The organism is Psychrobacter sp. CX97 (assembly GCF_057396285.1).
The window spans coordinates 1-57671 of sequence record NZ_JBXYJE010000014.1; the positions used below are offsets into that span (position 1 = coordinate 1).

48 protein-coding genes, 1 tRNA gene and 1 pseudogene are annotated in these 57671 nt (G+C 39.8%); 25 read left to right on the forward strand and 25 right to left on the reverse strand.

The window, feature by feature from the left end; all coding sequences use genetic code 11:
* Window positions 1-33: 33 nt before the first annotated feature.
* Together AC2SLL_RS10700 and AC2SLL_RS10705 are read right to left on the reverse strand one after the other, a co-directional pair.
* Window positions 34-957, reverse strand: a complete 924-nt coding sequence (locus AC2SLL_RS10700; protein WP_486530431.1) for an IS3 family transposase — start codon at window positions 955-957, stop codon at window positions 34-36.
* The gene (locus AC2SLL_RS10705) at window positions 861-1379 is read right to left on the reverse strand and encodes a helix-turn-helix domain-containing protein (RefSeq protein ID WP_486530417.1); all 519 of its coding nucleotides are present in this window, start codon (window positions 1377-1379) and stop codon (window positions 861-863) included. The genes AC2SLL_RS10700 and AC2SLL_RS10705 overlap by 97 nt, the downstream gene beginning before the upstream one ends.
* Before the next feature lie 347 nt (window positions 1380-1726).
* On the opposite strand from AC2SLL_RS10705, the gene AC2SLL_RS10710 reads away from it, so the two are divergent.
* A complete protein-coding gene (locus AC2SLL_RS10710; protein ID WP_486531683.1) occupies window positions 1727-2953 on the forward strand; it encodes a L,D-transpeptidase family protein in 1227 nt (408 codons plus the stop codon).
* A gap of 86 nt (window positions 2954-3039) precedes the next feature.
* On the opposite strand, the gene infA is transcribed toward AC2SLL_RS10710, so the two are convergent.
* The 5 genes from infA to AC2SLL_RS10735 form a co-directional block, all read right to left on the reverse strand.
* Complete coding sequence (infA, locus tag AC2SLL_RS10715) at window positions 3040-3264, reverse strand: translation initiation factor IF-1 (RefSeq protein ID WP_486531684.1); 225 nt, start codon at window positions 3262-3264, stop codon at window positions 3040-3042.
* 107 nt (window positions 3265-3371) lie between these two features.
* On the reverse strand, window positions 3372-4244 hold the full coding sequence (gene truA / locus AC2SLL_RS10720; RefSeq protein WP_486531685.1) for a tRNA pseudouridine(38-40) synthase TruA: 873 nt from the start codon (window positions 4242-4244) through the stop codon (window positions 3372-3374).
* 316 nt (window positions 4245-4560) lie between these two features.
* Window positions 4561-5667, reverse strand: coding sequence for an asparaginase (locus AC2SLL_RS10725; protein WP_486531686.1), 1107 nt, complete (start codon window positions 5665-5667; stop codon window positions 4561-4563).
* 727 nt (window positions 5668-6394) lie between these two features.
* A complete protein-coding gene (locus AC2SLL_RS10730; protein WP_486531687.1) occupies window positions 6395-8002 on the reverse strand; it encodes a FimV/HubP family polar landmark protein in 1608 nt (535 codons plus the stop codon).
* A 256-nt stretch (window positions 8003-8258) separates the two neighbouring features.
* Window positions 8259-9962 (reverse strand): type IV pilus assembly protein FimV, encoded by a 1704-nt coding sequence (locus AC2SLL_RS10735; protein WP_486531688.1) that lies wholly within the window; start codon window positions 9960-9962, stop codon window positions 8259-8261.
* A gap of 542 nt (window positions 9963-10504) precedes the next feature.
* On the opposite strand from AC2SLL_RS10735, the gene tgt reads away from it, so the two are divergent.
* Window positions 10505-11656, forward strand: a complete 1152-nt coding sequence (gene tgt / locus AC2SLL_RS10740) for a tRNA guanosine(34) transglycosylase Tgt (protein ID WP_486531689.1) — start codon at window positions 10505-10507, stop codon at window positions 11654-11656.
* A gap of 15 nt (window positions 11657-11671) precedes the next feature.
* Here tgt and AC2SLL_RS10745 read toward each other — a convergent pair whose 3' ends face one another.
* Window positions 11672-11881 carry a hypothetical protein gene (locus tag AC2SLL_RS10745; protein WP_486531690.1) on the reverse strand — a complete coding sequence of 70 codons (210 nt, stop codon included), beginning with the start codon at window positions 11879-11881 and terminating at the stop codon, window positions 11672-11674.
* Between the two features lie 428 nt (window positions 11882-12309).
* On the opposite strand from AC2SLL_RS10745, the pseudogene ykgO reads away from it, so the two are divergent.
* The 4 genes and pseudogenes from ykgO (at window position 12310) to AC2SLL_RS10765 (ending at window position 14520) form a co-directional block, all read left to right on the forward strand.
* Window positions 12310-12446 (forward strand): annotated as a pseudogene (ykgO, locus tag AC2SLL_RS10750) (type B 50S ribosomal protein L36).
* A gap of 189 nt (window positions 12447-12635) precedes the next feature.
* Window positions 12636-12902: a hypothetical protein gene (locus AC2SLL_RS10755; protein WP_486531691.1), complete on the forward strand. Its 267-nt coding sequence runs from the start codon at window positions 12636-12638 to the stop codon at window positions 12900-12902.
* Between the two features lie 12 nt (window positions 12903-12914).
* Entirely contained in the window at window positions 12915-13217 is a 303-nt protein-coding gene (locus AC2SLL_RS10760) for a hypothetical protein (RefSeq protein WP_486531692.1), read from the forward strand.
* A gap of 700 nt (window positions 13218-13917) precedes the next feature.
* Window positions 13918-14520 (forward strand): hemerythrin domain-containing protein, encoded by a 603-nt coding sequence (locus tag AC2SLL_RS10765; RefSeq protein WP_486531693.1) that lies wholly within the window; start codon window positions 13918-13920, stop codon window positions 14518-14520.
* A 77-nt stretch (window positions 14521-14597) separates the two neighbouring features.
* On the opposite strand, the gene queA is transcribed toward AC2SLL_RS10765, so the two are convergent.
* The 6 genes from queA to AC2SLL_RS10795 all read right to left on the reverse strand — a co-directional run bounded on the left by queA (window position 14598) and on the right by AC2SLL_RS10795 (window position 20549).
* Window positions 14598-15761, reverse strand: a complete 1164-nt coding sequence (queA, locus tag AC2SLL_RS10770; RefSeq protein WP_486531694.1) for a tRNA preQ1(34) S-adenosylmethionine ribosyltransferase-isomerase QueA — start codon at window positions 15759-15761, stop codon at window positions 14598-14600.
* A 227-nt stretch (window positions 15762-15988) separates the two neighbouring features.
* Window positions 15989-17110, reverse strand: coding sequence for a DNA polymerase IV (gene dinB, locus AC2SLL_RS10775; RefSeq protein WP_486531695.1), 1122 nt, complete (start codon window positions 17108-17110; stop codon window positions 15989-15991).
* Between the two features lie 538 nt (window positions 17111-17648).
* The gene (locus AC2SLL_RS10780) at window positions 17649-18179 is read right to left on the reverse strand and encodes a PepSY domain-containing protein (RefSeq protein ID WP_486531696.1); all 531 of its coding nucleotides are present in this window, start codon (window positions 18177-18179) and stop codon (window positions 17649-17651) included.
* A 447-nt stretch (window positions 18180-18626) separates the two neighbouring features.
* Window positions 18627-18713 (reverse strand) — tRNA-Leu (locus tag AC2SLL_RS10785).
* A gap of 181 nt (window positions 18714-18894) precedes the next feature.
* Entirely contained in the window at window positions 18895-19668 is a 774-nt protein-coding gene (locus tag AC2SLL_RS10790) for a ferredoxin--NADP reductase (RefSeq protein WP_486531697.1), read from the reverse strand.
* Between the two features lie 440 nt (window positions 19669-20108).
* Window positions 20109-20549, reverse strand: coding sequence for a DUF805 domain-containing protein (locus AC2SLL_RS10795; protein WP_486531698.1), 441 nt, complete (start codon window positions 20547-20549; stop codon window positions 20109-20111).
* A 242-nt stretch (window positions 20550-20791) separates the two neighbouring features.
* On the opposite strand from AC2SLL_RS10795, the gene tsaA reads away from it, so the two are divergent.
* The 8 genes from tsaA to gspK all read left to right on the forward strand — a co-directional run bounded on the left by tsaA (window position 20792) and on the right by gspK (window position 29403).
* Window positions 20792-21661: a tRNA (N6-threonylcarbamoyladenosine(37)-N6)-methyltransferase TrmO gene (gene tsaA, locus AC2SLL_RS10800; RefSeq protein ID WP_486531737.1), complete on the forward strand. Its 870-nt coding sequence runs from the start codon at window positions 20792-20794 to the stop codon at window positions 21659-21661.
* A 242-nt stretch (window positions 21662-21903) separates the two neighbouring features.
* A complete protein-coding gene (gene tfpB / locus AC2SLL_RS10805) occupies window positions 21904-23739 on the forward strand; it encodes a type IV pilus assembly ATPase TfpB (RefSeq protein WP_486531699.1) in 1836 nt (611 codons plus the stop codon).
* A 268-nt stretch (window positions 23740-24007) separates the two neighbouring features.
* Window positions 24008-24808: a TatD family hydrolase gene (locus AC2SLL_RS10810; RefSeq protein ID WP_486531700.1), complete on the forward strand. Its 801-nt coding sequence runs from the start codon at window positions 24008-24010 to the stop codon at window positions 24806-24808.
* 132 nt (window positions 24809-24940) lie between these two features.
* Window positions 24941-25627, forward strand: coding sequence for a TetR/AcrR family transcriptional regulator (locus AC2SLL_RS10815; RefSeq protein WP_486531701.1), 687 nt, complete (start codon window positions 24941-24943; stop codon window positions 25625-25627).
* Window positions 25628-25741: 114 nt separating this feature from the next.
* Window positions 25742-26479, forward strand: a complete 738-nt coding sequence (locus tag AC2SLL_RS10820) for a prepilin-type N-terminal cleavage/methylation domain-containing protein (protein ID WP_486531702.1) — start codon at window positions 25742-25744, stop codon at window positions 26477-26479.
* A 325-nt stretch (window positions 26480-26804) separates the two neighbouring features.
* Window positions 26805-27302, forward strand: a complete 498-nt coding sequence (gene gspI, locus AC2SLL_RS10825; RefSeq protein ID WP_486531738.1) for a type II secretion system minor pseudopilin GspI — start codon at window positions 26805-26807, stop codon at window positions 27300-27302.
* The gene (gspJ, locus tag AC2SLL_RS10830; RefSeq protein WP_486531703.1) at window positions 27292-28119 is read left to right on the forward strand and encodes a type II secretion system minor pseudopilin GspJ; all 828 of its coding nucleotides are present in this window, start codon (window positions 27292-27294) and stop codon (window positions 28117-28119) included. Before gspI ends, gspJ begins: the two co-directional genes overlap by 11 nt.
* Before the next feature lie 96 nt (window positions 28120-28215).
* Window positions 28216-29403: a type II secretion system minor pseudopilin GspK gene (gspK, locus tag AC2SLL_RS10835; protein ID WP_486531704.1), complete on the forward strand. Its 1188-nt coding sequence runs from the start codon at window positions 28216-28218 to the stop codon at window positions 29401-29403.
* Between the two features lie 103 nt (window positions 29404-29506).
* Here gspK and AC2SLL_RS10840 read toward each other — a convergent pair whose 3' ends face one another.
* The 6 genes from AC2SLL_RS10840 to AC2SLL_RS10865 form a co-directional block, all read right to left on the reverse strand.
* Entirely contained in the window at window positions 29507-30202 is a 696-nt protein-coding gene (locus AC2SLL_RS10840; protein WP_486531705.1) for a TetR family transcriptional regulator, read from the reverse strand.
* Between the two features lie 235 nt (window positions 30203-30437).
* Window positions 30438-31940, reverse strand: coding sequence for a deoxyguanosinetriphosphate triphosphohydrolase (locus AC2SLL_RS10845; RefSeq protein WP_486531706.1), 1503 nt, complete (start codon window positions 31938-31940; stop codon window positions 30438-30440).
* A gap of 195 nt (window positions 31941-32135) precedes the next feature.
* Window positions 32136-32687, reverse strand: coding sequence for a hypothetical protein (locus AC2SLL_RS10850; protein ID WP_486531707.1), 552 nt, complete (start codon window positions 32685-32687; stop codon window positions 32136-32138).
* 152 nt (window positions 32688-32839) lie between these two features.
* Window positions 32840-33931, reverse strand: a complete 1092-nt coding sequence (gene ychF / locus AC2SLL_RS10855; protein WP_486531708.1) for a redox-regulated ATPase YchF — start codon at window positions 33929-33931, stop codon at window positions 32840-32842.
* Between the two features lie 491 nt (window positions 33932-34422).
* Window positions 34423-35328 (reverse strand): phosphodiester glycosidase family protein, encoded by a 906-nt coding sequence (locus AC2SLL_RS10860; protein ID WP_486531709.1) that lies wholly within the window; start codon window positions 35326-35328, stop codon window positions 34423-34425.
* A 37-nt stretch (window positions 35329-35365) separates the two neighbouring features.
* Window positions 35366-37096 carry an FMN-binding glutamate synthase family protein gene (locus tag AC2SLL_RS10865; RefSeq protein ID WP_486531710.1) on the reverse strand — a complete coding sequence of 577 codons (1731 nt, stop codon included), beginning with the start codon at window positions 37094-37096 and terminating at the stop codon, window positions 35366-35368.
* A gap of 522 nt (window positions 37097-37618) precedes the next feature.
* On the opposite strand from AC2SLL_RS10865, the gene ndk reads away from it, so the two are divergent.
* The 8 genes from ndk to bamB all read left to right on the forward strand — a co-directional run bounded on the left by ndk (window position 37619) and on the right by bamB (window position 47233).
* Window positions 37619-38050, forward strand: a complete 432-nt coding sequence (ndk, locus tag AC2SLL_RS10870) for a nucleoside-diphosphate kinase (protein WP_486531711.1) — start codon at window positions 37619-37621, stop codon at window positions 38048-38050.
* 580 nt (window positions 38051-38630) lie between these two features.
* On the forward strand, window positions 38631-39818 hold the full coding sequence (rlmN, locus tag AC2SLL_RS10875; RefSeq protein ID WP_486531739.1) for a dual-specificity RNA methyltransferase RlmN: 1188 nt from the start codon (window positions 38631-38633) through the stop codon (window positions 39816-39818).
* Between the two features lie 399 nt (window positions 39819-40217).
* On the forward strand, window positions 40218-41144 hold the full coding sequence (locus AC2SLL_RS10880; protein WP_486531712.1) for a tetratricopeptide repeat protein: 927 nt from the start codon (window positions 40218-40220) through the stop codon (window positions 41142-41144).
* On the forward strand, window positions 41135-42073 hold the full coding sequence (locus AC2SLL_RS10885; RefSeq protein WP_486531713.1) for a RodZ domain-containing protein: 939 nt from the start codon (window positions 41135-41137) through the stop codon (window positions 42071-42073). The genes AC2SLL_RS10880 and AC2SLL_RS10885 overlap by 10 nt, the downstream gene beginning before the upstream one ends.
* A gap of 264 nt (window positions 42074-42337) precedes the next feature.
* Window positions 42338-43468, forward strand: a complete 1131-nt coding sequence (ispG, locus tag AC2SLL_RS10890; protein ID WP_486531714.1) for a flavodoxin-dependent (E)-4-hydroxy-3-methylbut-2-enyl-diphosphate synthase — start codon at window positions 42338-42340, stop codon at window positions 43466-43468.
* A 193-nt stretch (window positions 43469-43661) separates the two neighbouring features.
* Window positions 43662-44972 (forward strand): histidine--tRNA ligase, encoded by a 1311-nt coding sequence (gene hisS / locus AC2SLL_RS10895; RefSeq protein WP_486531715.1) that lies wholly within the window; start codon window positions 43662-43664, stop codon window positions 44970-44972.
* 93 nt (window positions 44973-45065) lie between these two features.
* On the forward strand, window positions 45066-45863 hold the full coding sequence (locus tag AC2SLL_RS10900; protein WP_486531716.1) for a YfgM family protein: 798 nt from the start codon (window positions 45066-45068) through the stop codon (window positions 45861-45863).
* Between the two features lie 173 nt (window positions 45864-46036).
* Complete coding sequence (gene bamB / locus AC2SLL_RS10905) at window positions 46037-47233, forward strand: outer membrane protein assembly factor BamB (protein ID WP_486531717.1); 1197 nt, start codon at window positions 46037-46039, stop codon at window positions 47231-47233.
* A 165-nt stretch (window positions 47234-47398) separates the two neighbouring features.
* On the opposite strand, the gene AC2SLL_RS10910 is transcribed toward bamB, so the two are convergent.
* Window positions 47399-48421, reverse strand: coding sequence for a DUF1853 family protein (locus AC2SLL_RS10910; RefSeq protein WP_486531718.1), 1023 nt, complete (start codon window positions 48419-48421; stop codon window positions 47399-47401).
* A gap of 133 nt (window positions 48422-48554) precedes the next feature.
* On the opposite strand from AC2SLL_RS10910, the gene AC2SLL_RS10915 reads away from it, so the two are divergent.
* A complete protein-coding gene (locus AC2SLL_RS10915) occupies window positions 48555-49310 on the forward strand; it encodes a 3'-5' exonuclease (RefSeq protein WP_486531719.1) in 756 nt (251 codons plus the stop codon).
* Between the two features lie 100 nt (window positions 49311-49410).
* On the opposite strand, the gene AC2SLL_RS10920 is transcribed toward AC2SLL_RS10915, so the two are convergent.
* Window positions 49411-50331, reverse strand: a complete 921-nt coding sequence (locus AC2SLL_RS10920; protein ID WP_486531720.1) for an alpha/beta hydrolase family protein — start codon at window positions 50329-50331, stop codon at window positions 49411-49413.
* A gap of 498 nt (window positions 50332-50829) precedes the next feature.
* Between AC2SLL_RS10920 and AC2SLL_RS10925 the strand changes: the two genes are divergently transcribed.
* Window positions 50830-51510: an LOG family protein gene (locus AC2SLL_RS10925; protein WP_486531721.1), complete on the forward strand. Its 681-nt coding sequence runs from the start codon at window positions 50830-50832 to the stop codon at window positions 51508-51510.
* Window positions 51511-51567: 57 nt separating this feature from the next.
* Here the strand turns inward: AC2SLL_RS10925 and AC2SLL_RS10930 are convergent, their stop codons facing one another.
* Complete coding sequence (locus AC2SLL_RS10930) at window positions 51568-53169, reverse strand: FAD-dependent oxidoreductase (protein ID WP_486531722.1); 1602 nt, start codon at window positions 53167-53169, stop codon at window positions 51568-51570.
* Between the two features lie 190 nt (window positions 53170-53359).
* Here AC2SLL_RS10930 and AC2SLL_RS10935 point away from each other — a divergent pair, with 190 nt between their 5' ends.
* Complete coding sequence (locus AC2SLL_RS10935; protein WP_486531724.1) at window positions 53360-53767, forward strand: DUF1294 domain-containing protein; 408 nt, start codon at window positions 53360-53362, stop codon at window positions 53765-53767.
* Between the two features lie 285 nt (window positions 53768-54052).
* On the opposite strand, the gene lspA is transcribed toward AC2SLL_RS10935, so the two are convergent.
* Window positions 54053-54685: a signal peptidase II gene (gene lspA, locus AC2SLL_RS10940; RefSeq protein WP_486531725.1), complete on the reverse strand. Its 633-nt coding sequence runs from the start codon at window positions 54683-54685 to the stop codon at window positions 54053-54055.
* The gene (ileS, locus tag AC2SLL_RS10945) at window positions 54678-57524 is read right to left on the reverse strand and encodes an isoleucine--tRNA ligase (protein WP_486531726.1); all 2847 of its coding nucleotides are present in this window, start codon (window positions 57522-57524) and stop codon (window positions 54678-54680) included. Before ileS ends, lspA begins: the two co-directional genes overlap by 8 nt.
* Window positions 57525-57671 lie beyond the last annotated feature (147 nt).

Sequence of the window (57671 nt, forward strand, 5' to 3'; positions counted from 1 at the left end):
TGAACTGACCCCCAAAAGTTGGACGGTTTAAGTCTATCTCAAGGACTGAATTCTGTACTTCACAGGACTCAGTCCTTTAAGTTTAAGCTGAATACGCTCATGATTGTAATAATGAATGTACTCATGAATTTGCTTTTCTAGTTCATCAATAGTTTTAGGCTTTTCAATATAGATGGTCTCACACTTCAGTGTGCCAAAGAAGCTCTCCATTAACGCATTATCTATGCAGTTGCCTTTTCTACTCATGCTTTGTCTTATCTTATGCTTTTTAAGCGTCTTTCTAAAAGGCTTCATTTGATAATGCCAGCCTTGATCAGAGTGAAGCATTAACTTTTTATGACGACTTGTTTTCGTCTTATCTAGCGCAAAATCTAGCATTTTACTTACCACATCATAGGTTGGTCTTTTAGATAAGGTATAACTGACTATTTCATTATTATAGCAATCAAGAATCGGAGATAGATATAATTTATTGTCACCCACCTTAAACTCAGTAATGTCTGTTAACCAGCGTTTATTGGGTTTACCAGCATGGAAGCGACGCTTTAAATAGTTCTTTGCTATTTTTCCCTGTTGACCTTTATAGGATCGATACTTCTTTCTTCTGATCTTCGCATTAAGATTTAACTGCTTCATAAGCTTGGCAATAAGCTTATGGTTATGATGCATGCCTAACTGCTTTAATGCGGCTGTGATTCTACGATAGCCATACCGACCTTTATGTTGGTAATATAGCTCGATGATACGCTGCTTTAAATCAGCGTATTTGTCTTCAGCATCAAACTGACACCTATGGTAATAAAAGACACTTTTAGGCATATCAGCTATCTTAAGTAAAGCTGATATGCAATATTTATCCCTTAGTCCTTCGATGAGCCTTGCTTTGTCTCGGCTTGTTCCCTCTCCCTGAGCAAGGCATCGAGCTTTTTTAGGTAGGCATTCTCCGCACGAAGATATTCATTCTCACGTTTCAGCTCTGCTAATATCTTTTCATCATCTGGTTTGTCTGTGATAAATGGTTTGCTCATGGCCGCTCTACCTTTACGTTTAGATATGAGTCCAGACATACCCTGTAGTCGATAAGCTTTGTGCCACTGGCTGATTAAAGCTGGTGAGCTGATGTTATACCTTAGAGCAACTTCCAATTGACTTAGGCCTTGGGTAAGCATCGTTGTTAGTACGTTAAGTTTAAACTCACTACTGTATTTGGCTTTGCTTGTCTTTGGCTTAATAGCCTTTATACCACCGCTTTGATATTGCTTGACCCATTTACTTACAAATCTTGGATTCACTTTAAACTTCTTTGCTGTGGCATGACCGGTATGTCCTTGCTTATAGTATCCTATGACTTTGATCTTAAAATCTAGATTGTAACGCATAAAAATACCCCATAAGTTGTGTCCAACTTTTGGGGGTCAGTTCACTTTGGGTTTGGGCTTTTTTAATAGTCCTCTTATATTTGCCTAGTTTATGAGTTTATCTATTGCACCTGACTTTATTATTGTAACTTCTATTGTATTAACCCAATAGGAATTAAACGATATAGTGAAGAATATTCGTGAATCAAAGTAAGGCTATACGATTACAAGGTTATCCTCGTTTGCTGTACCCGCCTCAAAATACATAGATGATCTACCTAACCTCGGTTGCCTTTTAATTATTTTAGTTTAGACTAGCTCGATAATAGTGCCCCAGTCTATAACATTCCAACTGATTAGGAGAAGAAATGTTCACTCAGTCGCCTTTAACAGACTTTATTAAAACAAACAATAATCTAAAGTCAAAGTTACGACATACTAAACTGACAGGTATTGTGGTAGCGATATTAATGACAGGCATTGCTTGTTCAGATACAAGTGGTAATGTAAGTGCACAAGAAAATGCACAAGAAAGTGTCGATGCTAACGTGCAAGACTCAGCCCAACAAGTTGATGCCACTCAGCCAGTAAATAAGCAAACTGCTGGGGATCAAGCATCCGATAAACCGGAAAAAAATGATCAGGGCAGCACAGGTACCATCAATGCAACATCAAATGATGTATTACCCACACTGGAGTACTCTACAACTAATTTGTCTGAAATTTCGCAGAAAGTAAACAACAGTGAGTGGCAGGCTGGAAGTGAGATAAATCAAACGATTGGGACTAAACTACAGGCCTTATTAAACTGGAACAATCACGGTGTTGGAGCAGTGGATGGAAAGTGGGGTAGAAATACACGCAAAGCCATGCAGGCATTTCAAAAGGCTAAAGGTTTAAACGTTACCGATACTTTGAATCAAGAAACTTGGGATGCGTTGAATGAAAATAGTAATTTGGTTAATCAGCCAGTTTTAGTGAACTACACGCTCAAAGATGCAGATGTGAATATAAAAACGACTAAGATTCCTACAAGTGCTGAAGCAAAGGGAAAACTTGAAGGCATGTATTATGAAAGTGTACCAGAAGCAATAGCCGAGAAATTTCATATAGATTTGCAATATTTAAAGCAGCTCAATCCAAGTATTAAGTTTAAGTCGGGCGAGACCATTACCGTCTATAATCCAGGTAATCCAAACACCACACCAATCAGCCGTGTGGTAGCGGATAAAAATAGTGAAACGTTATTTGCCTATGATAAATCGGATAATATGGTTGCCAGTTATCCCACAACAGTTGGCAGTACTGCGACACCATCGCCTAGTGGTACTCATAAAGTGAAAGTGAAAGTCCATGAGCCTAATTATACTTATACGGCAGATGATGGCAGTCAAACAATCCTTCCGCCTGGTGCAAATAACCCAGTTGGCTTGGTGTGGATTGGGTTGACAAAGCCATCATACGGCATTCATGGTTCGCCAGACCCTGAGCGCATTAGTCGTCAAGCATCATCGGGCTGTGTGCGGTTAACTAACTGGGATGCTTTGGCGTTATTTGATGTTATCGATGATAATGCGACCGTAGAATTTAAATAGTATTTAAATAATATAAGTGCCAAACTAAAAAACCGCTAATTAATTTAGCGGTTTTTTAATGGTCTAGACAAGTGATATGAATTAGATTAGGTTTTACCACGATAAGTAATGCGACCTTTAGTCAAGTCGTAAGGAGTCATTTCGACTTTAACTTTATCACCTGTCAGAATACGAATGTAGTGCTTGCGCATTTTACCAGAGATATGAGCCGTAATTTCATGACCATTCTCTAGGCGAACTTTAAAAAGCGTGTTAGGAAGGGTGTCAATGACTTCGCCTTCAAATTCAATAATATCGTCTTGTTTTGCCATAACTGTGTGGGTGTACCCATAGTAAGAAATTTGTAGGTCTAAATTATACGCCATGCGCCTTTATTAAGCAAATTGCTTATGTTCTAAACCTGTGCCAATTGGTTAGTTTAAATTGGCAAGTTTAGCCATTGCGGAGTTAGTGGCATCTTAGGAAGTAGGCTTTGAAAGCGGTCTGGGTAGTAGGCATTAATAAAATACAAACCATCAGGTGAAGCAGTGGGCGGGGCAATAGTACGGTCGTGAGCATTTAAAATACGAAGATAATCATCAGGCTTTAATTCGCCCTTTCCAATAGCGAACAAAGTGCCCATTAAGTTGCGAACCATATGATGTAAAAAGCCATCTGCTTGTATGTCAAAGACAATAAACTGCCCATGCTCAAATAAAGCAGCATGATGAATATTACGAACAGGCTGGTTGGATTGGCAGGCAGCGGCTCTAAAGCTTGTAAAATCGTGTTGACCGACAATATACTGAGCGGCTTCTTGCATTTTTAGCAAATTAAGAGGTTCATGAATGTGAGTAACGTGATGGTATAGCATGGCAGGGCGTTGCGGCTGATTTAAGGTAATGTAGCGGTAACGACGAGCAATTGCGCCGAAACGAGCATGAAACTCATCTGGCATTGGCTTTATCCATCGTAGCGAAATATCGAATGGTAATAAACTATTTACCCCACGCAGCCAGTTATAGACAGTTCTAGATGCGGTAGTTTTAAAGTGTGCCAGCATGTTACCCGCGTGTACGCCAGCATCAGTACGACCTGCAGCCACCACTTCAATGTTTTCGTTGGCAATCTTACTAAAGGCCTGTTCGACCACCGCTTGCACACCCAATACTTCTTGCTGCCGTTGCCAACCTCTATAGTTAGATCCGACAAACTCAAGTCCGATCGCATAGGTCGTCGATTTTTTCTCAGAGTCATTGGCATGAGTGGCTGTCAGATCGGTAGATTGGCCGTTGTGTGGATCGGTTGTCATAAATAGTATTCTTAGGTCACAAAGTGTAAAGGGGTAACAGTATAGTCAACGCAATTTAAAATCGATACAAGGCAATTGAGTGAAAGTACAATAATTGTATGCTAAACGAGGTTAACACCGTAGCGATTTACACGTTTGCCGACTATTTTATTTATAGATATATTATAGTCAAAGGCAATGTAAAGAGTGACAATGTAGACCTAGCTAGATGTACTCAATGAGGTCGGGCGCCTTCTACCTCAATTATCTGCTTCCAACTATAGATTATAGATAGGTATTTTGGATGAATAGTTTAGATGCAGACCCTAGAAAGTATTCATTTAGATAACCCTATATTCGTTTTACTAATGCTATAAGTCCAGCGTTGGCGCCGCCGGGTAGGCGTATCATACGCTAAGTGCAACCAAAGTAAACGAGCATAGATAGCGGGAATGGTTAAACGTCCCGCTGAGAATACATGATGTTCATATTGCCAGCTGCCAGCCGCATAAGCATCGCTGACACCGCCATAAGGGCATTGAGTAGTCGTGACCAGTATATGCCCATTTTTGTACAAGGTATCCATTGTCTTGGCTATACGGTCATTATAAGGTAGATTTCCAGCGCCAAAGCCGATTAATATAATGCCTGTCGCTGGTAATTTAGCTAGTGTCTCAAGTTGGGTAACAAACCAGTCTGGATTGATAGGCACACAATAAATAGTAGGGATAATGGCTGTTTTAGCCGTCAATACTATATCAGGTAGTTTGGTTTTTTTATCATTTATCCAGTGCTGTCGTCGAGTATCGGGCAGTGATTTTAGGTAGCTATTAGCGGGGTAGCCGGCTCGGTTATGTCCCGTAAATGCCATTAAATCATGACTATGAATCTTTTGAACGGTTTGTGCAGGCCAAACTTCGCCACCAAAAGCAATGTGAACACCTGACTCGCCATAACCGGCAATACCTAATGCATCCTTTAAATTTACCCAAGCATCACTGTGTTCGTCAATGGTGTAGTCATGAATGTCATTAGCATTAAAAAGCGGTTTCATACTACCAGTCAATACAATGCAAATATCTGAGCCTGCAAAAGCTTCAGCTAAAAAAGCCCCTAAATAACTCAAGGTATCAGTACCAGTAATAATTATAAACTGCTTATAGCGTTGACTGTATTTAGATAAAATCAACTTAAAAAAATGTACAAAATCTTCAGGCGTGAAATGGCTACTGTCTTTAACAACCGTGTTGTCTAAGATATCAACTTGTTGCGAACTGCGTTGTCGCATGAGTTTTAAAAGTAGGGGTGTAAATGTTGGCGCAGGTAAAGTAGATAATGGTTTACCATGACTGCCAAAAGTGCCACCTGCATATATCAGCTGAACCGAAATTAAGTCTTGATGTGACAAGGATATTGGTGTACTTACTTGATGTGCATTGGTCATATTTGAGTTCTATATTTTCAATATTTGGCGATATGATGTGGCTGTATGTAGCTGTGTTCTAAACATATGGGCTGGATTTTTAGTAGCTGATTTCTAACAATAGTATAGCGCTTCTATTTCATCGCGAATACCAAAATTAGCAATAAAGCAATGCTAAACAATTACCGTATTAACTTGACGTTGTATACCCGCTTTAATAAATATAATCTGCCTAATGTTAGATCACTAACTAGGTCGGTACTCTGACTAAACACACGACTATATAGACTATGGTCTCGCTCTTTGTCATAAGTTTACATCGAGCGTCTCTGCTCGCTAGCCTTGCGATCATTATTCTAGAGACTTTAATCATGCGAATAGTGCGGTATTTTAGATTTTGTTAGAAAAAGAGATATTTTAAATTTAATATCGACGTTCCTAAACACACATTCCTAAACACACGTTCCTAAAAACACGCTGCTAAAAATAAAAGGTATAAAGCAGCAACTCTATACCTTTTTTAAGCTAACGTCTTTGATTTGTAGTTAAATATTTTGTAGTTATATATAGTGTACTCAGTTTTAGTACCACTGTACTGTTTTTTGATTAAAAAAGATGATGGAATTCGTCAGACTTACTGAGGGTTAACGGCATTATTTTAGCTAGTAATGTATTCAATGTAATCTATTAAGTATCCGTTATGCCAGTTATTGAATTAGCTCTACGCACACATACAGAATACAATAGATTAGTTCATGCGAGTCAAAATATCTTCAGCAAGTGTTTTTTGGGTGATACTGGCTTCACTTTGCAAAATCTCGTTGATTAAACGTTTTGCACTATCGTATTCACCAAGTTCAAGATATTGCTGCGCTAAATCTAGCGTAATTTGGGAGTTGTCTAAGTCCTGTACAAAATCGAAAACCTTTAAGAAATCAGCGTCATCAATCTCTTTTACAACGGATGCTTTATCTGCAACTGCACTATCATTATTTTCTAGCGTTAAATCAGTAGGCTGGCTTGACTCTTGTGCATGCACCTCTAGACCCATATCTTTGTCTGGCATTTCTGCAAGCTTTGATAGTGGATCAGCCTCCTGACCCTCATACTGAAAGTCGACTAGTCGGTTGTCGTCAGTAAGCTGAGAGTGTGGCGCAGACTTTGAGCCTTCAAAATTTGTGACATTTGTCTCACTATCTAACCCATCACTACTAAATCTATCATTATTTAACCTATAAGAGGGGTTATAAGTTTCCTCATCAAAATTTAGTGAGTCATCTTTATTATCATTGCCAAGACTCAGACTATGTGCATCTTTGATAAGGTTGACTGGATTATGATTTGCCTGAGCAGTATCAATAGGCGTTGATAATTCAGTATCTGAAGCATCATTCTCCAAGGAGAATGCAAACTCATCAGCGTTTGAAGAATGAGGTTCTAACGTGTCGAGAATTGATTGTTCAGAGGTTAATTTATCGGTTACTAATTTATCGGTTACTAATTTATCAGAGCTGGGCGTTTCATGTTCGCTAAGGTGAAGCTTAGATAAGTCTTCAGTCTCAAGTTCAAAATTATGACTCAAATTTGTGTCAGATTTTGCGTCAGGGGTAACAAGATTATCAGCATTGCTGTTATCTAGCTTTTGTATAGAGCTGCTACTTAATAGAGTGTTTGAATCCTTTACAGCGCTTTCAGAAGGATTAGTAATATTGTCGTCAGTTAGAAATTGCGACTCAAGATCATCAAATGATAAGCTGGATTCTTCGGCGTCCGCATGGTCTATAGAAGCCATCACTTCAAAGCTGTTTAGCTCTGAATTTAACTCTGAATCTGCGGTAAAGTCTAAAGACGATTCAGGCTTTACTTGTTCATTGGCAAAGTGCGGTATAGCTTCAGAGTCTTTGAGATTTGCTTGCAGGTTAGCCTCTTCATCAAGCATAACCTTTAGATTTTGGGCTTGTTGTAGCGTCACTGCATCCGCTTTTAAAAGAACCTGATCATATAGTTTGTTGAATTGATCAATATTATTAGTGACAGCATATACATTTAATAGCTTGAGCATTAAGGCGCTGTTGTCAGGTTGCTTTAAAAGTCCAGCTTTTAATTCTTTAATAGCATTATCGTAGCGTTGCTGATTTATGAAATCTTGAGCGATAACTAAGTGATCAGCTTGTTGTTTGATCTGCGGTTTTAGCGTATCGTGCTGCCTCTTTACATGTACAGGGTTTGACGCTGGTTTAGTTGGTCTAGTACGTCGTGGCATTGGTTTTGGTGTCGCTTTATTATTCTGGCGCACACGAATTAATAAAAATACCAAAAAAATAAGCAAGGCTATCAACACGTAATTTGAATTCATAAGAGCTCCCTCGTCGAGAAATAGAAAAAGCAACTGGTTATATTCTTTTCGACGAATTTTTATTATAAATAGTGTAGAACTAGGTTGTGAAAACTTGAAATATAGAAATGTTTATATTTATAGACGCTATGAGCCTTTTACTAGCTGTTTATAAGTCTAATTGTTTGTTTTTAATTATCATGTGGACTTAACCCTTATCTACAGATTCTTTAACGTTTAGTAGCCTTGTGTTATTTATAGACACCTTGCAGGCGGGTCATAAAGCACCTCCAGTGCTGTGTTTAATACCTGTATTGATAGCACTAGTTTCGTTATTACCTCTATTGTCAGTTGCAATAATAGTATTACCGGATAGCACCTCTTTGATATAGTCATAAGTATTTATTTGTGTTGATAGAGATTTAGCGTTACCAGCATCCGTTTTTTTATTTAAACCATCATCGCCTCTTACACTATGACTATGATTTAAAATATTACGGTCTTTTAAATCATAAGTATTTTCTGCAAATACCGTGCCACTTATTGGCTTGATTCGGCGAGTGACTTGCACATTTAAAGTTTTTGAAGATATTTCTTCACTGGACGGTTTTAGCGCAGACATAACCTCAACTGCTTTAGGAGCAAAAATAGTGACCACATCCTCATTTTGGTTATAGCTACTCATAGAAGGCGTAGGGTGCTGGTTTAAACTTACACTATTTGATACTTGTCTATTTTTATTAACTGTTGCTTTATTACGCGACTCCTCTTTGATTGATTCATATTGAACTGCGTTTGCTTTAATAACAACCTTATTACTTGGCTCACCATTTGGTTTGCGATGCAGATCATCAATACTTGAGAAAAGGCCACCATCAGTGTCTAAGCTAACAAAAAGGTTGCTGGGCGTTTTGTCTGTAGCAAAATCTAAACGTTTATCCAATGGCTGAATGGGTAGGTGTGTTAGCTTATTTAAACTGTTTATGTCAGCCGGCGATGCTTTTAGACTTTTAGCATTCTCTGTAATAACTGTGCTGGATAAGCCTCCCGGACTAAATTTACCTAAGCTCACGTTACTTGATTTAATTAAAGGGTTAGGTACGGTTTTTAATACCTGCAATTTTGTTGGTACAGAGTCTAGGTGTAAGTGCTTGAAAACCTTCGATTCATTATGTTCGTTTAGTGATCTCGCTTGGTGTTTTCGACTTTCAAGACTTTCAAGTAGTGACACAGATTCTAAAGCATCGACTTGCAGGGGATTTACTTTTGGTGGCTTTATTAAGGGTTTCGTCTTTGCAACAAGCATGGGTAGCACATGTTTTTTATTGTCAACTGGAAGCAAAGAAGGTGGTGCCATTTTTTTGACTTCAAGCTTTTTGACTTGAAGATTGGCAAATTGGGACGGTACATTTTTTTTCTTACCACTGTTAACCTTCAGTTGTTTTGCCGAAGAAGGCTTGAAAGACTTAGCTAGTTCTTGCGAAAATGTAGATGACTTTAGAAGTGGCGATTGCAATAGAAGTGGCGATTGCAACTTGGGTAAGGATGCAATCAGTAAAGGTTGAGGTTTAGATAAACTCGTCTCATTCGTTAGGCGCGGCAAAAGAGTTTTTGGAACGAGTTGTAGTCTTCCATTATCATTTAAAACCAGAACAACATCTGCAAAAGGCTTAGATATAGGCGTAGAGGTGGTCAACACCAGTCTCCCAGCATGTTTTGAGCTGGCTTCAAAATGAGCACGAATAGGTAGGTCGTACTCCATTTGTAGCTGCTGATATAGAGACTTATCAGCAATAGAGACAGAAAATTTATCAAGCGTGATGTCACTGACCTCAATACTTGCTGAAAGAGGCTCATATTGCTTTGAATAAATATTGGTATGACCAATAGTGGCAGCAAATGTAGACTGAGCCATTAGCAACACTGAAATAGATACGGAGAGTGTTGCAAGACGAGTCTGTAGTGTTGTTTTACGAACCATTAAGTGCCTCTTATCTTGACACTTTAAAACTAAAGTGCTCATCCAAATAATTAAATCCATTAGGATTAAAAAATGAAAATAGTGAATCGTTAGTATCCACGGTATAGTTATAACAAAATAGGCATTTGTTTACTATTAAAATTGTAAATCATAGCTATATTATAATTTAAGGATAAAAGACGATATTAACCGACTAATGTTTGGTTGTAGATATTTGCAGAGAATTGACCCACTTAATTGCAAGTTTAGGGCACTCTAAGTTGGCTCAATTCTAAGGTTAAATCCTAATCTAGTTAGTTCAGCTTTAGACCATTCAAGCTTTATTTACTATAGATATCGTTGCTTTACACTTACTTATTATAAATAAATTCTGACCATCAAAAATGTCTTTTGTATTAAAAGGACAGATTGATGTGTTGAGATGCCACCTAAGCCAGCGTCGATGATATAATCCATATCTATATATTACAGTAAGACGCCATTATATTACAATGTAACCCCTGTGGCTTAATCTTCTAACCTCTTCAATCTGAGTTAATGCTATGCAATTTACCCTACATAAGACCGCAACGGGCGAATCTCGTGCGCGCCGAGGCACCGTAAAACTTGCTCACGGTGACATAAGAACCCCAGCCTTTATGCCAGTAGGTACCTACGGTACAGTAAAGGGTATGTTACCACGCGACATTGAAGCCATTGGCGCTGATATTATCTTAGGCAACACCTTTCATTTATGGCTGCGTCCGGGAACTGAGATTATCGACAAGTTTGGCGGTCTGCATCAATTTATGAACTGGGACAAGCCTATATTGACTGACTCAGGCGGCTTTCAGGTCTTTAGTCTTGGCGCCATGCGAAAAATCAGCGAAGAAGGCGTCGCGTTCAAGTCACCGATTGATGGGGCAAAGGTCTTTTTATCGCCCGAAAAGTCAATGCAAATTCAATACTCCTTAAACTCCGATATCGTGATGCAATTTGACGAATGCACTCCGTATCCAGCGACGTATTCTGAAGCACAAAAGTCACTGGAGTTATCGTTACGTTGGGGGCAGCGCTGCGTCGATGAGCACAACAAACTCGGCAACACCAACGCCTTATTTGGCATTGTACAAGGCAGTATGTATAAAGACTTACGCCAACAGTCGATGCAAGGCTTGCTTGACATTGGCTTTAATGGCTATGCCATAGGCGGTCTATCCGTCGGCGAGCCCAAAGAGGAAATGATCAGCGTCCTCAACTATATGCCAGAGCTGATGCCTGCGGACAAACCCCGTTATTTAATGGGTGTGGGCAAGCCAGAAGACATCTTAGAAGCGGTGCGCCGTGGTGTCGATATGTTTGACTGCGTTATGCCAACACGCAACGCGCGAAATGGTCATTACTTCGTCACTGGCAACCTTGATAACCAAGGCATCGTGCGTATTCGCAACAGTCAATACCGCGAAGATGTCGGTCCTCTAGATCCAGAATGTGACTGTTATTGCTGTAAAAACTTTAGCCGTGCCTATTTATATCACCTCAATAAATGCAAAGAAATGCTCGGCGCGCAGCTTGCTACCATTCATAACTTACGCTACTATCAGCGCTTAATGCAGGGTATTCGTGATGCGATTGATAACGATACCTTTGATGAATTCGTGGCTGATTTTTATCACAAACGCGGTCAAGAAGTGCCCCCTTTAGAGCTTGAGTAATTGTATAGAGTTAGACTAACTGTTTTCGAATAAGTCTATAGCAGTGGTTGACTTGTTGGAGCCAATCCCGCTTTCGCTATTATCTTGGTTTACACTGTGACGTGCGCTACTGGCAAGTGTCGTTCCTGCTGCCACGATACCGCCACTTACCAAGCGCACGCACCACAGTGTCTCACCAAGGATATCCGCTACAATCGGGGCTAAACCGCATCTCAAATCAACCATCCTCAATCTATAGTCAGCGAACTACTAAACGGTTACAGTGTTAAGATCGTTAAGCCTACTCGCGTATCATATTGCTACTTACACTCGGTTGCCTTGTAACCATTTGAGACTTCTTTGACTATATTTAAATGTAAAGCGTACTCAAGCCGAGCGCCCTAAGAACTGTTTAATATAATGACTTTAGGTCTGTATTAAGTCATACCTTTCTGTAAAACAGCCTATCTTTGTAAACCTTTTATTTGTGACATTTGCACTCGTTTTCCTCGATAGACTAGGTTATAGGTTTTATATTATTTTAATTTTCCTTTGATATTTTAAATATTATGTTATAACATAACTAAATGATAAGCATTCTTATCTATTTAAAAATAGCCAATAATAGGTTGTGAATACAGACTTTAAATTTAAATTATTAAAGGTATACCATCATGCAAGTATTAAGCTCATTAAAATCCGCAAAAAACGCCATCCGGATTGCCAAGTCATCCGTCGTCGTGGACGGGTATTTGTCATCAATAAGACAGATGGGCGTTTTAAAGCAGTGCAAGGGAAGAAAAAGAAATGACTACAAGATTTCAAGAAAATTGCCATACGTGCTGAGAAAACGGATGACTCATTTGCTGCTAATGTCTACTTAGCTACGACCTTGATCCATTTGCGGTAATTGTCAATACACCCTAAAAGAATTGGATTTAATTGTTAATTTTAAGGTAAAATCAAAGTTAATCAATCAATAAGCAATTAGGATATAACTATGAAACTAATTAATACTATGCTAATTAGTACCTTTAGTGTATGTATGCTGACTGCTCCAGCTTTTGCGAAAACTTATAAATATACCGCTCAATGTAATATCCAAGTGATTGACTCTAAGATTGCTCCAAATCCACCTCCTTTGCGTGTAACAGGTTTAGGTACTGGGAATACATCAGATGGAGCTTGTAAAGCTGCTAAAAAAGATGCAACTCAAAAAGCTCCTCGTGGTACATATGCGAGACACTGCAAATGCACTCCTGCATAAAGGATTAGAAAAATGATAAAATATTATGAAATTGTAAAAAGTATAATTATTGCTCCAATTTCAATTCAAAATGATGAGCTGAATTTTAAACTTGATGTGTTACATGACAAAGAAAATGGTTATTTTAGTCGCTTATACCGCTTAGAAAATTACAATTTAACCCCATCTTTTGAAAACAAAGATTTAACTGCTACTGAAGCTATATATGTTTTAGATAATCATTCAGTCTTAACACTAGATAATAAGTATCATAGTGAAGTAGAAGATTGTTTAAACTTTTCCCTCCAAGAAATTAGTAAAACATTTGCTAATTAATTATTTAAACCGCCAAGCATGGCGGTTTTTATTGGTTAATAATTGGGTTATATACTTATGCCTCTATCTTGATTTGGGTTTATCTCAGTTTGGATTTTTCTAACAGTTTGGTAAGTAAATCGTTCTGTTGTTTGTGCTTGTTCTGATACGTTTCGGCTTTCGTCCCTTTCTTGCTTGCTATGTAAATCTCGCCCTTTTCTTCTAGGGCGTGTTGACATATAGCAAGAAATAGATGGTAACTATTAGCTACGGTTACCAGTCTTTATTTATTCATAATATTAAAGCCCTTACAGCGATCTGTGGGGGTTTTTCTATATTTTCTTCCTTCTTCTTCTACTCACTATCACTTTGTAGCAGGACTTATAACTTAGGTTAGGTATCTTAGTTAAGATTTGTCAGGAGTGTATACTGGGATTGAGTTTCAATATATTGACCCTATATAAATTCTACATAGTTAGATAATCAGGTTTAGTTTAGTTTAAATATCTAACTGGATTTGAATTATTTTTATGAAAAATTTCCTTAAATAGTAATACTCATAGTAAAGCTAATACTCATATTGGAATACTAAGATTAAAACCGATATTTAACGAGAAGCCCTACTATACCTCGTCTAACGCATAATGCTGTGACTAGACATAAGATAGCTTATATAAGATAGCTTAGCCAAAAGAATGACAAGCTTTGTAAGGAGAGTAAGATGGAGAGTACCAAAAAAAACTCTAATGGAAATAAGGCTAAAGGCGATGATCTTAAAACTACAGTGACACCCCGTCATCCGCAGAGCCGTTTGGATTCTGATTGGCTGTTTTTGTATGAGAAACTGCCGCCCAATCAGTGGTACTCCTCTGACTACGCCTATAAAACGTCGGGGTGGCTCAATGTGCATACTAATATTCGTAAGCGACAGCGTATATTAAGGCAGCTCAGTGAAGAGTATTTAATGGGAGCATTGAATTGGGACAACTACCGTCCACAGATTTTAGAACGAATTGGCATTCATGTGCTGAAATTACACCAACACCATAGTGTTGAAGATCATGGTTTTTTCCCTGAGTTTGTGAGCAGTTATCCGCAATTAAAAACAGGTTTTGAAATACTGGAACGAGATCATGTGCGGTTAAACGCCCTGCTCGATGAGTTACAAGGTTTGAACGATGAGCTGGTTAAAGCTAAGGTTGAAGACAAAGCACTGGCTGATCGCTTGCATCAAAACTTAATAGACGGCACTGATTTTTTATCACAGCATCTAACAGATGAAGAGGATTTAGTTGTGCCTATACTAGCCTTAAGAGAGGGTTAATGACTCCATATATGGTATGAATAATTCTTTTCTATAAAAGCCCTGCACTGTGCGGGGCTTTTTATGTTTGGATAAATTTAGTTTAGCTTTTCTAAAAGCATGGCATCACCGTAACTAAAAAATCGGTATTGTTGTTCGATAGCGTGTTGATAGGCTTGCTCGATATTGTGCTTACCTGCAAAGGCAGAAACCAGCATGAGCAGAGTGGATTTTGGCAGATGAAAGTTAGTCAGTAGGCTATCAATAACGCCAAATTTGAAGCCAGGGTAGATAAAGATATCGGTGTCTCCCGCCCACGCTGAGATTTGTCCGTTAAAGGTGGCTGTTTTTTGATAAGCAGTCTCTAGTACTCGAGTAACCGTCGTGCCAATGGCGATAACTTTATGGCCATTTTTATGGGTTTGGTTTATTAAGTCCGCGGTATCCTGAGGTAGATTGGCATATTCACTGTGCATGGTATGATTGAGTAGATTATCAGTTTTAACAGGCGCAAAAGTACCGGCTCCCACATGTAGCGTAACAAAGGCGGTATTGATACCTTTGTCTGCAAGCCCAGTCAATACCGCATCGTCAAAGTGCAGACTGGCAGTTGGTGCGGCGACACTTGCAAGCTTGGCGGGGTCATGAAATACAGTTTGATAGCGCACGTTATCCGTTTCATCTGCATGACGCTCGAAGTAGGGCGGAATGGGTAATTCGCCGTATCGCTCTAAGTCCGCTAAAATCGAGTTTTTAAAACTTAAGATAAATAAATTCTCATGACGACCAATCATCTGACATTCGATGTGACCATCAGCCAGTCGTAAGATTTGCCCAAGTTTAGGGGCTTTACTTGCTCGCACATGACATAACGCGACATTTTTAAAAACGTGACCTTCGTCATTTTTTGTATAGTCATCTTCATCGGTTAAACGCTCGACCAGAACCTCTACCTTACCCCCAGTATCCTTTTGACCAAACAATCGTGCCTTCATTACTTTGGTATCATTAAAGACAATCAAGTCACCTGCATTCAATAAGTCTGGTAACTGTGCAAATTGTTTGTCTTGAACCTCAAAGTGGGGTAAGGGATTGGCAGGTAGGTACAACAATCGAGAGGCACTGCGCTGATCAAGCGGGTAACGAGCAATTAACTCATCTGGTAGGGTGTAATCGTAGTCGTTAACACTGAGGAAGGTTTTATGTTGGACGGAGCTCTGTTTAGAGTTTTGATCATTGGATTGGTCATTTGTCTGGGTCATAAGCGGTCTATAAATACGGTTGAATCTAGTCAAAATTAGGTTAAGTTTGCGGTAATGGATCAGCGCTAGTTTAACAGAATTGGTAGGTTTTTGAGGGAGGTTTGAGTGAATGCTGCTCAGTTTCCAAGCTTTTAACTTTTAATATTACTTTACTATAGAGCTACTTAAACATAGAGCTTAAATTAATTCCAGTATGGGGCTTTGGAGAGTAAGAGTGTGTTGGAAGGCTACAATCCAAACAAATCCGGTTGGGTTTTAATATCATCAAGGGCGGTCAGATTCGAATAAGTGACGCCAACTAAGCGGATAGGTAGATGACGGGGCACATCATCCAGCAGTTTTGCTAACCAATAATGAGCAGATTCGGCAGTTGGGAAAGGAGTGTGCAGGGTATGCGAACGGGTAATCTGTTGGAAATCGGAATATTTAATTTTTAAAGTAATGGTATGGCCACAGCGTCCTTTTTTACTCAGTTGAGCGAAAGCATCGGCATTTTGTGCAAATATCTGTTCAAGTAAGGTAGTTGTGTCACTAATATTGTCACGAAACGTGGTTTCTGAACCCACAGATTTGTGCTTACGTTCAGCTTTGACAGGGCGAGAATCTTGACCATGAGCAATCTCAGAATAGAATCTGCCTCGTTTGCCAAATTTTTGCACTAAGGTTTCTACTGACGCTGCTTTTAAATCAGCCCCATTATGTATGCCCACATCATGCAATCGTTTTGCGGTTGCCCTCCCTATTCCATGAAAACGCTCGATAGGCAATGCGTTAATAAAGTTCTCTGCTTGCTCGGGTGTAATGACAGCGATACCATTGGGTTTATTAATATCAGAGGCAATTTTGGCGAGCATTTTATTAAATGAAATGCCGGCGGATGCTGTGAGCTGGGTTTGCTCAAATATCTGCGACCGTAACCAGTTTGCCATTAACGTAGCTGATCCATGATGTGATTTTATGCCAGTGACATCAAGATAGGCTTCATCAAGTGATAATGGCTCAACCAAGTCAGTGAGACTCAGCATTATTGCTCTAATCTGCTGACTAACACTTCGATATACTTCAAATCTTGGGCGCACAAAAACGGCTTCTGGGCAGCGTTTTTTAGCCTCATAGCAGGACATCGCAGAACGTACGCCAAACTTACGTATCTCATAACTTGCCGCTGCAACCACCCCACGACCATTCGGGTCACCTCCTACTACTAAAGGTTTGCCTCTAAGTTCGGGAAAGTCCCGCTGCTCAACACTGGCAAAAAAGGCGTCCATATCAAGATGGATAATTTTACGCTGTGGTTGAAACGGAACATTGGGGAGTGAGAGACGATGTGAAGAGGTTGATTCGGTCATATAAACATCATAAATACTTAGCAGAAATAACGCCAATTCTATGTAGTAATACTGTGTTAAGAACTTCGATATTCATTACATTTAACAATATTTATAGTGATGCATTTTGTCCTTAAATACATTATCGTAACATAAGATAGTGCTAAATTTGGGTAGTGAAATTACGACCTATATCGTATAAGAATTTATCCTATAGGTTATATGTTTTTAACCAGATAAATAAGCTTATATGATAAGAAAGCTTATGTGATAAAGGTTATAAAAAAGTTAATATGACATATCTATAAAGTCTTATCAACAGGGTAAGTTTATCTATACTCGACTCACTAAAACCCCATTCAATGCCTAGGGCACCTTATTAAAAAAGCCTTACTGACAAGGCTGCAATTATAGATGGTTCATTATAAAGGCCTTAGTTATCAGCTTAGAATCCTAAGGCCGTATATTAACGGATAGTTGATAGTAGTTAACTAATAAGCCGGTTGACCCGTTAACTTGGTAATGAAGTTGCTCATGAAGCAACTGATCAGATTGGTAATTAGTCCCGCTGGCTACTAATTACTTCACCTGTATTAGCGTTCAATAAAGCGACATACTCACGTGCGGTTTTAACTACTTTAATTTTATAGACGGGGGTTGTCTTAATAACATCGAACTCTGCCTCAATAACATCCCCACTTAAACTTCGAGCAGCAATGTCTATAGCCTTATAAAGATTAATTTTGGTATTTTTTAAAGCATTATATTGTCGAATGTCTTCCTTATCTAACTTATCTTTATCAACACCAAGCACCTTACCGGTAAGAGCGTTAATTTTGACCTCATAGCTTGTGTAGTTAGATAAGAACTGTATCTCATATTTAGCCGCATCATCGTCAAAGTCAACACTGTTAAGGTAGCCTTTAGCACTTTTCCTAGCAATATTAATAGCTTCGGCAAGCGTAATTTTGCTACTTTTTGATACGCCTTGGGCATCATTTACTTTAGATGTGGTAGACGCTGCTAAGCTTGGCGTTGCCAAGATAGACATTAAAAAGATTGAGCTAGCAAGTACCGTTAAGAATTTCATAATTAGGCTCCTCTATAGATAATCAATTGTAATGAGGGAAAAGCTTGGCTAGTGCAAATGTAAATCTGGAATATTAGCCATCTTTGTTTCAGTAATCAGAATTTAGGAGAGGTTAAACACATTCAGAGCTTAGTAGTAATTAGGCTTTTTTTAATATCAGTAAGCTTTGATATTAGCAAGTATCTATACAAGTAACTATAAATGATAAAGTATGTTTTACCAGCATTTTTGTTAACAATCTGATAAGAGTGTAACCATGAGACCAGAAGGACTAAAAGATATCTCTTTATCGTTAACGAAGCACCTGAATTAAAGCTTGTATCTTACGTCAAAATTATCAAAATGCATGGCAAGTGATCAATATCGATGGGACCAATAGTTAATATGATATTAGTGTCTCACAATAAAAAACCCTTACAGAGTATATTCTGTAAGGGTTTTAAATATTGGTACCAGTGGTCGGACTCGAACCGACACGCTTTTAAAGGCAACGGATTTTGAATCCGTCGTGTCTACCAATTCCACCACACTGGCATGTAGGGTTAGTACCTGCTTACATTAGAACAAATCAGGACACTAATAAGTCATCAAACTATAAAACAAGGGACTATAGAATATGAGCTATAAATCATGAAACGGTGTAGGAGGCGTATTATAACAACTTATTAGATTCGGTCAAGCAATTTTGACAAACTGCTACCTTAACTTATAAGCCTCAACCGACAAAAGCACGTTCAACCACATAATCGGCTGGTTCGCCCATACGTGGTGATACCGTTAAGCCATATCCCTCTAAAATCTTAGAAACATCATCATTAAATGGCATGCTACCGCATATCATGACTCTATCATCTTTAGGATTCATTACCGGTAAGCCGATATCTTCATACAATTTACCAGACTTCATCAAGTCGGTAATACGGCCCGTGTTACGAAAATCCTCACGTGTCACTGTAGGATAGTAGATAAACTTTTCACGGAACCATTCGCCAAATATTTCATCGTTTGGTAAGGTTTCTTCAAACAGCTCACGGTATGCTAAGTCACTAACTCGGCGCACCCCATGACATAAGATGATCTTATCAAACCGCTCATAGACCTCTGGGTCACGAGCTAAGGATAAAAAAGGAGCAAGCCCTGTGCCTGTTGCAAGCATGTATAAGTGTTTACCTGGCAATAGGTCATCAATAACTAACGTGCCTGTTGGTTTTTTACTAATTAATAATTCATCACCCACTTGAATGTGTTGTAATCGCGAGGTTAGTGGTCCATCTTGTACCTTAATCGAAAAGAACTCTAAATAATCTTCATAATTGGCACTGGCGATAGAATAAGCACGGCTTAACGGACGACCATCTACCATGATACCAATCATGGCAAACTCGCCATTCCTAAAGCGCAAACCAGCATGACGAGTGGTTTTAATAGTGAATAACGAGTCGTTCCAGTGGTGTACATAGGTAACTGTTTCGGTTAAAAATTTAGACATGTAGGCCTCAATAAATAATGATCGCAAAGTCGAATCATGAATTAGCGATTAAGTACTTCAATAACTTTAAAATATATATTAACAATTTTAATAAGTTGTACTCAATAATACGCTATACCTTAGAGTGGAGATAGAGCAGCATAATGAGAATGATAAGTATTCTTAATATCAATATTGCATTTGATAACAAATTATTACTTATAATAACCCCTATAAGAATAAAAAAGGAGTGTCAATATCATAATAAAATGGAATAACTTTTGATAAAGAAACCATAAGCAAGTAATCATTAAATAATTTACCCATAGTAAAAAAGAAGCTCTTACTATATTCATTAGCATTAAAGGTGTTAATGAATATAGCTAAAATTTATCTAATTTAGAGTGATATAGCTTTGCTTCTCTATGAGTCTGATCTGCATTTATAAGTCCAACCTACTATTAGTCCAACCTACGTGCAGGCAGGCCCCATTGATTGGTGTTTGGGTGCGTATCTTGACACGTCCAGAATAAAATTATAAGGCTACCAATTAAAGGTATAATCGATATTAAATACCACCATCCAGATTTATTAATATCATGCAAACGTCTAATGGTTACTGCAATGCTGGGAATGGCAAAGATAATACTAATAATACTGACGCTAACTTCGTCCATATCAAAAATAGTATCAACAACTGCAGCCGCCAATACAAAACAAGTGGCGACTAAGGTAAAGTACCAATACTCTTTACGGCGAGCACGACCGCTAAAATTTGTAAAGTTTCTCAACGCTTTTTTAAACCAATCAAATATTGAGTAACGCTCTTCTGTTGCCCATTTTTCGGTTGCAGCGTTAAAAGCAGGGTTTAGTGGTGGTGGAGTCTGAGGGTTATGATTCATAGGGTTTATCTCTCACACTTAATAAGTTTATGATTAATATGACATTATATATATTTGGATATAAATTATACTATGTAACTTGCGTATTCTTGCACATTAATGTTGTCAACCTATCATACAGACCACAATATAATTTATGCTTAATGAGAACATAGATTACCCTACCAAAGCGAGCAATAATGTCAAAAACTGCCGCCAATCCTACTATAAGTAGCATTGTAGTAGATAGCGAAAAAAGTAATATGGGAGAAGATAGCATGGAAGAAGAGAGAGTTGAGGCAGGTGTTTATAGCCCTGTTATCGGTATTCATCTCTCGCCGTTATCCCAAAAGTTTGGTATACCGCGACAGTCAAATTTGGTCGCTGTACCGAGCTGTATTAAAATGTATGCCCCCTACGATACGCCTGAGGCATTTATCGGGATTGAAGGTTTTAGTCATCTGTGGATTACTTGGCAGACGCACCATAATAGAGAACAAAACAGCTTTAAGCCTTGTGTTCGTCCGCCACGTCTAGGAGGCAATGATAAGCTGGGGGTATTTGCGACTCGCAGTACGTATCGACCCTCCAGTCTAGGGCTTTCTGTGGTAAGACTCATTAAGGTAGAATTAATTAATGGCAGCGTTATTCTATATATCAGTGGCGCTGATATGGTGGATGGTACGCCCATTATTGATATCAAACCCTACGTGGCTTATAGCGATATAATAGCTAATCCTGTTAGTGGGTTTGCGGCAGATAAGCCGATCAATAAATGGGTACAAATTAGCGACATGGCCCAAGCACAGTTTGAGGCGTTAACTGCAAAAATTCTGCAAGAAGACAGCAACAAGCATAGTTCCAGCATTAAAAACAATCTTAATGATAGCATTTTGCAAAGCGACTCTAAATATACGTCTCAGCTTTTGCCGTTTGATATGAAGATGATTTGTCAGCTCATCTCTCAAGATCCACGTCCTGCTTATAAGCAAAACGATACTGAGCGCGTGTATGTAATGCGGTATAAAAACGTCGATGTTCACTTTAAAATGGATTATGATGCAAACGGTAATGAGCTAATGCTGATTTTAGCGATTTGTGAGTTGAATGAGTTGACAGAAGCATCACGTTAACAGGGTTCACCTGATGGATTTGAGCTAATATTTAATACTGTCATCTTGTTTTATTGAATGAAGACAGTGCATTAGGAATGTTAAACGTTATTCTAGACTGGATTTTCAAATCTCAATTAATTTATCTAACCGAATCGTTAAAAACCGGTTATGCGATTCATATTGAAAAGCAGAATTAAAAAGAAGAGTAAAAAAATTAGTAAATACCAACATCAACCTCTTAACTTAATAAAGTTGCCTATATGCCCATTCCTAATTTTTCATTGACAGTTGATTTACGCTGGTGTTTAGACGAGCTTCTGGCAGATGGGGTTATTGATCAACGCAGTTACAATCTTGTGATGACCAGTAGTCGTTTTAAACAGGGTAAAAAGGGCAGACACCCATTACAAGTGATTGCTGAGTTTTCTTTACCCAACAATTTAGAGGGCTCTATAAATAAACCGAATAATCTTGATTTACCTTGGCTTGATAGATGGCTTGCTGCTAAAGCAAATATGCCATTAGTGCGTATTGATCCCTTAAAGATTGATGTGCCAAGTGTGACCAAAATTATGTCATATGAATACGCCCGCAGTCAGCATATTTTACCTATAGAGGTATTAGAGCACTCTGAAGAAAGCGTTAATGGAAAGTCAGGAGAAGTTGTCATAGGGACTGATCAACCTTTTTATACTGACTGGCACAAGAATATTGCTCATATTTTAAAACCCAAAACATGTCGTACAGTTTATGTGAGTCCCGCTCAGATTAATCGTTTTCGTCAAGAGTTTTATCATGTGACGCATGCTATTGCTGGTGCCAACGATGCCAATAAGCGAACTGCTTCCAATATCTCTAATGTAGAGGCGCTACTACAATTAGGAGATAGCACCAATACAAATCCTGATGCAAATGATCAACACATTGTTAAAGTAGTTGATTGGTTATTGCAATATGCCTTTGAGCAACGTGCGAGTGATATTCATTTGGAACCGAGACGTGATATAGGCAAAGTGCGCTTTCGTATTGATGGTGTGTTACATACAGTTTATAAGATGCCAGCCGTAATTATGACTGCAGTAACAGCACGTATTAAAATTTTGGGCCGCTTGAATGTCGCTGAAAAACGCAAGCCTCAAGATGGGCGATTAAAAACGCGAACACCACAAGGCATAGAGACTGAACTTAGACTATCCACTCTACCGACCGCCTTTGGCGAGAAGTTAGTCATGAGGGTGTTTGATCCCGAAGTATTGGTTCGTAGTTTTGCTCAATTAGGGTTATTAGGTAAACAGTTAGAGACATGGGAGATATTAACGGCCAGTCCTAATGGTATTATCCTAGTCACTGGCCCCACAGGGTCGGGTAAAACCACGACGTTATATAGCACGCTGAAACAACTCGCAACCGAGCAAGTCAATGTGTGTACTATTGAAGACCCTATTGAGATGATAGAACCGGCATTTAATCAAATGCAAATAAACACAGGAATTGATCTGCATTTTGCTGATGGTATTCGATCTCTAATGCGTCAAGATCCTGACATTATTATGGTTGGAGAAATTCGTGACCATGAAACAGCAAATATGGCGGTTCAAGCTTCTCTTACCGGCCATTTAGTACTTTCAACCCTCCATACCAACGATGCCCCAAGTGCGCTGACACGTTTGCATGATTTAGGTGTACAGCCTTTTTTAACCTCAGCAACTATCTTAGGCGTGGTGGCACAGCGCTTGGTAAGAACGCTCTGCCATCATTGCAAAACCAGTCATGTAGCCGATGAAAATAGTGAACTTGCGATTCAATGGCGTGAGCTGGTAAGCCCTTGGAAGGCAGAAATGCCCTCAAGGTTTTATCATGCTGTAGGCTGTGAGCAGTGTCGAAACACAGGGTATCAAGGTCGTGTTGGTCTGTACGAAATGATGCCAATGAGTCATGAACTGAAGAAGTTAGTCGCAGATGATGCCAAGTTAAGTGATATTAAAAATCAGGCTTATAAAGAGGGTGTACAGCCATTAAGATTAGCTGGCGCAAAGCGAATATTAGAAGGTGTTACGACGATGGAGGAAGTCATGCGAGTTGTTCCTTTGAATTAGTTACAAAGTTTTTAATTATTTATAAAGTTGGTCAGCTATAGCACTTTTATTTTTGTTTCCTTTATTTTTACTTCCTTGATTTTTTACTTAATAGTACCGATTATTAAGTTATCTACTCATTATCTTGCTAATTAACAATGTTTATTGAGCTATGTTTATTGAGCTATGTTTATTCAGCTATCTTGTTTAAGTCCTATTGATAAGGTAGTTGTTCATTAACAATTTAAGATAACCGCATTTTAAGTTAACTGCATAAAAAAGAGTTCCTATGTTTACAGATAGCCACTGCCATTTAAATCGTCTTAATTTGGACAAATATGAAGGTCAAATTGAGGGTGCGATTACGGCCATGATTGATGCAAAGGTAAGCCGCGCCATGGCAATCATGTGTGACTTTAAAGAGTACGACGAGATTTATGAGATCATTACTGCTTATGACAATACTGATGGTAAAGATACGTTGAATCTTGGTATGAGCGTGGGTATTCATCCTTGTGAGGATATAGAGACGTTAAAATCTGCGACAGTGGAGCGCATTGTTGAGATGGCAAATCAAGCGCATGTTTGGGCAATTGGCGAGACTGGATTAGATTATTATTGGAGTGATGAGAATATCAAAGAGCAGCAAGCTAGCCTTGCTAGGCACATTCATGCCAGTCAAAATCTTAAAAAACCACTTATCGTTCATACACGTGATGCAAAGAAAGATACCATTGATATTTTAAAGTCTGAAAAAGCAGAGCATGGCATTATCCACTGTTTTACTGAAGATTGGGAAACGGCTAAAAAAGCACTTGATTTGGGTTTCTACATCTCATTCTCTGGTATTGTGAGCTTTAAGAATGCTCAAACCCTGCGTGATGTGGCGCTTAAGGTACCGAAGGACAGACTGCTTATCGAAACAGATAGCCCTTATCTTGCGCCAATGCCTAATCGAGGAAAACCTAACGAGCCTGCTTATGTGCCGTACGTTGCTAGTTGCTTAGCAGATTTATTTAAAATGGATGTTGAAGAGGTGGGGTTACTGACCACAAAAAACTTTGAAGAATTACTAGCACAAGTTTCATAAAATAGGTATTCTATGTACGTATGACCCAGCAGTCATACCCTTGTCTAGTAGGTGGTATGACATTCACTTAATTTTTTTAAAACCAATAATTGTCAGATTCGTTTTAAAGGGCATTAAGATCTAGGAGATTGCATGAGCAGGCAGCAACAATTTAAAATACGTGAAGAAAATATCTTAGCTACTGCTGAACAACTCCTATTGGAGGCGGGCAGTGGCGATATTACCCTTGACAGCCTTGCTGATCAACTGGACCTAGCTAAAGGTACCTTATACAAACACTTTTCTAGTAAAGATGAGTTGTATCTTCGTATCATTATTCGCTATGAACAGCAGTTATTTGAAATAAACAAAGTTGACGACTGTGCTGCTGCTGGTGTTTCCCGTATGATTTTACAGCAGCTATTAAATCCTCAAAAAGCATTGCTATTTAACCAGATAGAAGAGCGATTAGCAGCATCGGCGACAGGTTTGAACCGTATGTTTGGCGAGTTATATGACGTTAGACGGGCACGGATGAAACGTTTGATAGATATCATTAGTGACTACTTAAACAGTCAAAATAGCGGGCTGACTACTCGAGATTATCTGTCAACTATTTGGGCAATTGGTCAAGGGGGAGCTAGCCTTTTAAACTCTAGTTTTTACCAGCGTTACCTCGGCCGCCGTGACACCCTTCGCCTTGCTTTAATTCAGCAAATCCTTGATCTACCCAAACAATATCCTAGCCGTAATGAAGAAGATAGTGATAAAGCAGATTTTGTGCAACAGCTAGACTCAGAAACCACCGCACATCGCGAGTTAAGTGAACAGTCGTCTTAGTTATCGTCTTGGTTAATTGCCTATAAACCGACCCATTTCTATCGCCTCACAAGTGCTTTTCCACTGTTTATATAATATTTATATAGACAGTCAATAAGTGCAAAGGTACATGATGTGAAAACTGTGATTAACTCTAATCTAATACAACCCATATCAGAATCAATTCGAAAGCCGAATCGGCAATCAAGTCAACAATCAAATCAAAAAGGGTTTACCTTAATTGAAATGATGGTGGTTGTGGTTATATTATCTATTTTTGCAGGCATGATGACATTGTCCGTTGGGAGCACTGAATCTCGTAAAAACCGTGCATTTTATGAGCATATGATTGATAGCTTAGAATATGTTAGGTTATTGTCTGCTGAGCGAATGCAGCCAATGGGATTGGTTCTTCAGGCAGATAATCAAGGACAGGCACACCCTGTTATTGTGAAATTAGATAACGCTTATGCTACCTTTGATTCTGAAAATAATATGCGTACTTCAGGCGGCTTAAGTGGCGACGCAACACCAAAAAATAGCATGGAATTATCTGCAATGTCGTCAGGTGTGACTAAACAACCACTCCCAACTTGGCAAGTTGCTGAAGATATCTCATTACCTGAGCTACCTCCCGAAGTGTCTATTGATATCACGAGATTAGACGTGTCTTCTTCAGGTCTGGCCAATCAAAACAGTAGCGAATCTAACCAACCATTACAGCCTTGGTTTATGGGAAGTGAGGTACCGCAAGCGTTATGGTTTGGCACTGGAGAGGCGGCGCCTGTAACAATTGAGATGAGGTACAACGATCGGTTGATTGGCGATGCCATTACTTTATTACCAGATGGCAGACTTAGCATAGGCGAATAAGCTATCGTCAGCAGACTTCTAAACCGCTACAAGGCAAGTTGGCGTAAGTACTACAGTGGCAGGCTTATAGAGCTTCATGCTGTAACACCTAAAGAGTGGTTCTACTATATTTAGAGCATGTTATATATCGAATTATGGCAGTGCCTATTTGTGAAAGTTCTGCTTGTGAAAGTTCATCTTTGTGAAAGTTCATCTTTGTGAAAGTTCAACATGTCTAATTATATAGTGATACAGCTCCTATTTTAATGCTGCGGTAATTATTAATAAGACAATAACTAATAAGGTAATAACTAATAAGGTAATAACTAATAAGGCAATAAATGTGATGCCTCTAAATGTAAAATATGACTTAAAACAGCAAAGTGGCTTTACGTTAATAGAGGTAATGGTGGCACTGGCTATTTTAGCAATGGTTGCTGTGGTTGCCAGTCAAGCCAGTGGCACATATCTGCGCTCTGTTGATAACCTCAAAACACGTACATTGGCACATTTTGTGGCACAAAATGCAGCCGCTCAATTACAAATAAATCCGCAATGGCTGCAAACACCTCAGCAGTCCACAGTGACAGAACAAGGTAGACAGTGGCAAGTTACTCTGACACCCCAGCCAAACTCTGAAGTGATCGGGAAGGGAGTTGCTAGCCCATATAGTACATTGCAAAATATAGTTAGACCTGTTCTGATCCAAGTTGCACCACTAGATAGTGAAACTAATAAGGTGCAACACTCAGTGACCGATTTGACCATATTACTGAGTAACCCTGAGGTAATAGGACTTAATGAGACTGCACTGCCAAAAAGTGGGCTGAGTGATGATAATTAGAGTAAAAGGTAGGGGTTTTGATCGAGCTCAAAAGGGGTTTACCCTTTTAGAGCTCATGGTAGCAATGGCAATATTTGCGATATTGGCTGTCGCAGGCTGGCAGGTTTTTGACAGTATTAGCCGCAGTAAAGAGCGGGCACAAATGCAGGCAGATGTATTGACGGATCTACAGTATGCCTACCAGCAAATGCAAAGAGATATGACACAGGTGGTGGCGTATCAGTTGGTCAATACACCGCTTGGTACTACCATGACGGATAATGCTATTGGCATGACTGGAGATTCTCAAGCCTCCGCTATCAACGGCTTCACTTTACAAGACAATAGGTTAAGTTTTATACGCTTTGCTGACCCAGATCCTCGTTATGTGCAGTCGGCAATTCTAGAACGTGTGGTTTATAGTTTTAGCGATGGCAATTTAGTACGTGAGCGTTATCGGAATTTATATAGTGGCATTGATAACATGGATAGTCATCTTAATAGAGGCTCTAATCTAAGTAGTGAACAGCCGCTAAAAAGTATTATTTTACCAGGTGCCAGTGCTGGTCAATTTCAAGTCCTATTACCACAGCCGGCGAGTCAATATCCCCATACTGATAAAATGAGTGGTAATCCGCAAGTTGTTAATCCCAAAAAAAATGATGCCAATAATGAGACTCAAAGAGAGGCTAAAATAGAAAGCTCACCTACCCTTCCTAAGGGTGTTAGTGTGAGCTTTAGCACAACAATAGGCAATGTTGACGCACCAATACATTGGGTCTATGTCCTAAGTAAAGCACCAGCCTCTACCGATCCTATAAAATCAAATAATCAGTAGTTTTTAACACCATGATTGACACCTTCAGCTCAAATTTATTTCAATATGCCCAAAAACGTTCGCAAACTGTCATATTTAATTGCGTAGTAAAAGTTTATGCTTATTAAATCGCCCCAAATTCAGACCGGCAAATATGGCCCTACTAGGCAAAGCCAGCAAGGCGTCGCGTTATTAACCATATTGCTTTTGGTAGTGGCTATAACGGTTGTGGCAGGGTCTATGGTCGCCAGTCAAAGAATATCAATTCGTCAATATGACTTATTAAAAACACAAGATCAGATATTGCAGGATGTCAGAGCAGGGGAGAGTTTGGCAGCTGCTTTGATTGCTGCAGATAGCAAAGTAAATATGAATGATAGCTTATTGGATGCTTGGGCTCAGCCTTTGCCCACCACCGCTTATGGTCAGCATAATATAACCCTACATATCCAAGACGCGGCAGGGCGGTTTAACCTTAATAATCTTTATCATAACGGTAGTGTGGATGTGGTGGCAGTTGACATATTTAAGCGTCTGTTAGTACAACTCGGCCTAGAGCCTGAGTTAGCTTATGCCGTTGTTGACTGGCAAGATCCAGACTTTGAAACCTCAGCAGAAGGAGGGGCAGAGTTAGACGCCTATAAAAATATAGGGGGACTGGCTGGAAGTAATGTTTCATCAAGCGGTTTAGGGGGGCAAATAACAAGCACCCTTGCCACTATCAGCAATCAGCCGTTTATAAGTACAGAAGAAATTATGTCTGTTCGTGGTTTTAATTCAGAAAAATTTAAAAAGTTACAGCCTTATATTACCGCTGTTCCTTATTATTTACCAATTAATGTTAATACCGCTAGCCCTCTGCTATTAAGTGCCTTGTTTAAAGAAGCTCAGTTAGAAGCGCTAGATGAATTCCACAAGCAAATTCAAGTAACCCCTGCGACAAACATTGAGGAGGCATTAGAAAAGCAGCCTTGGTCAAGTATGTCTAAAGAAGAGTTAGATAAGGTGAAGCCTATGTTGGATGTTAGGAGTCGTGCATTTAAAGTGTTAATTGATGTTGCGGTCGAAGACACGGGCAAAAACAAGGGGAATGATAACAACCAACGTTCACAAAAACATCGTTATGCGACGACTACCATTAGCAAGCTAGACTTAAATCAGAGCGTGCAACAGGACTCACAAGCAGGTGGAGAGGAGGCTAAAGTAGAAGATAGTAAGCAGAAGGAGCCAGATATTGCAGACAATAGTAAATTGAGAATTGGCGTATTTGGCACTAGACTATTAACCTACCATCCCGTATTTTAAGTTGTGCTTTTTGTGAAAAACATCCTATCTTTGTCAAAATGGCTTCATTCTTTTATCAACTCTCTAATGCTAACGCAACGCTGTAAAGCTATTGAAGATTGCCTTATTCATCTTTAAAGCGAGTTTCTTCTGTTGAGCGCCAGTTTTCAGCCCCATAAAATAACATTTGCGCCTGCCTAGCACATTTAGTTAACATCTCTTGTTTTTTAGCTTCTAGCGCATTGACATCAATATCTTCATCGTGTGTTTGCGAATAAGTTAAGTCTAACCAGTCAATTATCCAGTTTAAGAATAAGTTTAGTCCTGCTTCCGCTAAAAGACGTCGGTCATGATCGTTAATGTGTTGAAAGGCAGGTTGTAATCCCAGGTCTGCTCCCATGATTTGTGCAAATAGAGACACTTGAGCTTTAATGGCATTGCGTACTGCTTCAGAGCCACCAAAACGTTCACTGACTAAAAAATGCCAGTAGCGGGGATGCTCGTCTATTGAAGCAAAAAACAGTTGAATACTGGTTGCTATCTGGCGGTCATAGCTACGGGTACGCCCCATATGTAACCCAGTACGCAGAGTAGATAAAGCTTCACCTAGCTCTTCCTCAACTAAGCATCTACCTAGTACTTCCATGTCATCGAAATGACGATAAAAGGCAGTTGGAACGACCCCAACTTCTCGGCTAACTTGGCGTAAGCTGATGGAGGCAAAGGATTGACCCATCATACATAAATCAAGTACCGCATCAAAAAAAGCTTCACGGGTTTTTTGTTTTTTCTGTTCACGGGTATTCATTGTCGTGCTCATAGAAGTTTCATCTTTATTTAGTCAGATATTTTTTATTCAGATGTTTGAATATGACACCCCATTAGATATCAATGCACTGGATATCGATGAAAGTGTAGAATAAATCAAGCGCATATTCTCGGCGTTACACCTATTATAGATATTAGTTATAGGTATTAGCTCATTTTTTAATGTTGGTAAAAAAGCGAAAACTAAACGTAGGCTCGCCTATGTATTTTAAAAAAAAGTAGATAGGTTACCATACTCCGCCACCAATTCCATTTAAATCTTGAGCAAGTTTATAGGCTTCATGATCATTCATACCTGTGATGTAGTCTAATATATTTAAAGCATTATCATAGACGTCGTTATTAAGCTCACGGTGCAAGGTATGCATATGCTGATTAAGCAATTGTATCAAGTGTTTTTGCTCAAAGTGTGGTGGCTGATTGTTAAGAGGGATCAATGCTAAGGGCATAAAGGCATCAAGTAAGGTCTGTAGGCAACGATTAGCCATGAGCTCCATACGAATTTTGCTAGGATGTGCAAAAATTTGCTGTGACGCCATTTTTTTGGCTTGCGAAATACCATCCTTAACGCTGGGTTCACAATGATCAAATAGACTGCCTTGCAGCTCTCCTGCTAACATAGTGTCAGCATGTGTTACGAAAGCTTGGGTCACTTTATCCACTAATCGCATCATTGCACGACCCCGTAAGGCCGCTAATTTTTGGGAAATAGGTGCGCCTCGGGTCACTTCTGGTGGTGCGCCGCGGTTGCCGATTAACTCGAGCATCAAGGGTTCGACATCTCGATATTCCAGCATATTTAGATGAATACCATCTTCTAAATCAATTAATGCATAGCAAATATCGTCTGCGGCTTCTAATAAATAGGCTAAGGGGTGTCTAGCATAGCCTTCATGACTCGGAGAGTAAGGTAGTTTCAGCTGACTTGCCAACTTATCTAGTAGGTTGGCATCGTTACTAAAGCACCCGTACTTTTTTACTGATAGGGTGCTTATAGGTGCTTTTGTTAGATATGACCTATCCTCGGTTGTTATACGCTGGGCTAAGTGCTGATGAGTAGATTCAATAGTATTACTATGAGCCGCCAACCAAGGGTACTTCATAAACGCCCCAAGTGTTGCACAGGTAAGGCGCATACCACCTCGATCAGGGTGGTGCTCATTGCGAGTTATGATTCTAAAACCTTGGGCATTGCCTTCGTAGCCTTGTAAATCTAGGCGTTGTTCAGGAGCCATCAGTGCTAGATATTGATTCTGGTTGGGATGATTGAACCAATCACGTATGGCATATTCACCAGCATGACCAAACGGTGGGTTACCTATGTCATGGGCAAGGCAAGCAGCTTGTACAATGACCCCAACATCCCCAATAGTGACACCACGCGGTAGGCCATCGGATAATTTTTCTTGTAGCCTTTCAGCTGCCATCATACCCAGTGAACGTCCAATACAAGAGACCTCAAGTGAATGGGTAAGACGGGTATGAATTCCCATTTGCTTGGTTAGTGGATGCACTTGAGTTTTTTGGTTTAACTGGCGGAATGACTGTGAAAATATAAGCCGATCATAGTCCTTATGAAAGGGTGTACGAGATTTCTCATGCGATCTATCTTTGCTAATATTACCCAAGCGGCGGTCGGTTAATAGATATGACCAGTGTTTATTGGATGGCAGCGTGGCTGGATTGAGCTCATTGATTTTATTATTTAAATAGAGGCTGGGTTGAGTCATAAGGCACCAAATTGAACTGTTTCTATTATCTTTATAGTATTTATGTTGATTAGCATAACAGAAAACTGGCAACCAGCCTATTAACACATTTTGTTAACGCAGGGGTTTACTCAATAGGAGTATGAGTTTTTTAACAACGCCTATCTGACAGATAGGCATCATAAATGAACTAATGACAAACTATAAGACATAAGATTAAGATGCCTTATGACACTTATGTAAGATCTCTTTGCTGTCTAAGGTAATGTTTCCAGTAGCTTGGGCAACAGGAACTGCTGATAAAAGAGCAGTGTCATTATCTATCTGCCAAACTAAACCATGACCATCATCAAGACCAATTTCGCTGACAAAAGTATTTTGTGTTGAATCGGTATCTATTGCGGATAAGTCATATTCAATACCCTCTATTAAAAGGTGTGCTGTTTTTGGCGTACTGTCGTTATGATAAAACGCAGCGATCTCCAATTCAGGCTCGCACTTAAACTTAATGCGATTATCATCATGATGATGACCTGCATGATCATGGCTGTCATCAAGGTGTTCATCATGAGCGTGATGATCGTGCTCATCATGCATATGTTCTTCATCTTCATGATGTTCGTGCTCATGATGCTCACTAAGTTCATGACTCTCCTGCTCATTACTCTCAGTAGGTGTTGTGGGTTGGCATCCTATTAAAGCCATCGTCAGTGCTGTACCTAATAAAGCAGTGCGCATTGAATAGACTATTTGTGTGGATTTAATCATACGGTAATTCCGAGTTAAAAAGAGTATATTAAAGGTATGTTATAATATAACAATTCAATCATAAAATAAAGCCCATGTTATTTAGCTTCTTATTGCTTAACATGAGCTTTATAAAAAATGGCTTTATAAAATGTTAGAAGTGTACGTCACAGCTATACATTAAATCTAAAGTGCATCACATCGCCGTCTTGCACGATATATGTTTTACCTTCTAGGCGAGATTTACCCGCTGCCGCAGCCCCCTTTTCGCCGTTATATTCTATAAAATCTTCATAAGCGATAACTTCAGCGCGAATAAAGCCACGTTCGAAGTCCGTATGAATAACCCCAGCAGCTTCTGGTGCAGTAGCCCCCACCTTGACTGTCCACGCGCGCACCTCTTTTACCCCAGCGGTAAAGTAAGTTTGCATGTCGAGTAACTTATAACCAAGTCTGATCACTTGATCTAAACCGGCTTCTTCCATCCCCATATCATCTAAGAAGTCTTTTTTGTCGTCGTCGTCGAGCTGGGCAATCTCTGCTTCAATCTGATTGCAAAGAGGCAAAACTATGGCATCATCAGCTTTAGCATAGTCGCGAACAGCATCGAGATATGGATTGTTTTCAAAGCCATCTTCACTAACATTGGCAATATACATGGTCGGCTTTAAAGTAATTAGACCATAGCTTTTGATGAGCTTTTTTTCATCTTCATCAAGGTTTGCTGCACGAGCTGCTTTACCTTCTGCTAAAAAAGGCTCGATTTTATTAAAGACATCTAAAGCAGCCTTAGCGTCTTTATCATTACCTTTGGCTTTTTTGGATAAGTTAAAGATGGCGCGTTCAACCGCTTCTAAATCCGCTAATGCAAGCTCAGTATTAATGGTTTCAATATCATCAATTGGGCTAACTCGACCGTCAACGTGTACAACGTTGTCATCATCAAAGCAGCGAACCACATGGGCAATGGCGTCTGTTTCCCGAATATTAGCTAAAAATTGGTTACCCATCCCTTCGCCTTGCGATGCGCCTGCCACTAAACCGGCAATATCTACAAACTCCATAGTCGTTGGCATTACCCTTTCAGGTTGAACGATCTCAGCCAATTTATTTAGACGAGGGTCGGGCACTGGCACGATACCCACGTTTGGATCTTTTGTACAAAACGGAAAGTTTTCGGCAGCAATCCCCGCTTTAGTGAGTGCATTAAATAGGGTTGATTTCCCCACATTAGGTAGGCCGACGATGCCGCAATTAAAGCCCATGTTGTCTCTCTCTTAAATAATATGTTGATATAAATTAAAGCTTAAAAGGTCATATTTCGGTTTTAGCAAAACAATATGACCTAAAAATATGTCGTATTGTAGCAAAATTAACCAAAGGCGTGTCTTCAATTAGGGGGTGTGAATAGAGGGTGTGAAAATAATCGTGATGTATGTCTATATCGTTCGTCTCTATTTTAAAATTTTAAAGGTAAAACAAATCTTTTAATATTGACACAGACTTTAAGTTTAGACAAAGTTTTAGGGGCGAATTACAGTTTTTCTTTTTGGTAAAAGTCAGCTACCAACGGCTATTCCTAAATGAGAAACAGCCCAAGCTAGAGCGGTTATTGAATGCAAGTTTAAATCTTGAAGTTCGGTCAGTTGGCTATTTTATATAAGTTAAGTTTATACGTTAACTTGTATTTGACTTGGATTTAACTTGGATGCGAGCTAATTTGCATCAGTTTTACTTTCTAATAGATTATCTTCTACTACCTTGTTTCTATGAGACCAATCATGACTCCCATGTTTTTATCGTCCTTTTTGTTAATATCAGGGGCATATAATGCAGAGGCAACGCCGCCATCTAAAAACAAGGCATTTGGGCAGTTTAATTGTTCCTTAAAGTAATGTGCAAACTGGTAAAAGTTAACCAGCTCACTGCTGGTCACAAAGCTCACGTTGCCGTCATCACAAACCCCAACACCGTTACGTATTTTTTTTGAGGCGCTATTAGGGTTGAACTTTGGATGAATCATGCCATCTATTACCAACATAGGTCCAGATTGAGTGGCATACAAGGGGCGAGCTATTTTATTATCAAGCATGGTATGCAGTGTATTGCTTTCAGTAATATATACTTTGCCAGCTTTATCCCACCACAGTACGCCATTTGGCATCATATGAAAGTTACCCGCACCTTGATTTAAGTTTAACGATAATATTTGTTGACCATTAATCACTGTGTAGCCAATTGGGGCAAACTCGCGGTTATACATGCCCGCATTAGTGGCAAATTTAAGCTGAGTATCTGACTCTAAATCCTCTATCAGTTGATCAAAGGTATAAAGTGGCTTCAGTGTTTTATCAATATCAAAGGGTGCTCCATCCATTTTCCACTTGCCAGATTTCCAAAATAGTTTTAGCGACAAAGGGCTTTTTGATTTACTTAAGTTACTTTGTGATATTGTGCATAGCGAATGTTCAAATGGCACAGACTTAGATTGACAATACTGCTCTACGCTTTTTGACTCATCATCTTTAATCGCTATTTTGACAAGTTTCTTAACGTTTGAATCATTACAGCCTGTTAGGACTAATGTAGCGTTAAACAGCAGTGTCGCACTTAACAAACAGAAGCGCCCCCTTCTGGCTAGAGGGTTTCGTTTGGTTTTCATAGCCGTTAGCCGTTTCGTTTTGACACTGAACTCGATACTATGCATAATTTTTCAGGCCATCGTCAGGATCTTTGTTTTGGTCACGGGAGTCTTCATTATAAGCCACATAGGCTTCGTTGTCGGCATTAAAACTATTAGGATCGGCCATTACCCACATTTGATTATAAATATTAGCGCGTGCACTGGTGTTTAGTAGTGCCCCTTCATCCATAAAGTAGAAGAATTTCGAGAGTAACTTAATGGTGCCATCATTCATGCGTCTTGCCACATGATAGGCATGCAAATCGTCTGGATGTGATAGTCCCACTGCGCCCACAATATTGGCCAAAGATTTAAGTGTATTGTGATGAAAATTGGCAACACGCAATGATTTGTCAGGCACATCTAATGCCATTTGCCGATAAGGATCTTGAGTAGCGACGCCAGTTGGACAGGTATTGGTATGACATGAGCGTGACTGAATACAGCCTACAGCAAACATAAATCCCCTCGCTGAGTTACACCAGTCCGCGCCAAGTGACAACATCTTGGCAATATCGAATCCTGATACAATTTTGCCGCTGACTCCTACCTTAATTTTATTGCGAATGCCAGCACCCACAAGCGTATTATGAACAAATAAAAATCCGTCGATAAGTGGCATTCCGACACTGTCCATAAACTCAACAGGTGCGGCACCTGTGCCCCCTTCTGCACCATCTACCACAATAAAATCTGGATAATTATCTTCTTCAATCATGGCTTTCACAATAGCCATAAATTGCCAAGGTTGTCCGATACATAGTTTAAATCCGACAGGCTTGCCACCTGACAGCTCCCGAAGCTGTTGCCAAAAATGAACCAGCTCACGTGGAGTGTTAAAAGCGGAGTGGTTAGCCGGCGATATGCAATCTTCTGCCATAGGAATACGCCGAGTTTCAGCTATTTCTTCGGTTATTTTCTCTTTAGGAAGCACGCCGCCCTTTCCTGGTTTTGCTCCCTGAGACAGTTTTATTTCGATCATCTTGACTTGGGGTTCAAGCGCATGTGTCTGAAACAAGTTAGGATCAAATTTTCCGGTATTATCGCGGCACCCAAAATAGCCAGTGCCAATCTCCCAAATTAAATCGCCACCAAATTTGCGATGATAAGGGCTAATAGCGCCTTCTCCAGTATCGTGAGTAAAGCCACCAAGCTTTGCGCCGTGATTTAGCGCCATTATTGCATTAGCTGACAAGCTCCCAAAGCTCATGGCTGATATATTAAAGACAGACATCGAATAAGGCTGCTTGCATCGCTCCCCGCCAACAGTAATACGAAAGTCGGTATTTTTAAGTTTATGGCTGGTTTGTGATTGTAAAAACCACTCTTTATCGGCAGCATATAAATTATCCAAGGTACCAAAGGCATTGGTATCACTGATATCTTTTGCACGTTGATAAACTAACTCACGCTGCTGCCGAGAAAATGGAACCTGCTCTTTATCGTCTTCAATAAAATACTGACGGATCTCTGGGCGGTAATCTTCTAAAAAGTAGCGAATATGCCCTGCTATAGGGTAGTTAGACAGGACGGCATGTGTGGATTGAGCGATATCATGAATACCAACGGCCACTAAAAACCCACAGAAAATCGCAAGCCACCATTCAGCAAAGATAATACCCACCACTAAGCCAATAACAACTGCAAAAAATAACCCGTAGCGTTTAAAAAAGCTAATTTGATAGGTACGTTCGCTATTATTCATGCTGTCTTGTTTTGGGTTTAAATCGGTACGTGATTTAGGCATGATTTATCCTTAACTCTCTCAAATCAAAAGGTAGTGGTTACTATTTATGTTAATAAAATATATTTCAAAAAATGTGTGCCATTAAAAATGCAGGTCATTCAAATAAGACGGTAGCGGTAAGGCGCTTATTAAAAATCTTTCAAAAAAACGGAATTAAAAAGACAATGAAATGTGTCTAAAATACATACTTTACCATCATGATTTAAAAACTTTAGTATGATAATGTTTCAGATTAGACTATGTAAGCAATTTTTTCCTATCATTTATAGGCGATGAACCGTTATAATAAGCCTCAGTTTGAAGACACCGTTTAAAACCTATCTTAAGTAACCGTTTTGAGGCATAAGGTAGAGCAGCTGTTTGTGATGGATGTTATTACTTTCGTTACTATTTTATTTAGCAACGGCTGATAATCTGGCACTTAACTTTTAATCTAGCACTTAACTTAATGATAGTTAATAAGATCCTCTCAACTATTTAAACAATAATAATCTTGATTCATTTATCTTATAGGAGCATAGCATGGCTATCGAACGTACTCTTTCAATTATCAAACCTGATGCAGTGGCCAACAACAAAATTGGCGCTATTTACAGCCGTTTTGAAGAAGCGGGTCTAAAAGTCGTAGGCGCTAAAATGATACACCTTAATGATGAAAAAGCAGGCGGTTTTTATGCGGAGCATAAAGAGCGTCCATTTTACAATGATCTTGTGTCTTTTATGACTTCAGGTCCTGTTGTTGTGTCTGTTCTTGAAGGCGAAAATGCCATTGCTAAGCATCGTGAAATCATGGGGGCAACTAACCCAGCCGAAGCTGCAGACGGTACTATTCGTAAAGACTTTGCTTCAAGTATCGATGAAAATGCAGTACATGGTTCTGACTCTGCAGACTCTGCAAAGCGTGAAATTGCATACTTTTTCAATGATGACGAAGTTTTAAACCGTACTCGTTAATCTTATAGCTTGCAAAATGACATATCTTTGTATTATTTGTAAAGTGCAGTTTTCATAAATTAAATGAACCGCATCAAACTTGCGTAGTTTACTACTAATTAAGTTTACTACTAATTAATAGATATTGGGGTCGCACTCGTTTTTTGTTGCTACTTTAGTTTCTATACTCAGTACTTTGGGCAAGATATTTTGATAGGGTATAAGGTTGTTTTTAGAACGGCTAGGCAGTTGCTTAGCCGTTTTTATATGTTTACTGTTAATCCAGTCAGCTTGTTCTATAACAGTCAGCTTGTTTTATAAGTAGGTATCTTAGTTTGTATACAAGGGTTTGTTGTCATTTATATGATGACGAGACAGCCTATAATTTCTTGTATGGCGTATAAATAAAAAGAAATTATAAAATTATAAAATTATAAAGAAACATAGTCTTGTATAAAGCTTACTATGCTAACTATAAAGAAACATAGTATGGTTATATGCGATATAATATGTTTTTAACATTTAGACTTACAGTAAACGGGTTAGATAATTTATCATGACCAAAGTAACAAAAATAAGCACAGTGTCTCTTCCAGATAGAATGAATGATAACGGCAGTGAGGCTGTAAATGTCATTAATCCACAAGACAGCAGAGTCAATCTACTGGGTATGGGTCAGGCAGAGCTGAGCGAATATTTCAATACGCTTGGCGAAAAGCCATTTCGTGCTACCCAAGTAATGAAGTGGATTTATCAGCATGGTATTACTGACTTTGATCAGATGACTAATCTATCAAAAGGGCTAAGAGAAAAGTTAAATCAAAGTGCCAAGGTAACGCCTCCTGAAGTCGTGCATAAACAATACAGTGAAGATGGTACTCGTAAATGGGTATTCAAGGTAGCAGGTGGGTCATTAGTTGAAACCGTACTAATTCCAGCAGATGACAGCAAAGTAAATGGCCGGAAAACATTGTGTGTATCATCTCAAGTTGGCTGTGCGCTAGACTGTCGTTTTTGTAGTACTGGCAAGCAAGGTTTTGAGCGTGATCTGACTGCGGCTGAAATAATTGGTCAACTTTGGGTGGCTAATGCATCGTATATGGAAGGGGTAGATAGCACTGAGTGGCAAAACTCTGTGACGAACGTCGTCATGATGGGTATGGGCGAGCCCTTGCTAAACTATCAGCCTGTTGTCAGTTCAATGAGTTTAATGCTATCAGATCATGCGTACGGTTTATCCAAACGCCGAGTAACCCTCTCTACTTCTGGTGTGGTACCAAAGATGTACGATCTTTATAAAGACATCGACGTTGCATTGGCAATCTCTTTGCATGCTCCCAATGATGAATTGCGCAATGAACTTGTGCCGATTAATAAAAAATACCCATTGAGTGAGTTGATTGCTGCTGCCAAGGCCTATGTTCATGATAATAACCCACGCCATAAAAAGCATGTAACCATTGAGTATGTCATGCTAGATGGCATTAATGACACTGATGAACATGCCTTACAACTTGTGGATTTGTTACACGAGCTACCTAGCAAAATTAATCTTATACCGTTTAACCCGTTTCCCCATGCACCATATGAGCGCTCCAGCAACAACCGTATCCATGCATTTAGTAATATTTTAAACAATGCAGGGTTTGTATGTACTATTCGACAAACACGTGGCGATGATATTGATGCCGCCTGTGGTCAATTGGTTGGGCAAGTTGCTGATAGAACCCGTCGTTCACAAAAATGGCAGGAGAGCATTGAAGCTCGCAAGCTGACACTCAATGAGTAACTATCATTAAATATGCATGACTAAATTAGGTAATCAATGCACTATATACTACCTGTCTATTTGATAATAATGGCTAAGCTCAAAACAGTGGTACTATTTTAGTTATAATCTTTAGTAAACTAGGGTTGCAACACTAAGTGTGCTTAGATTAAGATGATTTGATTTGTAGCTATAGAAATATACTAAATACTTTGGTTTTAATATAAATTGGTAAATTGGTAGGAAAGACTAGCCAAAGAGTAACCGCATTGGCATTAGTCGAATATAATAGTTTTAATATAACAACAGAGTATGTTCTTGAAATGTAGTACAAAAGTATGTGTAAGCATTCTGAGGTATTGCAGGTCTAAAGTATAATTATTCTAAAGTTGGTATAATAAAAAAGGTGTTAAAAAGATAATGATGGGTTCTACTGACAATAAGAGTAGTAGTAAGCTAGGCCTAGCTCTCTCCAATCATGATGCGGCTAGAGTCAACCACATGATCATGGTCGTATTGTCGTCACTGAGCGTGGGCTTAACAGCGTGTCAGTCAGCCCCAAGTATTGACGCCAAAAGCTTAAGCAACATAAATTATTCTGTGGGTGATGTGCAAAATTCAGGTTTTAAGGCAACCGATCCTGATAAAATTGCCGAAGTGCGTACCCGCATGGCCGCCCAATATATTCGTGATAATAAATTAGATGCAGCGCAGAGACAGTTAGAGAAAGCATTTTCAGCCAATAATCGATATGCACCCGCTTATGATATGATGGGCGTTTTGCTGCAAAAAGAAGGCAGCAGTGTCAATCTTAAAAAGGCGGATTCGTTTTTCAAAAAAGCACTCGCTATTGACCCTGATTTCATGCAAGCACGTAATAATTATGGCGTTTATTTATCGCAAGTTGGTCGAAATGAAGACGCTCTTAAGCAATTTGAACTAGCAGGGGCGGCGCTTGGCTATGAAGGCCGTATTGGCGCACTGGAAAATCTAGGACGTACCGCACTGAAGGTAGATAATAAAACGTTGGCTACCCAAGCTTTTGTGCGGGCACTTGAAGGTAATCGTAACAGTTTGGTCGCTCATATTGAACTGGTAGATCTATTGATTGATAGTAACCGTATTCAGCAAGCACAAGACTTGTACGATGAAACACTCATCCTGCTTGCAAAGGATGCCAATAAAATACCCCGTATTCTATTGCAAGGCATTAAACTTGCCCATGCACAAAATAATAGATATACCCAAGAAGAACTATCGCAACAGCTTTTGGCTGACTTCCCATTGAGCGAGGAAGCAACTCAGCTAAAAGGCTGGATTCGTAACCCAGAGGCACCATGGAAATAAATAATCGAGCGTCATTAACTCCCAAACATTCCGACACAATCAAATCAGCTACTGACTCTTTTGGACAGCAGCTTAAGCAGGCTCGGGTTAGCAAAGACTTGAGCCTCGATGATGTGGCAGGCGAATTATTTATTTTAAAACGCCACCTTGAAGCCATTGAAAGTGAAAGCTTTTCCGAGCTACCTCAGCTAGCCTTTGCTCGGGGCTTTGTGGTGAACTATGCTAAATTCCTAGATTTAGATCCAGATCAAATTGCGGAGAGTTTTAATCGTGCTTATCCAGATAACCTAAAAAAGAAGAGCGTTAACGATATTGAGTCGCCGCTTAGACCAATGGGTACATTGCAACGAGAGGGCAGGCGCTCTATTCGTTTTAATCCATTATTGGTTATCGGTTTGGTTGCATTAATTGCTTTGGCTGTCTTTTTGATTCGTACGGTAACCAGTGCTGAAGATGCCAATGCGGTCAAAGGTAATAGTGCCGCTTTAGTGGATGATCTATCAGATACTGAACAATCGGCAGGTGCAGCACTTAGTACAGGAAGTGCAGTTAATTTAGACAGTAGTGGCTCGGCATTGAATCTGAATAATAGCGAAAGCAATGTGGAAAAAAATGCTGAAGCTAATGGCACAAATATCAGCGGCAATACTACCAATGATGATCAAGCAGCGTCGCAAACAGTCAATGCTGATGAAGCCAATTTAGAATTTTGGATTATGGGTAATACTAACGTTAACGTTACCGATGCCGATGGCAACCGTCTGTTAACGGGTCAACAAACTCGCGGTGCCTATAATTTATCTGGTAAGCCACCTTTTAAAGTTCAGATTGATAATGTTTCTAGAGTGACCCTTAATCTAAATAAACAGCCTATCCAGCTGAATAAGTTTGCTAAGGACAATAAAGCCGATTTTACGTTAGCACCTTGATAATTTAGAGATCAATAATTTTTTACTAACTTATCACTTAGTAATTAAAGATGGTAACGACATTAATCAGTTCTTGAGTTAATCGGAACTTAAATGGTTAAGGTCGTCACTTGATAGCTCTTATAATTAATGGCGCTTATTGAAGTTTGTATGTAGCACTTATTATATTTATAGTGCTTATGAAATTAGTATATTTATATACAACGCAGTCAACAGGGCATAATAAAACCCCCCAACCTAATTTTCAGTCAACTGAGAAGCATTATGTCAACATCCTCTCCTATCAAACGTCGTAAAACCAAAAAAATATATGTTGGTAATGTCGCCGTTGGTGGCGATGCGCCCATATCTGTGCAAAGTATGACCAATACAGACACTTGTGATGTCGATGCTACAGTGGCACAGATTGAGCGATGTGTGGACGCTGGTGCCGATATGATGCGAGTGTCTACCCCGACTATGGAAACGGTAGAAGCTTTTGCAGAAATCCGAAAGCGCAGCAGTGTGCCATTGATTGCGGATGTGCATTTTGATTATAAAATAGCCTTGGCTGTTGCTAAGGCAGGTGCTGATTGTTTGCGTATCAACCCCGGTAATATTGGTAATGACGCAAAGGTTCGGGAAGTGGTAGCCTGTGCCCGTGACCACAATATCCCCATTCGAATTGGTGTTAATGCTGGCTCACTTGAAAAAGATATCCAGCGTAAATACAAAGAGCCAACAGGTGAGGCGATGGTAGAGTCAGCCATGCGCCATATTGATCTTTTGGAACGCTTAAAATTTGATCAATACAAGGTATCGGTTAAAGCCAGCAATGTGTTTTTGACATTAGATGCTTACCGCTTGCTTTCACAACAAATCGATAATCCGTTACATTTAGGGGTAACCGAAGCGGGTATCTATCGTACTGGTACGGTTAAATCTGCTATTGCACTTGGTGGTTTATTGCTAGATGGTATTGGTGATACCATTCGTATCTCTTTAGCGGCGGAGCCTGAAGATGAGATCAAAGTGGGTTTCGATATTTTAAAGTCGCTTAATATTCGTGCTAATGGTATTAACTTTATTGCTTGTCCTAGCTGCTCACGTCAAGAGTTTGATGTCATTCGAGTGATGAATGAGCTTGAAGCACGATTAGAGGATGTACGTATTCCAATGGATGTATCGGTCATTGGGTGCAAAGTAAATGGGCCAGGTGAAGCTAAAGAGTCAGATATCGGAGTGGTAGGTGCATCGCCAAACTCATTGGTTTATTTAGAGGGCGAAAAGAGTCATTTAATCGATACGACGACGCTCGTAGAAAATATTGAAAAAATGGTGCGTGAGCGGGTAGCACATGCAGAAGCAAAAGCTGCCAGTGAAATATTAAGAGTAGATGGTAGTTCAGGCTTATAATTTAAACTAAGCTACATAAATTCAAAGGTAGACAAACTTTAAGCCGCACATAATTTAAGATAGATAAATACTAAAGTTAAATCATCTATTATTATTTAATGACATAGTTTGACTACCTCATAGTATAAAAATAGACCTATATATCTAAATAACATACACATAAGATTTTAAAATTAAAAACTGAGTAAGAAGTATGATTAAGTCAATTAAAGGCTTCAACGATATTCTCCACATTGAAACATCAGCTAGCCGCCCTAGCAGTGAGTGGCGACGGTTAGAAACGGTACTGCGTGGTGTTTTAGACCAATACGGCTATGAAGAAATGCGTCTGCCAATGGTTGAAGAAACACAGCTATTTGCAAGGGCTATTGGCGATGCGACAGACATCGTAGAAAAAGAGATGTTTAATTTTACGGATAAGTCTGATCCACCCACCCACATTGCATTGCGTCCTGAAGGGACAGCTGGTGCGGTGCGTGCTGTCATCGAACACAACTTGTTGCGAGGTGATACACCCAAACTTTGGTATATGGGGCCTATGTTTCGCTATGAGCAGCCACAAAAAGGGCGCTATCGTCAATTTCATCAGCTTGGTGTAGAAGCATTTGGTAGTGAACATGTCGATATAGAAGCCGAATTGATAGCGATGAGTTATTTAATGTGGAATCGACTGGGCATAGATCATGAGTTGACTCTACAAATAAACAGTTTGGGTGAGTTGGAGGAAAGGCGGGCGTATCGCACGGCATTGGTTGAGTATCTAAAGGATAGAAAGGATGATTTGGATGACGATAGTAAACGCCGTCTAACCACTAATCCTCTACGTATTCTAGATAGTAAAGATCAAAACACGCAAGCGCTACTCGCAGGTGCACCTCGTTTAGATGACTATTTAGGTAATGAAACCGCCGAACATTTTGAGCAGTTAAAAAGCTATCTTGATGCTTTAGGCATCCAATACGAGATTAACCATAACCTCGTACGTGGATTAGATTATTATAATAAAACGGTATTTGAATGGGTTACTGATAAGCTTGGCTCTCAAGCTACCGTATGTGCTGGCGGCCGTTATGATGGACTGATTGGTCAGTTGAAGTCTATAGGAAAACCGAATGATACATCCAAACCTGTAAAATCAGAGCCTGCCGCAGGTTTTGCCATTGGGCTTGAGCGCCTGTTATTATTAATCCAAGCTGTTGCGCCAATGGCTCCCACTACACCATGTGATATCTTTGTAGTAGTGCACCCTGAGGTATATTCAGAGGGTCTGCAATATGCGCAATCTTTAAGAGAGGCGCGTCCAGAGCTACGTGTAAAAATGGCGAGCGCCACAAGTCTCAAATCACAGATGAAAAAAGCAGATAAGTCTGGTGCTAAACTGACAGTGATTTTAGCGCAAGATGAAGTTGCAAATCATCTTATTAGTGTTAAAACAATGGAAACAGGTGAGCAGGAAAGCCATGCTACCCTATGGCTACATAGCGCTGAAAATTTTGTACTTTAAAAGGCCTAACTCAAGTCTTTTTTAGTGGTTTTAATAGTTGTTTCAATATCGTTTAAACAATGATGTAGTTTATATATTAGGTTAGGTAGAGTTATGGCTAAAAGTCCAAATCCCGTATCGCCACAACGTGATGCAAATGTCGATCAACAGGCTATGCAAAAGCTGAAGCAAAGTGCTGGCTATATTATCGGTGCCATTGCTATTGCATTAGCTGGGTACTTTGGATGGGTTTATCTGCAAAGCGCTAATGTGAATCCAGATACCGTTGCTGCAGAAAAATATGCATCTATTGAACAGTCTAATGAATCGATACGATTGGCTCAAGATCCCAGCGTGCCCTTAGATGCTGAAACGATTAAGCAATTAAATAAAGATATTGATACTTTAGTGGCAGAACACGGCTCAACGGTATATGCATGGCAAGCGCTGATGCTTAAAGCAAGAAATGCAACAGATAGTAATGACATGGATGTGGCAATAGCAGCTTTGAAACAAGCGCTCAGCATTGATTTAGATGATCCAGGGTTACACGCAATTACTCAGATACGCTATGCTACTGTTTTGCTTGGTAGCGGAAACATTGAGGAAGCAATGAAACAAGCCTCAACGGATGTACCGTTATCATTTGAGGCTAGCCAGCAAGAGTTGCTGGGTGATATATATATGGCTAAGAATCAAAAAGATGACGCCATTCGTTCTTATAAAAATGCTTGGAGTATGCTAGTAAAGCGCCAAGAGGAACGTCCTACACTTCGTCTAAAGATTGAAAGCTTAGGCATTACACCTGAGCCAATTGAACAACCACCCAGCATAGTTAATCAAGCAGAGTTGCCAAACGTTTCTGACGCTGCTAATGCTAATGTAGATGCTACAGAGTCTGAAATGAATTAGCACTAATTGTGCTTGCCTAGACAAGATTGTTCATTCCCCCCTTAACTATCTTTTATTTGTATTATTATTTAAGTGAATGAGAGTTAATGATTAGGATATGCCGTAGTCTATAACGCTAATTTTTAATTTAACCCATCTGATCCTTATAGTTATTTATTAAAACAGAGCCGCATATGTATAAAGACAAAACTAAAAAATCGCCTAACCATGTTGCCATTCAAGCTTTTAAGATAGCCTGTTTATGTGGTGCCATTGCTTTAGCCAGTGGTTGTGGTAAGACCATAAAACCAGAAGTTAACAAGCCAACCAAGCTGATGCAGCTTGAGCAGTCTTTGAATATTGTGGCGCCTGTTGTATCCACATCTGTTAATGGAAGCTCTAAACTAGCAGACGTTGATCGATTTGAAGTTGGATTTAATGGTCAACAGATTGTAGCGGCATCTGGTTCGGGTAATATTGATAGCTATAATCTTTCAGGTAATAAGCTATGGAGTGTTAATATTAATGAGGATATCGTTGGTGGCGTAAGTTTTGATGATGCCAGCAATACGGCCATAGTGTCTACAAAATCTGCACGTGTCATTGCCATTAATACCACTGATGGCAAAATTAAATGGCAAGCTAAGCTCGATGGTACAGTACTTGCGCCAGCACTGATTCATAATAATCGTGTCATATTGTCTGGTAATGATGGCATCATGCATGGCTTATCATTACAGAATGGTAATTCGATATGGCAGTTTTCTACCCAAACGCCTAGCATTAGCGTGCGTGGCAGTGCAAAACCAGCTCTACTTGATGCTCGTACAGCCGTCTTAGCAAGTGCGGATGGTCGTTTACATGCGGTGGATATTGAGACAGGTATTCCTAAATGGTCTCGCCGCGTTGGTATTCCATCAGGGGCCAGTGAAATTCAGCGTATGACAGACATTGATGGTACTCCAACCGTCCAAGATGGTCAGTTATTCGCGGTCACTTATAGTGGTCAGTTAATTGGTTTTGATTTAAATAGTGGGCAGGTGTTATTTTTACAAGATACTGCCAGTAAAAATAGCTTGGCCGTAGGTGGCAATGCTGTCGTTTCAACTACTCTCGATGGAATGGTTCAATCGCACAATCGTCAGACTGGTCAGTTAATATGGAAAACCGATGCGTTAGCCTATCGCCAGCTGAGCAACCCTGTTTTCATTGGTAACTATATTGCAGTCGGTGACTTGGAAGGTGTTGTGCACTTCCTTTCTCCAGAAGATGGTCGTATTGTTAGCCGCGTAAGTACGAAAGGTGCTATCAATCAGTTACAGGCTGAGTCGGGTTATTTATTGACCCAAACTAAGTCTGGACAAGTCAATGTTTGGCGTTTAGTGCGTTAATCTAGCCTATAAAAATTAAGTTCTTGTCAATGATGAGCACATGCCCTCGTCTTGCAAAAAGATGAACGCCTCAGAATGATTTCTGGGGCTTTTTAAGCTTTGATTTTAAGTTTAATTATTGTACGCAAAACTTTTGTAGAAAATCATAATTGAATGAGGCAAGATTTAATTACCTTCCGCTCTATCAATGACCAACACCACAGGCTCTGAGTCATTCATATATAAGTTGGTATCTAAGTCATCAAAGGTTAAGGGAACGTGAGGCCAGTGCTTAAAATGTTTGTCTTTAGTTTGGGCTGAACGATATAAGGAGTTTGGGGGCAGGCTTATTTGCGGTACTGTAGCCATTGCCCCTTTCGCAGTAAAAAAGCTAGCATTATAAAAGGGTCGCACTGTGAACCATTCAATGTAGTGAGCCGGTCTTAAATTTGGCATATTCAGATGTGCAAAGTCACTGGGTGTTTTTATAACGTGCCATTGGTGTATAGGGAAACTGTCCGTTAACCAAGTGGGTTTTACAAATGTTTGATGAGCTGAGCTATTTTCTGGTTGAAAAAATCTACCTTTTAAAATGACAAAGCGTTTATCGATTTTAACCGTCTCGTGGAAGTCCATATCAACCCAGATACTACGAAATTGCTTGGTTTGCATATGAGTCATCTTGCGTTCAAGATTGTCTCGAGAGTTGATACCTACCCAGTTGACGAAGTCGTAGGGTGGCGATCCTAAGTAAAACTTTATCGTCAGTTCCCAATGCTCTACCTCGTTAGTATCATGATTGCGTAGGATGAAGTCTAACTCGCCAGTGGTTTGTTTCTCACGGTATAGCTGTATGTTGTGTGCGAGAACCTGATAGGGATGTCTGTTTAATCGATAACCATCTTCTAACCAAAAATGTAGCAAACCCTCGAAATGAAAACCAAGACGATAGGGGCTTGGACGTGACATTAGATATCGGGTTAATACCTTGTATTGCTTTGTACTGTCTAATTCTTGTAAACGGTTTTCATAATTTAGATAGTTTTGCTGCCAAAAGCACTCTTTATGTACCTCTATATTAGGAGAAGGCGTATTTGGATTAGGCGAGATCCAATGGCGTAAGGCATCAGGACATGCGATGGCAAATGCTAAGTCTCTAACAAACGGGCGTTTGTACTGGAGCCAAGGTTGCTGCGGAGCTGTATTCATATTGACATAGCTTTGTTAAAGTTAAGCTATAAGTATAACAAGAGAGTCGCTATACAGAATAGCTATACCCTGTATGATAAAAACTGAAAAATAATCAACCTTAACCCATTAATGCCAATACAGTCTAAATATTATGTCAGAAAACGCCACCAATCCCAGTGCCACCAATCCCAGTGCCATTAATACCATCACAACGAATGCCAATACTACGAATGCCTTTGCTCTAATCATTGATACTGAAACTGATCAAGGGCGTGATCCACGACCTATACAAGTGGCGACAATAGAGGTGCATAGCGGTTATGAATGGATGTCGTACTTCAATAGTGGACGCCCTATATCGCCTTTTGTCACTAAAATTCATGGAATTACTGATGAAGATGTGGCTGGTATGGAAGCCTTTGATTTAAAGAAGTTTACGTTAGCAAACTATCTCATAGGCCATAATGTGCGCTTTGACTGGCGGGTAATAGGGCGACCGAACGTTAAGCTGATCTGTACGGTTCGTTTGGCGAGAGCAGCCTTTCCTGAATGGCAGGGGTATTCACAGTCTAAGTGTATTGAACAATTAATGGGTAAAGATAAAGCAGCTGCTATGACTTCGGCGGCGCACGATGCATTGGGAGATGCGCGTATGTGTTATTTGCTATATAAAGCTTGCTGTGAGCGTTTGCAGTTTGACTATACAGATTTTGAGACCGCATACAAAATATCCAATACTGCTACTCCAATCATTAAAATGCCCTTTGGTAAATATAAAGGGCAATTGATTAGTAGTGTACCCCTCAGTTACGTAAAATGGATGCTAGCTAATATTGATAACCTGACACCTTCTTTATATTCTGCTCTACAAAAGAGGGTAGCGGATGAGAAGGCAAACGACCGTTAACCGATATGATTAAATGATAAGGCTGAGAAAAGGAGATAACTACAGGTTGTTATAGATTAGGACTGTTTTAAATTGTTTTTTTTATGATAGTTAATTTAGCTTATTGACCATGATTTTCTATCCAATCAGTAACCATATCCCATAGTTTAGGTGCTTTGGCGTAGGTTTTACGACTAAAAAAGGTCATGTGCCCTATATGCGTTAATCCTAATTCCTTAGGATGTATCCTGTGTTTTTCAACCGGCATAGCGGGAAACACGGCTAGCATATCGTCTACGTTTTTAGCATTGGCAATATCATCGTCAGTAAAGTTTAGCCATAGTGCAGGTGCTGAAAACTTATCATAATAATGGGTGAATATCGTTTTGCCAAATGCCGTTTTCACATAACCTTTACCGTTGCACCAGTCTCTCCACTCTTTGGCAACCCCTGAAGGTAGCGGCTCGCCCATACCAAATTTGTCAGATGGGGTATAGCCAAGTAGTAGGTTGCTTATTGGAATAGCACATTGCATGAAAAACAGAGCTTTTGCCTTGAAAGGGAAGTCCATATTTTTAATACGCCCTGAAGAGCAAGCAATATTTACAACAGAGGTAATGGCTTGATAATTAGGCATGAGGCCAATGAGTTGTCCTCCCGCACTGTGACCGATCAGATGATATTTTGCATTTGGGAATTCATCTTGTAGTGCCTCTAAGATAGCCGTTTCATCATGACGACCCCAGCTGATTAATGTGGCATCACATTTAGATAGTGGACAAGTCAAGGAGTCGCCAATGCCTTCGTTGTCATAAGTAATGACACCAAACCTTTGGCTCGCTAGATAGGTAGCAAAACTATTATAAAATCCACGTCTTATTCCGGTTGCAGGTGCTATCATGATGGCATTTTTAATGTGGTCACTTTGAGACTCTTTGGGCAGATATAAGGTTGCCGTTAAAGGTTGATTACGTCCAGTTATGACGGTTAACTGAAAGTTGTCTACCTCATAACTGATAGGTTTCTCTTTGATTTTGGCCATGCTAATTTCCTTCTAGCGGCTGCATATAATTAAGATTATCTGGTCTAATAAGCAAATGGAACTTAAGATGCTGATACTTCAAATACCGATATTGAAGCTTGTGAGTGTATTATAGGGGAGTGGGCTGATCTTTATTATCCTAAGAAGCAGACCTGAGTAGACATTATAACTATAATACCAGTGTGTCGTTACCTATAGTTAGTAGCCTAGTTGTTGTTAAACTGAACTATAGTCGGTTAACGTTTAAACCGCTACGGTGTTACCTAGAGGTACTACGTATATTATAGTCGCTAGGTCTCCTGCTAGCGATTTTATAATCCCTTGATTATAAACATTCAGATAGATAAATGTGACAACCACTACCTGTGTTATTATAATTAGTCATTATTTTGAACGACCAAGCAATTAGAAAGACCTATTCCATTTAAAATAACTGTCCGAAAATAAGTCAAACTAAAAATAATTTTAAAACTCAATTAATGAAGGTAATTTTTATATATGGCAAAGATTTCTAAAACAGCTGCCAACCCAGTTGAAAATAAAGCGATTACTAGTAAAGATGTTGAGCGTGTAGGAGAGGTAGTGGATAAAGCCTCGATCAATCAACGTCTGGTTGCGGTGTACTGTGGTTCTCGTATTGGTAATAATCCAGTATATGAAGCATCAGCTAGAGAGTTAGGCGCTGCTTTAGCAAAAAATAACATGGGACTGGTCTATGGCGGTGCCAGTATTGGTCTAATGGGTGCAGTAGCTGACACGGTTATTAAAGGCGGCGCCAATGCAGTAGGCGTAATACCTACCTTTATGCTTGATTACGAAGTGGCACACGAGGGGCTCACGAGGCTGCATCTTACTGATACTATGCATACGCGCAAAGCCATTATGGCAGAATACGCGGATGCTTTTATAACCCTGCCTGGAGGATTAGGAACATTAGAAGAAATCATGGAAATTGCCACTTGGCGCCAGCTTTATCAACATGAGAAGCCAATGATTATATTAAATATCAATGGATTTTATGACCGCATGATTGAGCACTTAAAGCATACGGCTGAGCAAGGATTCATGAAGCCTGAGGACTTAGAAAGGTTGGTGGTATGCAATGATATAGAATCTGCAATAGGTTTATTAAATAAGTATGTGAACATTGAAGACTCTATAGATATTGACAAGATTTAATGTTATATCATAGCTAGGGTTATATAGATAAGTTAACGTATTATAGCCTTTTTTAGTTTATACGTTGTTATGTGAAGTTACCACTTTGGACATGGCCTGTGGAAAGTTACGCTCAAGGGCCAGTGTCTTAGATAACTTATCAATATCGGCTTTGGTCGTATACTGTAAGTACTCCCAGTTATGCCGCTGTCGGGCAAGCTCAAGTGCCGCATTAGAAGGCAATAAATTTTGCTTGTCAAATTGATCACATATGTAATCAGCGGCCAATAGTGCAGAGGACGCTTTTACGTTTTCTGCACGAGCATAGTTCATATCAGGGTAGAGGCTGACATCGGCAACTCGCAACGTATCATTTTCTCCAGGAATTTGCTGCCCACCATATAATGCATTGTTAGTGGGTTTTGCCGTCGCAAAGTTAGGAACGAATTCACTGACTTGGTTAATTGCACGTTGACTACGTTCATGCAGTTTTTCAATATCCCAGCCTGCTTCAATATAATCCAGATAGGTAGGTTTGAGTTTGGGCTGAGCATCGTTTTGTTTAGTGGTCACTAGACCATCATCAAATAAAGTGACATCTTTGCCCATGCTATGAATTTGATAAAAACCATCAGGGTAGGGGGTAAGCTGTACCATCCCATTGGGTGTGCCCCGTTTACCGTGGATAATAATTTCTGGAAGTCTCATAGAGCTATTGACCCTATTATCTTCTTTAGCGTGCTCAGAGTTGTCCCAAAATGCAACATAAGAAGCTTTAAACTCCACCATGCGTTTGGCTGGGACTCCCACCATATTATCAATCTCGCCTGTTCTAAATCCGCAAGCATTAATAAGGTAATCAACGGTTATGCTTTGTGGCTGATTATTTGCAGGCTTGACATAAAAATTATTATCTTTCTCATGTGTTTTTAGATAGTTAATTTGCCATTTTGAGCAGGAGTTTTTCGAATCCTCTCCTTGAGCGCGCACACTGGTTACCCGTGCATTTAACAATATTTTTGCATTTGAATAATGGCTTAAAGCAATATGAGCAGAGGCAGCTAGTCGGAATATATTCCATCCATATTCCTTGACAGCCACAACTGGATATTTAAGTTTATCTAAGTCTAGTTGCCGTGCTGCTGCAGCTACCCACTCATCCGTTTCATGAGGGTGGGTATTACTTGTTAACGGTATGTCAGGGTTTATTAGCCTCTCTAAGTCCTGGCGTTGGTATAAGCGAAAGTAATCTTCAGGATTACCTAGTACTTTATTATCAGGGTCAGTAGCAATCATTTGACGATATACATCAGTCAACAAATGCAGACGGGGTAGTAGATCTTTAGGGTTACCGTTATCGCGTAAGGGGATAGCGATAATCGTTGGCCTTACGTCTATACTATAAGGATACATGCGTAACATATCGACTGATTGTTTTAACAGCTCGATGCAATCTTCATCAGGAATTTCTCGATATAGGTTTCCACCTGCATGTAAGTGGCACATAGGCGGGCCATCGATTAAACTGGCTTTGGTTTCGAATAAATAGGTTTGAACACCCAAAGCTGCTAAGCGAATAGCAATGGTAGACCCAGCAACACCGCCACCAATAATGCCTACCGTAAAAGGCTGGTTACTGGAGTTTTCAAATGAGTGGGGCATATTATTAGAGTTATTCAAAATTTTGTCTATCATTATAGTTGAGTCAGTGCAAAGGTTTAAGGTGTCATTAGGATAACAAAAATGGATTAATATAACTGTTGCTACATAGTATAGTACGATTAATTAATGGTGGCATATATAGTGATATGCAAGCGCTACTAAAGTATAAAAAATAGACGTAATAGTTTTATATTTCAATGAGATGATGATGAAAAAAAAGATTACAAGTCGATCTCGAAGGCAGATTAGCTTCAAAGATAACCAGAGAAATCAGTTAATCCTTGGTCTAGGTTTCTATGTCGTGCTTGCCATTATGGCAATGACTGGCAATCTTACATGGTTGATAGTGGGTTGGTATGCATTTATTGGCGTAGTAACATATGGGGCATATGTAAAAGATAAAAGAGCAGCAATACATAGCAAGTGGCGTACACCAGAAACGACTTTGCATCTACTGAGTGTGCTTGGAGGCTGGGTAGGGGCAATGGTTGCGCAAAACATACTGCGTCATAAGACCCAAAAGTCTGAATTTCGTCTGGCCTATTATTTAACGGTGCTTATTAATTTAGCAGGCCTACTATATATTGCTGTTCACGGTAATATTTCCCACTTCTAATTATTTTTAAATAGGTTGAGCCTATTTTAAGTAGATTAAGAATAAGTAAAGCCCGTGTTAAAAACGGGCTTTATATCTTGGATAAAAGATAAATCAGTAGTCTTAAACTTGCAGGGCCTACTATTTATCATGCTTGTACTTATTTTTGCTAACTACTTTAATGTTTGCATTTTGTATCACTTCTTCAATAGGGCTCTTTGCTAACACTGGTTTTATAAGATTGTTATAGAGCTTTCATAGTACGGTTAGATTTTAGACTCAAAATAAGCGCTTGTCGTAGGCAGTTTAAGAGTAGCCCTTATGTTTGGCATTGCGCTTATCCTCTAAAAATAGCATATCAATAACCACAAGCGCCACCCCCAGCACAATACCCATGTCCGCGATATTGAAAATAGGATAGTGCCAGACGTCGGCATAATGTACATGAATGAAATCAACTACTTTGCCAAGGCGTATGCGGTCAATCAAGTTACCAATAGCGCCGCCCAAGATTAAAGCAAGACCGAGGTTCAAGAGCTTGGCCTGACGAGGGGCTTTTCGTAGATAAATAATCAGAAAAATCGACATTATAAGTGCCAGACCAGCGAAAAACCACTTTTGCCAGCCGCCTTGGTCAGCTAAGAAGCTAAAAGCGGCCCCATAGTTATATGCCAGTGTCCAGTTTAGAAAAGGCTCAATAATGGGTACAGGCTCATGGAATGTGAGTTTGCTTTGAGCAATCCACTTTGTCCACTGGTCAAAACCGATAACGATAAGCGATAGCACATACCAGAGCAGTGCTCCACTATGGTTTGGCACCAGTTTAGATTGCTTAGTCAAGCTTGGCGACCCTGCTGCATAGGCAGGCTTGGGGTCTGTACTATTAGAGCGTGTTGTATTAGGCCTAGTAGTCTTACTAGGCTCTATAGAATTAGGCATAATGACGAACCTCTCCAGGACCTTCGATATTGCTGACACAACGCGTGCAAATCTCAGGATGGTTGCTGTCATTGCCCACATCATCACGCACATGCCAACAGCGGATACATTTGATGCCTTGTGCTGAACTAACGTCTACGCGAAGATTATCTAAGTCAGTTTCATCTCCAGGCTGCCCATCAGAAAGCTCATAGAGGCTTGCAGAACTGGTAATTAATACAAAGCGTAACTCATCTTCAAGCTTAGCCAAGCTATTATATACGTTGCCAGCTGCATGAATAGTTACTGCTGCCGATAAATTGGCATTAATGCGTTTTTCTTCACGTGCCGTTTCAATCACTTTGTTGATAGCGTCTTTAGCTTCTAAGATTATTGCCCAGTCTGCCTCACTGATCTTATCCATGGTAAAGTTAGGTAATTGATACCACTCTTGGGTAAACACATAAGCGTTATCGCCTGTTGCTGTGTCTTTAAGCAAGGCTTCCCATGCTTCTTGAGCTGTAAAAGGCAATATAGGTGCAATCCATCGTAATAAAGCATGAGCGACGTGATACATTGCGGTTTGAGCGGAGCGGCGTGGTTTGCCATCTGTCATAGTCGTGTATTGACGGTCTTTAATAATATCTAAATAAAATCCGCCTAAATTTTGTGAACAAAATGCCATCACTAATTGAGTCACTTGATGGAAATCCATCGCATCATAAGCAGCAATAATGGCTTTTTGCACTGACTGTGCGCGCAGCATAATATAATTGTCAAGACTGACTAGCTCATCCATAGGTAGGCTGTCTGTCTGGGGGTTAAAGTCATCAGTATTGGCGAGCAAGAAACGTACTGTGTTACGAATACGGCGGTACATATCTGTCGCACCTTTGAACGCCTGCTTACCGGCATTCATCTCGTAGCGATAATCGCTTGATGCGATCCACATACGCAGCATATCGGCACCAGTTTTATTAATCTCATCTTGCGGGTTGATGATATTACCGAGAGATTTACTCATCTTACGGCCGTTTTCATCAACAACAAAGCCATGTGTTAGCACTTGTTTATAGGGTGCTCTGCCATACATAGCTTCTGAGGTCAATAGCGAGGTTTGGAACCATCCTCTGTGCTGGTCTGAACCTTCTAAATACATGTCAGCAGGGTGGGCTAAGGCGTCATCTTGTTCAAGTACGGCAAAATGAGTGGTTCCTGAATCAAACCACACATCTAAGGTGTCCGTAGATTTAACATATTGTTTGGCATCCTCACCAATAAACTGCTCAGCATCGGCATCAAACCAAGCTTCAACGCCACCTTTCTCAATAACTTGTGCTATATCTTCCATCAACTGCAAGGTATTGGGGTGTAGCTCATCGGTTTCTTTATGGATGAAAAATGGGATAGGCACGCCCCAAGTACGCTGGCGTGAAATACACCAATCAGGACGGCCCTCCACCATAGATTCAATGCGGTTTTGCCCCCATGCTGGTGTCCAAGTGACATTAGGAATATCTTGCATGGTTTGCTGTCTTAGCGTGCTGCCACCGTCACTGACTTCATGGTCCATACGGATAAACCACTGAGGCGTCGCACGGAAGATAATAGGTGTTTTATGACGCCAGCAATGCGGATAGCTGTGTTCCATTTTATAATGTTTAAGTAGTAGTCCGCTTTCATGCAGTGTCGCAATGATTTTTGGCTGTGCCTTATAGATATGCTCACCGACGAAGACTTCGGCGGTATCTAAATACACACCGTTACCCCCGACAGGATTCACAATAGGTAGGTTATAACGTAAGCCCACAATGTAGTCATCCGCACCATGTGCAGGCGCTGTATGCACTAGTCCTGTACCACTCTCAGTCGTCACATGCTCGCCAAGAATAATCGGTACTTGACGTTCAGCGATGAGGGGATGTTGCGCTTTGATTAACTCTAGCTTGTCACCCTTTAGGGTCGTAACAACCCCCTCATTAGTTAGCCCAAACGTCTCTAACGCCTTGTCAACTAAATCAGTGGCTAATATTAAATTGCCTTTACTGGTTTTAACAAGGCTATATTCAACGTCTGCACTGACTGCAATGGCTTGGTTAGCAGGCAGCGTCCAAGGGGTAGTCGTCCAAATAACAGCAAACGTTTGATCAGTATTGCCCTCTGGTAATAGCTGCGATGGGTCGATTATCTCAAACGCCACATAGATAGCATCCGAAGTTTTATCTTCATACTCAACCTCCGCTTCTGCAAGGGATGAGCTGCAATCAAGACACCAGTTTACCGGTTTCATACCCCGTGTGACGTAACCGTTAGCATAGATTTTTCCCAGAGCGCGCACGATATTAGCTTCTTGATGAAAATTCATAGTGAGGTAGGGGTTTTCCCAATCACCAAACACGCCAAGACGTTTGAAATCAGCCATTTGTAAGTTAACTTGGCTGCGCGCATATTCGCGGCATAAGCCTCGAAACTCAGTAGCAGATACTTTCTGACCCACTTTACCGACCTTAGCCTCTACTTTTTGCTCAATCGGTAGACCATGACAGTCCCAACCAGGCACATAAGGTGCATCATAGCCTGAAAGTGTTTTTGACTTAATAATAATGTCCTTTAGAACTTTATTGACCGCATGACCCAGATGGAGTTGCCCATTGGCGTAAGGAGGGCCATCATGCAAAATATATTTGTCACGGCCCGCTTTCGCTTTACGAATTTTGTCATAAATATCATCAGCTTCCCATGCTTTCAACCAGTTAGGCTCGCGTTTGGCTAAATTACCTCGCATTGGAAAAGCGGTATCGGCAAGATTTAGGGTATCTTTGTAGTCTTTGGTTGGCGCATCAGTTTTATTGTCAGTCATAGTACGGTCTTATATATTTTGATTAATTGATTAAAATTAGGATAAGGCAGTTAGCTGTCATAATATTAAAAGCTATGTGCAAAACAGTCATAGATATTCATAATATCAAGATTGTTTGTCAATTTGCCGCATATAGCTATAAAAAAA

Bases quoted from the DNA above. Each gene is read 5' to 3' on its own strand.
- AC2SLL_RS10705 (WP_486530417.1), bottom strand. From the start codon at position 1,379: ATGCGTTACAATCTAGATTTTAAGATCAAAGTCATAGGATACTATAAG.
- AC2SLL_RS10710 (WP_486531683.1), top strand. From the start codon at position 1,727: ATGTTCACTCAGTCGCCTTTAACAGACTTTATTAAAACAAACAATAAT.
- infA (WP_486531684.1), bottom strand. From the start codon at position 3,264: ATGGCAAAACAAGACGATATTATTGAATTTGAAGGCGAAGTCATTGAC.
- truA (WP_486531685.1), bottom strand. From the start codon at position 4,244: ATGACAACCGATCCACACAACGGCCAATCTACCGATCTGACAGCCACT.
- AC2SLL_RS10725 (WP_486531686.1), bottom strand. From the start codon at position 5,667: ATGACCAATGCACATCAAGTAAGTACACCAATATCCTTGTCACATCAA.
- AC2SLL_RS10730 (WP_486531687.1), bottom strand. From the start codon at position 8,002: ATGAATTCAAATTACGTGTTGATAGCCTTGCTTATTTTTTTGGTATTT.
- AC2SLL_RS10735 (WP_486531688.1), bottom strand. From the start codon at position 9,962: ATGGTTCGTAAAACAACACTACAGACTCGTCTTGCAACACTCTCCGTA.
- tgt (WP_486531689.1), top strand. From the start codon at position 10,505: ATGCAATTTACCCTACATAAGACCGCAACGGGCGAATCTCGTGCGCGC.
- AC2SLL_RS10745 (WP_486531690.1), bottom strand. From the start codon at position 11,881: ATGGTTGATTTGAGATGCGGTTTAGCCCCGATTGTAGCGGATATCCTT.
- AC2SLL_RS10755 (WP_486531691.1), top strand. From the start codon at position 12,636: ATGAAACTAATTAATACTATGCTAATTAGTACCTTTAGTGTATGTATG.
- AC2SLL_RS10760 (WP_486531692.1), top strand. From the start codon at position 12,915: ATGATAAAATATTATGAAATTGTAAAAAGTATAATTATTGCTCCAATT.
- AC2SLL_RS10765 (WP_486531693.1), top strand. From the start codon at position 13,918: ATGGAGAGTACCAAAAAAAACTCTAATGGAAATAAGGCTAAAGGCGAT.
- queA (WP_486531694.1), bottom strand. From the start codon at position 15,761: ATGACCCAGACAAATGACCAATCCAATGATCAAAACTCTAAACAGAGC.
- dinB (WP_486531695.1), bottom strand. From the start codon at position 17,110: ATGACCGAATCAACCTCTTCACATCGTCTCTCACTCCCCAATGTTCCG.
- AC2SLL_RS10780 (WP_486531696.1), bottom strand. From the start codon at position 18,179: ATGAAATTCTTAACGGTACTTGCTAGCTCAATCTTTTTAATGTCTATC.
- AC2SLL_RS10790 (WP_486531697.1), bottom strand. From the start codon at position 19,668: ATGTCTAAATTTTTAACCGAAACAGTTACCTATGTACACCACTGGAAC.
- AC2SLL_RS10795 (WP_486531698.1), bottom strand. From the start codon at position 20,549: ATGAATCATAACCCTCAGACTCCACCACCACTAAACCCTGCTTTTAAC.
- tsaA (WP_486531737.1), top strand. From the start codon at position 20,792: ATGGGAGAAGATAGCATGGAAGAAGAGAGAGTTGAGGCAGGTGTTTAT.
- tfpB (WP_486531699.1), top strand. From the start codon at position 21,904: ATGCCCATTCCTAATTTTTCATTGACAGTTGATTTACGCTGGTGTTTA.
- AC2SLL_RS10810 (WP_486531700.1), top strand. From the start codon at position 24,008: ATGTTTACAGATAGCCACTGCCATTTAAATCGTCTTAATTTGGACAAA.
- AC2SLL_RS10815 (WP_486531701.1), top strand. From the start codon at position 24,941: ATGAGCAGGCAGCAACAATTTAAAATACGTGAAGAAAATATCTTAGCT.
- gspI (WP_486531738.1), top strand. From the start codon at position 26,805: ATGCCTCTAAATGTAAAATATGACTTAAAACAGCAAAGTGGCTTTACG.
- gspJ (WP_486531703.1), top strand. From the start codon at position 27,292: ATGATAATTAGAGTAAAAGGTAGGGGTTTTGATCGAGCTCAAAAGGGG.
- gspK (WP_486531704.1), top strand. From the start codon at position 28,216: ATGCTTATTAAATCGCCCCAAATTCAGACCGGCAAATATGGCCCTACT.
- AC2SLL_RS10840 (WP_486531705.1), bottom strand. From the start codon at position 30,202: ATGAGCACGACAATGAATACCCGTGAACAGAAAAAACAAAAAACCCGT.
- AC2SLL_RS10845 (WP_486531706.1), bottom strand. From the start codon at position 31,940: ATGACTCAACCCAGCCTCTATTTAAATAATAAAATCAATGAGCTCAAT.
- AC2SLL_RS10850 (WP_486531707.1), bottom strand. From the start codon at position 32,687: ATGATTAAATCCACACAAATAGTCTATTCAATGCGCACTGCTTTATTA.
- ychF (WP_486531708.1), bottom strand. From the start codon at position 33,931: ATGGGCTTTAATTGCGGCATCGTCGGCCTACCTAATGTGGGGAAATCA.
- AC2SLL_RS10860 (WP_486531709.1), bottom strand. From the start codon at position 35,328: ATGAAAACCAAACGAAACCCTCTAGCCAGAAGGGGGCGCTTCTGTTTG.
- AC2SLL_RS10865 (WP_486531710.1), bottom strand. From the start codon at position 37,096: ATGCCTAAATCACGTACCGATTTAAACCCAAAACAAGACAGCATGAAT.
- ndk (WP_486531711.1), top strand. From the start codon at position 37,619: ATGGCTATCGAACGTACTCTTTCAATTATCAAACCTGATGCAGTGGCC.
- rlmN (WP_486531739.1), top strand. From the start codon at position 38,631: ATGAATGATAACGGCAGTGAGGCTGTAAATGTCATTAATCCACAAGAC.
- AC2SLL_RS10880 (WP_486531712.1), top strand. From the start codon at position 40,218: ATGATGGGTTCTACTGACAATAAGAGTAGTAGTAAGCTAGGCCTAGCT.
- AC2SLL_RS10885 (WP_486531713.1), top strand. From the start codon at position 41,135: ATGGAAATAAATAATCGAGCGTCATTAACTCCCAAACATTCCGACACA.
- ispG (WP_486531714.1), top strand. From the start codon at position 42,338: ATGTCAACATCCTCTCCTATCAAACGTCGTAAAACCAAAAAAATATAT.
- hisS (WP_486531715.1), top strand. From the start codon at position 43,662: ATGATTAAGTCAATTAAAGGCTTCAACGATATTCTCCACATTGAAACA.
- AC2SLL_RS10900 (WP_486531716.1), top strand. From the start codon at position 45,066: ATGGCTAAAAGTCCAAATCCCGTATCGCCACAACGTGATGCAAATGTC.
- bamB (WP_486531717.1), top strand. From the start codon at position 46,037: ATGTATAAAGACAAAACTAAAAAATCGCCTAACCATGTTGCCATTCAA.
- AC2SLL_RS10910 (WP_486531718.1), bottom strand. From the start codon at position 48,421: ATGAATACAGCTCCGCAGCAACCTTGGCTCCAGTACAAACGCCCGTTT.
- AC2SLL_RS10915 (WP_486531719.1), top strand. From the start codon at position 48,555: ATGTCAGAAAACGCCACCAATCCCAGTGCCACCAATCCCAGTGCCATT.
- AC2SLL_RS10920 (WP_486531720.1), bottom strand. From the start codon at position 50,331: ATGGCCAAAATCAAAGAGAAACCTATCAGTTATGAGGTAGACAACTTT.
- AC2SLL_RS10925 (WP_486531721.1), top strand. From the start codon at position 50,830: ATGGCAAAGATTTCTAAAACAGCTGCCAACCCAGTTGAAAATAAAGCG.
- AC2SLL_RS10935 (WP_486531724.1), top strand. From the start codon at position 53,360: ATGAAAAAAAAGATTACAAGTCGATCTCGAAGGCAGATTAGCTTCAAA.
- lspA (WP_486531725.1), bottom strand. From the start codon at position 54,685: ATGCCTAATTCTATAGAGCCTAGTAAGACTACTAGGCCTAATACAACA.
- ileS (WP_486531726.1), bottom strand. From the start codon at position 57,524: ATGACTGACAATAAAACTGATGCGCCAACCAAAGACTACAAAGATACC.